General features: G+C 63.4%; 31 protein-coding genes and 8 pseudogenes. 32 read left to right on the top strand and 7 right to left on the bottom strand.

Annotated features, from left to right (window positions below):
• Positions 1-699 precede the first annotated feature (699 nt).
• Genes Q427_RS25200 through Q427_RS25190 form a run of 3 tightly spaced genes read right to left on the bottom strand, consistent with a single transcriptional unit; the run spans position 700 to position 3,932 of the window.
• Complete coding sequence (locus Q427_RS25200; protein WP_043518109.1) at positions 700-2,103, bottom strand: bifunctional DedA family/phosphatase PAP2 family protein; 1,404 nt, start codon at positions 2,101-2,103, stop codon at positions 700-702.
• 31 nt (positions 2,104-2,134) lie between these two features.
• Positions 2,135-3,070: a diguanylate cyclase domain-containing protein gene (locus tag Q427_RS25195; RefSeq protein ID WP_051496700.1), complete on the bottom strand. Its 936-nt coding sequence runs from the start codon at positions 3,068-3,070 to the stop codon at positions 2,135-2,137.
• Positions 3,060-3,932 carry a hypothetical protein gene (locus Q427_RS25190; RefSeq protein WP_155833693.1) on the bottom strand — a complete coding sequence of 291 codons (873 nt, stop codon included), beginning with the start codon at positions 3,930-3,932 and terminating at the stop codon, positions 3,060-3,062. Before Q427_RS25190 ends, Q427_RS25195 begins: the two co-directional genes overlap by 11 nt.
• 95 nt (positions 3,933-4,027) lie before the next feature.
• Between Q427_RS25190 and Q427_RS25185 the strand changes: the two genes are divergently transcribed.
• The 11 genes and pseudogenes from Q427_RS25185 to lipB all read left to right on the top strand — a co-directional run bounded on the left by Q427_RS25185 (position 4,028) and on the right by lipB (position 14,417).
• On the top strand, positions 4,028-5,332 hold the full coding sequence (locus tag Q427_RS25185) for a glutamate-5-semialdehyde dehydrogenase (RefSeq protein ID WP_043518107.1): 1,305 nt from the start codon (positions 4,028-4,030) through the stop codon (positions 5,330-5,332).
• A 74-nt stretch (positions 5,333-5,406) separates the two neighbouring features.
• Positions 5,407-6,036, top strand: coding sequence for a nicotinate-nucleotide adenylyltransferase (gene nadD / locus Q427_RS25180; RefSeq protein WP_051496702.1), 630 nt, complete (start codon positions 5,407-5,409; stop codon positions 6,034-6,036).
• Between the two features lie 67 nt (positions 6,037-6,103).
• Positions 6,104-6,466 (top strand): ribosome silencing factor, encoded by a 363-nt coding sequence (gene rsfS / locus Q427_RS25175; RefSeq protein ID WP_043518104.1) that lies wholly within the window; start codon positions 6,104-6,106, stop codon positions 6,464-6,466.
• On the top strand, positions 6,463-6,930 hold the full coding sequence (rlmH, locus tag Q427_RS25170; protein WP_043518103.1) for a 23S rRNA (pseudouridine(1915)-N(3))-methyltransferase RlmH: 468 nt from the start codon (positions 6,463-6,465) through the stop codon (positions 6,928-6,930). The genes rsfS and rlmH overlap by 4 nt, the downstream gene beginning before the upstream one ends.
• A gap of 42 nt (positions 6,931-6,972) precedes the next feature.
• Positions 6,973-8,879, top strand: a pseudogene (gene mrdA, locus Q427_RS25165) (penicillin-binding protein 2).
• 3 nt (positions 8,880-8,882) lie between these two features.
• A complete protein-coding gene (gene rodA / locus Q427_RS25160; protein ID WP_043518102.1) occupies positions 8,883-10,043 on the top strand; it encodes a rod shape-determining protein RodA in 1,161 nt (386 codons plus the stop codon).
• Positions 10,044-10,099: 56 nt separating this feature from the next.
• Positions 10,100-11,164, top strand: a complete 1,065-nt coding sequence (gene mltB, locus Q427_RS25155; protein WP_051496698.1) for a lytic murein transglycosylase B — start codon at positions 10,100-10,102, stop codon at positions 11,162-11,164.
• Positions 11,161-12,164: pseudogene (locus Q427_RS25150) on the top strand (septal ring lytic transglycosylase RlpA family protein). Before mltB ends, Q427_RS25150 begins: the two are co-directional and overlap by 4 nt.
• A gap of 94 nt (positions 12,165-12,258) precedes the next feature.
• The gene (locus Q427_RS25145; RefSeq protein ID WP_051496701.1) at positions 12,259-13,416 is read left to right on the top strand and encodes a D-alanyl-D-alanine carboxypeptidase family protein; all 1,158 of its coding nucleotides are present in this window, start codon (positions 12,259-12,261) and stop codon (positions 13,414-13,416) included.
• Between the two features lie 55 nt (positions 13,417-13,471).
• Positions 13,472-13,786, top strand: coding sequence for an HP0495 family protein (locus Q427_RS25140; RefSeq protein ID WP_043518101.1), 315 nt, complete (start codon positions 13,472-13,474; stop codon positions 13,784-13,786).
• Positions 13,786-14,417: pseudogene (lipB, locus tag Q427_RS30700) on the top strand (lipoyl(octanoyl) transferase LipB). The gene Q427_RS25140 and the pseudogene lipB overlap by 1 nt, the downstream one beginning before the upstream one ends.
• On the opposite strand, the gene lipA reads toward lipB, so the two are convergent.
• Positions 14,404-15,456, bottom strand: a complete 1,053-nt coding sequence (gene lipA, locus Q427_RS25135; RefSeq protein WP_043518099.1) for a lipoyl synthase — start codon at positions 15,454-15,456, stop codon at positions 14,404-14,406. The pseudogene lipB and the gene lipA overlap by 14 nt on opposite strands.
• 182 nt (positions 15,457-15,638) lie before the next feature.
• Positions 15,639-16,628 carry a LysR family transcriptional regulator gene (locus Q427_RS25130; protein WP_043518098.1) on the bottom strand — a complete coding sequence of 330 codons (990 nt, stop codon included), beginning with the start codon at positions 16,626-16,628 and terminating at the stop codon, positions 15,639-15,641.
• Between the two features lie 112 nt (positions 16,629-16,740).
• On the opposite strand from Q427_RS25130, the gene Q427_RS25125 reads away from it, so the two are divergent.
• From Q427_RS25125 to Q427_RS25055, 17 genes and pseudogenes are all read left to right on the top strand, one after another.
• On the top strand, positions 16,741-17,667 hold the full coding sequence (locus Q427_RS25125; RefSeq protein ID WP_043518097.1) for an ATP-binding protein: 927 nt from the start codon (positions 16,741-16,743) through the stop codon (positions 17,665-17,667).
• Between the two features lie 170 nt (positions 17,668-17,837).
• Positions 17,838-20,384 (top strand): DUF3141 domain-containing protein, encoded by a 2,547-nt coding sequence (locus Q427_RS25120; protein WP_081786214.1) that lies wholly within the window; start codon positions 17,838-17,840, stop codon positions 20,382-20,384.
• A gap of 289 nt (positions 20,385-20,673) precedes the next feature.
• Positions 20,674-23,301 (top strand): type I DNA topoisomerase, encoded by a 2,628-nt coding sequence (topA, locus tag Q427_RS25115; protein ID WP_043518096.1) that lies wholly within the window; start codon positions 20,674-20,676, stop codon positions 23,299-23,301.
• Entirely contained in the window at positions 23,298-23,657 is a 360-nt protein-coding gene (locus tag Q427_RS25110; protein ID WP_331280705.1) for a DUF6586 family protein, read from the top strand. The genes topA and Q427_RS25110 overlap by 4 nt, the downstream gene beginning before the upstream one ends.
• Positions 23,658-23,662: 5 nt before the next feature.
• Entirely contained in the window at positions 23,663-23,761 is a 99-nt protein-coding gene (locus Q427_RS37165) for a DUF6586 family protein (protein WP_442905576.1), read from the top strand.
• Positions 23,762-23,897: 136 nt separating this feature from the next.
• Positions 23,898-26,141 (top strand): TolC family protein, encoded by a 2,244-nt coding sequence (locus Q427_RS25105; RefSeq protein WP_081786213.1) that lies wholly within the window; start codon positions 23,898-23,900, stop codon positions 26,139-26,141.
• Positions 26,138-26,980: pseudogene (locus Q427_RS37160) on the top strand (efflux RND transporter periplasmic adaptor subunit); the annotation flags it as partial. The gene Q427_RS25105 and the pseudogene Q427_RS37160, both read left to right, overlap by 4 nt.
• Before the next feature lie 89 nt (positions 26,981-27,069).
• Positions 27,070-27,330 (top strand): hypothetical protein, encoded by a 261-nt coding sequence (locus Q427_RS34840; protein WP_043518093.1) that lies wholly within the window; start codon positions 27,070-27,072, stop codon positions 27,328-27,330.
• A complete protein-coding gene (locus Q427_RS29440; protein ID WP_051496696.1) occupies positions 27,327-29,066 on the top strand; it encodes an efflux RND transporter permease subunit in 1,740 nt (579 codons plus the stop codon). The genes Q427_RS34840 and Q427_RS29440 overlap by 4 nt, the downstream gene beginning before the upstream one ends.
• Entirely contained in the window at positions 29,024-30,535 is a 1,512-nt protein-coding gene (locus tag Q427_RS29435) for an efflux RND transporter permease subunit (RefSeq protein WP_081786211.1), read from the top strand. Before Q427_RS29440 ends, Q427_RS29435 begins: the two co-directional genes overlap by 43 nt.
• A gap of 30 nt (positions 30,536-30,565) precedes the next feature.
• Positions 30,566-31,039: a LabA-like NYN domain-containing protein gene (locus tag Q427_RS25085; RefSeq protein WP_043518092.1), complete on the top strand. Its 474-nt coding sequence runs from the start codon at positions 30,566-30,568 to the stop codon at positions 31,037-31,039.
• A 111-nt stretch (positions 31,040-31,150) separates the two neighbouring features.
• The gene (locus Q427_RS25080; protein WP_043518091.1) at positions 31,151-31,615 is read left to right on the top strand and encodes a hypothetical protein; all 465 of its coding nucleotides are present in this window, start codon (positions 31,151-31,153) and stop codon (positions 31,613-31,615) included.
• Positions 31,616-31,635: 20 nt separating this feature from the next.
• The gene (locus Q427_RS25075) at positions 31,636-32,067 is read left to right on the top strand and encodes a hypothetical protein (protein ID WP_043518090.1); all 432 of its coding nucleotides are present in this window, start codon (positions 31,636-31,638) and stop codon (positions 32,065-32,067) included.
• 177 nt (positions 32,068-32,244) lie between these two features.
• A pseudogene (locus Q427_RS25070) lies at positions 32,245-33,836 on the top strand (ABC-F family ATPase).
• A gap of 170 nt (positions 33,837-34,006) precedes the next feature.
• Positions 34,007-35,247: pseudogene (locus Q427_RS37155) on the top strand (GspE/PulE family protein).
• A 236-nt stretch (positions 35,248-35,483) separates the two neighbouring features.
• Positions 35,484-36,097: pseudogene (locus tag Q427_RS25060) on the top strand (L,D-transpeptidase family protein).
• Between the two features lie 190 nt (positions 36,098-36,287).
• The gene (locus Q427_RS25055) at positions 36,288-36,551 is read left to right on the top strand and encodes an Lpp/OprI family alanine-zipper lipoprotein (RefSeq protein ID WP_043518089.1); all 264 of its coding nucleotides are present in this window, start codon (positions 36,288-36,290) and stop codon (positions 36,549-36,551) included.
• 117 nt (positions 36,552-36,668) lie between these two features.
• Here the strand turns inward: Q427_RS25055 and Q427_RS25050 are convergent, their stop codons facing one another.
• Positions 36,669-37,745, bottom strand: a complete 1,077-nt coding sequence (locus tag Q427_RS25050; protein WP_043518088.1) for a L,D-transpeptidase family protein — start codon at positions 37,743-37,745, stop codon at positions 36,669-36,671.
• Positions 37,746-37,955: 210 nt separating this feature from the next.
• Positions 37,956-41,405, bottom strand: a complete 3,450-nt coding sequence (gene mfd / locus Q427_RS25045; RefSeq protein ID WP_051496692.1) for a transcription-repair coupling factor — start codon at positions 41,403-41,405, stop codon at positions 37,956-37,958.
• 247 nt (positions 41,406-41,652) lie between these two features.
• Between mfd and Q427_RS25040 the strand changes: the two genes are divergently transcribed.
• The 4 genes and pseudogenes from Q427_RS25040 to Q427_RS31685 form a co-directional block, all read left to right on the top strand.
• Entirely contained in the window at positions 41,653-43,116 is a 1,464-nt protein-coding gene (locus Q427_RS25040) for a glyceraldehyde-3-phosphate dehydrogenase (protein WP_043518086.1), read from the top strand.
• A gap of 375 nt (positions 43,117-43,491) precedes the next feature.
• Positions 43,492-44,841 carry a Na(+)-translocating NADH-quinone reductase subunit A gene (locus Q427_RS25035; RefSeq protein WP_043518085.1) on the top strand — a complete coding sequence of 450 codons (1,350 nt, stop codon included), beginning with the start codon at positions 43,492-43,494 and terminating at the stop codon, positions 44,839-44,841.
• Positions 44,841-46,067: an NADH:ubiquinone reductase (Na(+)-transporting) subunit B gene (locus Q427_RS25030; protein WP_043518084.1), complete on the top strand. Its 1,227-nt coding sequence runs from the start codon at positions 44,841-44,843 to the stop codon at positions 46,065-46,067. The genes Q427_RS25035 and Q427_RS25030 overlap by 1 nt, the downstream gene beginning before the upstream one ends.
• A pseudogene (locus Q427_RS31685) lies at positions 46,067-46,174 on the top strand (Na(+)-translocating NADH-quinone reductase subunit C); the annotation flags it as partial. The gene Q427_RS25030 and the pseudogene Q427_RS31685, both read left to right, overlap by 1 nt.

Below are 46,174 nucleotides of genomic sequence, written 5' to 3'. Positions count from 1 at the left end.
AGGCCTGCGGCCTCCAGTCGCCGATGCGTCGGACCGGAGCTGAAGCTTCCTCCGACAGCGGCGTGGTGTCGTGGCAGGAAAAGACAGCTGTAGGAGCGCTGCTCTGCATCGCGACTGGCGTCGCCAGGCGCCTCGGCGGAGGCTGAAAGGTTGGTTGTCGTCGCGAATACGGGCAACACCGCCGGGAGGCCTGCGGCCTCCAGTCGTGAGCTGAAGCTACTCCTACAATGCGGTCGTTGCAGACCTTGTTGGAGCGCCGCTCTGCGTCGCGACTGGCGCCGCCAGGCGCCTCGGCGGAGACTGAAAGGTTGGTTGTCGTCGCGAATACGGGCAACACCGCCGGAAGGCCTGCGGCCTCCAGTCGCCGATGCGTCGGACCGGAGCTGAAGCTTCCTCCGACAGCGGCGTGGTGTCGTGGCAGGAAAAGACAGCTGTAGGAGCGCCGCTCTGCGTCGCGACTGGCGCCGCCAGGCGCCTCGGCGGAGGCTGAAAGGTTGGTTGTCGTCGCGAATACGGGCAACACCGCCGGGAGGCCTGCGGCCTCCAGTCGTGAGCTGAAGCTACTCCTACAGCGGCGTGGCAACGTTGGTGGAGAAAATCGCTAAGGGAGGACGATTTATCACTTCTTGACCATCCGAACTCTTTCAGTGTGGCTCAAGATTGGCCCGATGGCTGATCAAGGTGAGTACTCAGGAAAATCTATACCGGTGGCAGCCAGGCTACCCTCGCTCCCACCAGGACCAGGGACGCCGCGGTCAGCGCCAGCCAGGGGCAGGGCGTCATCGACGGGCGAGGCTTGTTTTGCCAGGAGAGGCGGACGAGAGCGCAGACCACCAGCCCCAGCAGAGCGCCGCCGATCAGGTCGCTGAGCCAGTGTACGCCGATGACGAGACGGGACAGGGCCATCGGTAGCGCCAGTGCAATGGCAACCCAGTAGGCCCAGAAGCGCTTCTGGCGGGGCAGCCCTTGGGCAAGGAAAGCGGCGGCCAGGCCATAGAGCACCACGGCGGAGGAGGCGTGGGCGCTCGGGTAAGCCAGCGAACCGGTGAGATAGTCCGGCGTATCCGGTCGCGACCGGCCGATGATCGCTTTGCCCAGTGTGTTGAGCAGGGCGATGGCGCCCAGGCCGGCGGCAAGATGAAGGAGAGCCGCCAGGTGCCGCCTCGTCAGCAGCCAGAGACCCCAGGGAATGACCAGTGCCAGAATGCCATACATGTCTCCGACACGCGCCAGCAGCTGGCCGGCAGCGGGCAAGGCCGGCACCGCCAGGCTGTCGAACAGGGCATGTACCTTGAGGTCGAGATCGAAGGGGCCGCGCTGGCGTATCACGGCGATGGTCAGTCCCGAGAGCCCGCCCAGCGAGAAAATCAGCAGCAGCCAGCTTGCCAGCGGTATCTCGCCGCGGCTACGCCAGCTGTGCGTCAGCCACAGGCGTCGCATTACCGGGTGGCGCCGAGCGACGCTTGCCAGCAGGCGATAGAACCGGCCGCTGCGGCTGAACTGATGACGCAGCCAGGAAAAGATGATTCCCAGCGCTACCACGAGGAGTGTCAGGGCGATCAGCAGGCCGCCCAGGCCGGGAGGCAGGCCGAGCAGCTGCTGCCAGGTCTGGCCCAGCAGGTAGCCGGGCAGGACATAGGCCGGTGCCCAAAGGGCCGCCGAGGCCAGGTTGGCCCAGGCGAAGGCGCGGGGCGACATGTGCAGCATGCCGGCAATCAAAGGTATCACCGGGCGCACCGGGCCGACGAAGCGGCCGAAGAACACCGAGAGGCTGCCGTAGCGCTGGAAGAACCGGGCGCCGCGGGACAGCCACTCGGGGTGCCGCGAGAAAGGCCAGAGCCGCGTGACCCGTTCCCGTTGGGTGTAGCCCAGGATGAAGCTCAGTCCGTCACCGATCACGGCACCGATGAATGCCGCCAGGAGAATGGTGGGGATGGCCATGTCCTGGTGTCCGGCGAGCGATGCGGCCGCGGTGATCAGTACCACGCCAGGCAGGAGCAGTCCCACCAGCGCCAGAGACTCGAGCAGGGCAATGAGGCCAATGATGAAGAGCAGCATGCCCGGCGAGGGGGCGAGCTGGTAGAGGGTCTCGGTCAGGCTCAAGCGTGGGCTCCTTGAAAGGGATCGGCGTGTATCATTGCTCTGTGAGGCGGCGTGTCAGGGTCTGCAGGCGCTGTTCGAAGCGCTGCCATGACTCGCCGCCGATACGCTGGCATAGCAGGGTGGGCGCGCGCAGAGGCCCTGTATCCACGAGCACCGTACGATCGATGGCTTCCTCTATTCGTTGCTGGACCATCTGTGCACCGCTTTCGCTGGTATCGGGCAGTACCAGCCAGAATGTGGCTGCGCTATGGCGCCCCAGGAAGTCGTGGCGCCGTGAGCAACGATTGGCTTCTCGGCATAGTGCGTCCAGCAGCGCCTGGCGTGTCCGGCTGCCGAACTGCTCGCTGGCCATTTCCAGCTGAGGCAGGTGGATGATCAGGACGGCCAGCGGTTGGTGAAGCAGTTCGGTGCGCTGATACTCGCTGGCAAGGAGTTCGTCGAGTGTGTCCTTGGCGAGTGCGTTGCACTCGGGATCCCTCGGGTCGGTGGCCTTGAGCAGGGCCAGTTGACGGTTCTGCTCCCACGGCGCCAGGGCTGCGACGACCATCAGGGCGAGATAGCCCAGGGCCACCTCGCTGCCGAGTTGTCCATCATTGACCAGGACCAGCCAGACCGGTGCCAGCAGGAGATTGAGGAGTATCGCCGGGGGCAGCGGTACCAGGAGAAGCGTGAGCAGGGGCGCCAGTCCGGCCCAGAAGGGGGCGGCGTTCTCCAGCTGGGGGAGTTCCAGTGCCAGCATCAGGTAGCCGGCTATCAGCACCAGGTAAGCCGAGAGGCGAGCGTTGGTGGTCATTGCGAGACGCAGCAGCATGGCGACCAGTATCAGCAGGGCCAGGATGGCAGGGGCCAGGATACGGTCGTAGTCGCCCATGAGGTAGTGCCACAGGGCGTACCCCCCCAGCAGCAGGGCGCCGGCAGCGTAGGCGATGGCTGTGCGGGTGGAAGACCACTTGCTCTCATCGTCCATGGTTGGGCTCCGGTTCGACCGCGAGGGTGACGTCCTGTTCGTCGAAGCGAGCCAGCTGCTCGTCGAGAGAGCCGGCGAGTTCGAGGGTGGTGAACCTTGCCTTCACCGGGGTGCGCAGGCCATCGAGCAGTGCCTGGCGCCGTGACCGGGCCTGCTCCCGGTCGCGACTCAGCAGCAGGGCGGCCAGCGTATGCTGATTGAGGCGATAGCAGGTCTCGAAGTCGTGGGTCTGGCGACACAGGTCCTGGGCCAGGGGCCAAAGCAGGTGGCGTGATGTGCGGAGCAGCAGCAGTTCGCCATGCACCCCTTCACGACGGCAACGTGCACGTTCGCGACGCAGGTCGGTAGCCAGCTGGTGCGCGGTCCATAGCGGAAGCCCGGGAGCCAGGCGGACGCGCTGTCGTGAGGCGAGCCGCAGCGGTTGCAGTTGGAGATTGCGTGCCAGCCCGAGCAACATCAACGTCAGTAGAAGCAGGCCCGAGAAGAGGGACTGTTCGAAGCCGAGCACGCCGATGAGAGACCACCAGGCGAGGCCTGCCAGGATGAAGGTGAGGCCCAGCATCCATCTCGGCTGAGGCAGCATCAGCAGGGCCGGCCAGCCCCAGATCCACAGGGCATGCCGCTCGGGGTCCGTCCACAGCAGGCCGGCCAGCAGCAGGCTGGGCAGCAGTTGCCAAGGGACTGTGGCGGGCCGCCGGTGACTGAACTCGAGCAGCGATGCAGTCACCGTCAGCCAGGCCACAGCCAGCCACAGCAGCAAGGCGCTGGCGAAGAGCTCCGTCCGGTAGGCCAGAAGGGCCAGAAGCAGTGCCGCGACCAACAGGTTCAGGCGCATCAATCCGACTTTGTACTTGCTTTGCATGGTGCCTTACTATCTATGGTGATCGACACGAAGTTGCGCCAGTATAACGTCCGCAGCCTCCTCTGAGGCTGTCGTCCAGGAGATATTGAAACCGCATGTCCGCATACGCCTCTCGAACCGAATCCACCGCCGACCAGGCCATCGGCGATGTCGATGCCTACATGGTGCGGCTAGGCCAGGCTGCCCGTGTCGCCGCCACGAAAATGCGCCGCGCCGTTACCGCCGACAAGAACGGTGCCCTGCGGGCCATGGCCGACCATCTTCAGCGCCGCCGCGCCGAGGTACTCGCCGCCAATGCACGGGATCTTTCCCGTGGCCGCGAGAGTGGGCTCGATGACGCCCTGCTCGATCGGCTGGCACTCGATGATGGACGACTCGACGCCATGGTGGAAGGCCTCAGGCAGGTCGCTGCCCTGCCCGACCCGGTAGGGGAAATCGATGGCATGAGGATGCGGCCCAGCGGCATCCAGGTCGGCCAGATGCGGGTGCCGCTCGGTGTGATCGGCATCATCTACGAGTCGCGGCCCAATGTGACTCTCGAGGCTGCCAGCCTGTGCCTGAAGTCCGGCAATGCCTGCATACTGCGCGGCGGATCGGAGGCTCGCGAGTCCAACGCCGCCATTGGGGTCTGCATACGCGAGGGGTTGCTCGAGGCCGGGCTGCCCGAAGCCGCCGTGCAGGTGGTGGCGACCACGGACCGGACCGCCGTGGGGCGCCTGATCGCCATGCCGGAGTATGTGGACGTGATCATCCCCCGCGGCGGTAAGTCGCTGATCGAGCGCATCACCCGGGAGGCGCGTGTGCCGGTGATCAAGCATCTGGATGGCGTCTGTCATGTCTATATCGATGCCACCGCCGATCCGGACAAGGCCATGGCCATCGCCATCAATGCCAAGACCCAGCGCTACGGCACCTGCAATACCATGGAGACGCTGCTGGTCGATGCGCCGTTGGCCGAATCGCTCTTGCCCCGGCTGGCTGCCGCCTATGCCGAGCATGGGGTCGAGCTGCGAGGCTGTGAGCGGACCTGCCGCGTGCTTGAGGTCGCTACTCCCGCCAGCGAGGCGGACTGGGAGGCCGAATACCTGGCACCGGTGCTGGCGATTCGTGTGGTCGACGGCATGGACGCGGCGATCGCGCATATCGAACGCTACGGCTCGCACCATACCGATGCCATCGTGACCGAACACTATGGCCTGGCCCGCCGCTTCATGACCGAGGTCGATTCCAGCTCGGTGATGGTCAATGCCTCGACCCGCTTTGCCGACGGTTTCGAATATGGCCTGGGCGCTGAAATCGGTGTCTCCACCGACAAGCTGCACGCCCGTGGCCCGGTGGGCCTCGAGGGTCTCACCACGCGCAAGTACGTGGTGTTGGGTGACGGCCAGGTTCGAGGGTGAGCCGGCAAAGCCCGCGCCCGGAAGTGTCGGCAGGCCAAGGGAAGACTGTGCCCGCCAGGCCGCCGCGTATCGCCATGCTGGGCGGAACCTTCGACCCAGTGCACCTGGGCCACCTGCGCAGCGCCGTCGAGCTGCGTGAGTGCCTGGCGCTCGACCGGGTACACATGGTGCCTGCCAGCATGCCGCCGCTGCGTGACGAGCCGTCGGTGACGCCCGAGGAGCGCCTCGCGTTGTTGAAGCTCGGTATCGGCAATACACCGGGTCTGTTGGCGGACGCCCGTGAACTTGAGCGCGCAGGACCCTCCTACAGTGCCGATACCCTGGCCAGTCTGCGGGAGGAGTACGGCGCAAGAGCGCAGCTGGTGATGGCTCTGGGTCATGATGCCTTTCTTCGTCTGGCGGAGTGGCGAACGCCGGAACGCCTCTTCGAGTTGGCCCATCTGGTGGTGATCGATCGCCCCGACCACGACGCGCCATTGCCCGAGGCGCTGGTCGAACTGATCGACCGGCGAGAGGTCGATAGCTGTGAGGCACTATTCCAGTCCCCGGCGGGACGGCTGTTGCGCCTTGCACTGCCGACGCGAATGGCGATCTCAGCCACCGCGGTTCGTCGGCGGCTCTGTGCCGGCAGCAGCGTCCGCTACCTGCTCCCCGAAGCCGTGGAAGCGCGAATACACGAAAGAGCCCTATATCGAACGCATTGAACGCTGCCAGGGGCCGCGCAAGACGCTACAATGGGCACCGACCAAGACTTCCCGTTGACGAGGGGCTATGCACAACGATTCGCTCAAGACATTGGTGGTAGATGCACTGGATGACCTCAAGGCCAAGGACGTGGCGATGCTGGACGTGTCACGCCTTACCAGCGTGACCGACCTGATGATAGTGGCGAGCGGCACCTCCACGCGCCACGTGGCAGCGCTGGCCAACCACATTGTCGAGCAGTCCAAGGCCAGCGGCCATCCGCCTCTGGGTGTGGAAGGGCAGGCCGGCTCCGACTGGGTGCTGGTGGACCTCGGCGACCTGGTCGTGCATGTGATGCTTCCCGAAACCCGCCAGCTGTATGACCTGGAGCGTCTCTGGGCCGACCTGCCGAGCGATGTGGAGCCCAGAGAAGAGCACGGTAGCGCATGAGAGTCCGCCTGCTGGCGGTGGGTACCCGCATGCCTGCCTGGGTCAATGCGGGGGTAGAGGAGTACCGCAAGCGCCTGCCCCGGGATTTTGCCCTGGAGATCGAGGAAATTGCCCCGGGGCAGCGGGGCAAGAATGCCGATGTGGCACGTGCCGTTGCGCTGGAGGCGCAGCGAATTCGTGAGCGCCTGCGCGGTGATGAGTTCACGGTGGCGCTGGAAGTCGAAGGCCAGGCCTGGAGTACCGAACGGCTGGCCCGTGAAGGCGAGGCATGGCGGCTTGAAGGCCGTGATGTGGCGCTGATGGTGGGAGGTCCCGATGGACTTTCGCCCGAGCTCTCCGCCAATGCCGACCGGCGATGGTCGTTGTCGCCGCTGACCTTGCCGCACCCGCTGGTCAGGGTGATTCTGGCCGAGCAACTCTATCGTGCCTGGACCCTGATGGTGGGGCATCCCTATCACCGTTGAACGGTGGTTCCCCCGGAATAGTCATTCGAGGTCATAGCCGGCATGCGCGATCGCCGTGACACCCTCAAGAATCCGCAGCAGGAGCTGCGCATCTTTCGAATCCGTTCGCTGCTCGCCGGCTTGCTGATCGTGGCATTGACCGGCCTGCTGATGGGGCGACTGGTCTACCTGCAGGTGGTGCAGCATGAGGTCTACAGTACCCGCTCCGAAAAGAATCGCGTGCGTGTCGAGCCTCTGCCCCCGACCCGGGGCCTGATCCAGGATCGCAATGGGGTGCTGCTTGCCGAAAACCGGCCCACCTACAACCTGACGCTGATTCGAGAGCGGGTCGAGGACCTGGATGGGACGCTCGACCTGCTGGAAGCCTTGCTGGCGCTGTCCCCCGAGGAGGCTGAGGCCTTTCGGCTGCGCTCACGCCAGCGTCAGCGCCCCTTCCAGCCGGCGCTGTTGATGAGTGATCTGGACGAGGCCCAGATCGCCCGGCTTGCGGTCAATCGGCATCGTCTGCCTGGCATCGAGGTCGAGGCCCAGCTGTTGCGCTACTATCCCGATGCCAATATCACGGCGCATGCCCTAGGTTATGTCGGTCGTATCAATGCCGAGGAGATGAAGACGCTGGACCTGGGTCGCTACGCCGGGACGCACTTCATCGGCAAGACAGGTGTCGAGCGCTTCTACGAGGATGTGCTTCACGGCCAGGCGGGCCTACGCAAGGTCGAGACCAATGCAAGGGGGCGGGTGTTGCGCGAGCTGGGGCGCACCGACCCGGTGCCGGGGAAGGATCTGACCCTGACCATCGACATGCAGCTTCAGACCCTGGCCTATGAACTGCTCGACGGGCGGCGTGGTTCCATCGTGGCCATTGCCCCCGCCACCGGAGAAATTCTGGCCATGGTCTCGGCCCCGGGTTTCGACAGCAATCAGTTCGTCACCGGTATCGATTTCGCCTCCTACCGGGCGCTTCAGGAAGACCTCGACCTGCCGCTGTTCAACCGGGCCATACGTGGCCAGTATCCGCCGGGTTCGACCATCAAGCCGTTCCTGGCCATGGCGGGCCTGGCCGAAGGGGTTATCACTCCGGACCGTACCATCAACGATCCCGGCTTCTACCAGTTGCCCAACGACAGTCGCCGCTATCGCAACTGGCTTCGCTGGGGGCATGGGCGCGTCGATATGGAGCGCTCCATCGCCGTTTCCAATAACACCTACTACTATTCGCTGGCCCATGAGCTCGGCATCGATCGGGTGCATGACCGCATGAGTGCTTTCGGCTTCGGGCAGCGGGTGGGGCATGACGTATTCGGGGAAAGTGGCGCCCTGATGCCTCGCGGGATTGGAAGCGTGGCCGTTTCGGCCAGCCCTGGTACCCGGGTGAAACGCTATCGGTCGGTATTGGCCAGGGCTACTGGCAGGTCACGCCGCTGCAGTTGGCGACCGCCACGGCCGTCCTGGCCAATCGAGGTGAGTGGGTAAAGCCCCGGCTGGCTAGCCGTATCGGGGGGGAGGCCGTCGAGCTCGCGTTGCCGAACACCCCGCCTGCTCTGCAAATCGACAACGACTACTGGTGGGACAAGATCTTTTCCGGCATGGAGAAGGTGCTCACCGGCCACGAAGGCACGGCCCGCCGCACCGGGGTGGGCCTCGAGTACCGCATGGGGGGCAAGTCGGGCACCGCCCAGGTCTTCTCACTGGGACAGGACCAGCGCTATAACGCCGAGGAGCTGGCAGAGCGCCTGCGGGACCATGCGCTGTTCATGGCATTCGCACCGTTGGAAGACCCGCAGATCGCCGTGGCGGTGATCGTTGAGAATGCCGGTGGGGGCAGTACCCATGCGGCGCACCTGGCTAGGGCCATGACCGATGCCTGGCTGCTGGATGAAGAGGAAGTGGATGTCGAGCAACTGCGGGAGACCTTGGAGAATGACACCGGCACCGTGGCGGGAAACTGATCGATGGCGTTGACCTATCTGACCAGAGGCCTGCGTCGCCGGCCGGTGCGCCCGCCCGAGAGCGGCATCGCCCGTCGCAAGAGTATCTGGGAGCGTACCCATCTCGACCCCTGGCTGTTGCTCATGCTGCTGGTGCTGATGGTGGCCGGTCTGGGCGTGCTGTTCAGCGCCAGCGGCCAGAACATCGATGCGGTCATCGCCCAGGGGAGTCGCTTCCTTGTCGCGGTCGTGGTCATGCTGCTGCTCTCGCAGCTGACGCCAACCACCCTGCTGCGATGGGCTCCGCTCGTCTACGGTGCCAGCCTGCTCATGCTGGTGGCGGTCGAACTGGTGGGCGACACGGGCATGGGGGCGAAACGCTGGCTGACCATTCCCGGTGTGGTGCGCTTCCAGCCATCGGAGCTGATGAAACTGGCCATGCCGCTGATGGTGGCGGCGTGGCTGAGCCGGCGTGAGCTACCGCCCCGCTGGTATGACCTGCTGGTCTGTGGCGTGCTGATCGGCGTGCCGGTATTGCTGATCGCCCGCCAGCCCGACCTGGGCACTTCCCTGCTGGTCACCTGTGCGGCGGTGTTCGTGGTGCTGCTGGCCGGCCTCTCCTGGCGCTTTATCGCCTTCCTGCTGGTGTTGGCCGCTTCCGCCTTGCCGCTGCTGTGGATGAACCTTCACAATTATCAGCGTCAGCGGGTTCTCACCTTTCTCAACCCTGAAAGCGACCCGCTGGGATCCGGCTGGAACATCATCCAGTCCACCACGGCCATCGGCAGCGGTGGCGTATGGGGCAAGGGGTGGCTTCAGGGTACCCAGTCCCAGCTCGAGTTCCTGCCCGAGCGGCATACCGACTTCATCGTTGCCGTACTGGGCGAGGAGTTCGGGCTCATTGGCATGCTGGTCGTGCTGGTGCTCTACCTGATGATCGTCACCCGGGGCCTCTGGCTGGCGGCAGGGGCACACGATACCTTCGGTCGCCTGCTCGGTGGCAGTATCATCCTGACGTTCTTCATCTATGTCTTCGTCAATGTCGGCATGGTCAGCGGTATCCTGCCGGTGGTTGGCGTCCCCCTGCCGCTGGTCAGTTACGGTGGCACCTCCAGCGTGACCTTGCTGGCGGGTTTCGGTATTCTCATGTCCATTCATGGCCACCGTCGCCTGTTGCCGCGCTAGCGACGGCGAGCGATGGTCATATCTGAACGACAAGCCCCAGCAGGAGTGGCGAGCGAATGATGCCAGTGGGTAAGTGGAAAAGTGCCAGCGGTACCGGCATTGCCGTATTGGGCTTGTTGATGCTGGCGCCCGGGACGAGCGCCGCAGACTTCGATCCTGCGGAGCACGAGGGAGCGGGAAAGCTTGTCGATACCCTGGTCGATCGAGGTATCGAGCGTGAGTGGCTTGAGTCGGCCCTGCGCAGCGCCCAGTTTCAACAGGGCGTACTGGACGCCATGGAAGGCGCCGCGGAACGGCGACTCCGCTGGGACGAGTATCGGGAAATCTTCCTGCAGCCGGAGCGGGTCGAGCGTGGCGTGGCCTTTATCGAGGCGCATCATGATGCCTTTGAGCGCGCCGAAGCGGAGTATGGCGTACCGGCGGACATGATTGCCGCCATCATCGGCGTCGAGACCAGCTACGGGCGCTTTACCGGCCGCCATCGGGTCATCGACTCGCTGTCGACCCTTGCCTTTCACCACCCCGTACGGGGCAGTTTCTTCCATGGTGAGCTGACGGCCTTCCTCGAAATCACCCGGGAGCAGGGCGTGGAGCCGGGCAGCCTGAAGGGGTCCTACGCCGGGGCCATGGGTTACCCCCAATTCATACCGACCAGCTATCGCGCCTATGCCGTGGACTTCGACGGTGACGGGATACGTGACCTCTGGACCAACCCGGTCGACGCCATCGGCAGCGTCGCCAACTATTTTGCCGTACATGGCTGGCAGCCGGGCAGCCCGATCTATCATGAGGCCCGGGGGCCGGACACTCCGCCGCCGGCGGTTGACTTCAACCGCACGGCCCGGCCCTACGCCAGCGTGGCCGAGCTTGCCGAGGCGGGTATCCGGGTCGAGGGCAGCCTCGATGACGATGCCTTGGTGGTGCCGCTCTCGCTGGAGGTGTCCGAAGAGGCCTGGCGCTACCGGGTGGGTCATGAGAACTTCTACGTCATCACCCGTTATAACCACAGTCACCTCTATGCCATGGCAGTGACAGAGCTGGCCGAGGCAATCGAAGCCCAGCGTGCGCTGGCTGCGCCGCCGCTCGAACCGGCGAGCAATGGTGTCGGAGAGGGAACATGAAACCCTGGTACCTCGGCCTGGCACTGGCCACGTTGTTGACCGGCTGTGCCGGTGGCGGTGGCTCCCAGCCTCGGGCGAACGAGAGGCGGCTCGCAGCGCGCCAGCGGCGGCACCCTCAGGTGGTGGTCGCTATGCCATGAGTGGCGATGCCTACCCCGAAAACCCGCCAGACGTCAGCAAGATTCCGGATGCGGTGCCTCGTGTCGAGCCACCGTCCCGTGGCGGCAACCGCCCGACCTATGAGGTGTGGGGCAAGACCTACCGGGTGCTGCCCGATGCCAGTGGCTATGCCAGGCAGGGCACCGCGTCCTGGTACGGCGAGAAATTCCACGGCTACGCCACCTCGAACGGCGAAATCTATGACATGTACGAGATGACCGCTGCCCATCGCTCGCTCCCGCTGCCGACCTATGCCAGGGTAACGAGTCTGGAGAACGGTCGCTCCGTGATCGTGCGGGTCAACGACCGCGGGCCCTTCCACAATGACCGTGAGATCGATCTCTCCTATGCGGCCGCGGCGCGCCTGGATATCCTTGACCGTGGCACCGGCGGGGTGAAGGTGGAGGCGCTCGACCCCGAGCGGTGGCTGGCAGAAAACGGCCGCAATGGCGAGAACCGGACGGCCCCGACGACGGTCCAATCCTCGCCTGTCGGCGAGTCGCGTACCGCTCAGACTGAGCCGGCCCGACTGGCCGAGCCTGGGCCAGCCGGCGAGTCGTCACGGGAGGTTGCAGCCCCGAGCCGAGCCACGGCGGAGCCGGCCGGTGACCAGGCCGCCATCTATCTGCAGATCGCCGCGCTGGGATCGGTGGACAATGCTCGGGCGCTCAAGGCGAGGCTCGACAATGAGCTGTCGCATCCCGTGCGGGTGGCCGACTCCGCCGGCATGTATCGGGTGCAGATCGGCCCCTTGTCCAGTGCTGCCGAGGTCGAGCCGGCCCGGGCAGAGCTGAGACGTGCCGGTTTCGAGCAGGCCTTTATCGTCAATGGCGCCGACTGATCGGCGCCTTGCTTTTCACTTTCCGATGTTTCCGATGAGACCCAAACCAATGAGAGTGCTGTTCCGTAAACTCCGTCCTCTGCTGTTGCCGGTGATGCTGCTGAGTCTGGTCCTGATGACGGCCCAGGCCCTGGCCCAGGCGGTGCCTACGCCTCAGACCATGATCCCCGCCCCCCCGCAGATTGCGGCCAAGTCATGGTTCCTCATGGATGCCGACAGTGGCCGGGTGCTCATCGAGCATAATGCCGACGAGCGCCTGCCCCCGGCGAGTCTCACCAAGTTGATGACGGCCTACCTGGTGGAGCGGGAACTGGATCGTGGCAACATCAGCATGGACGACATGGTGCGCGTCAGTGAAAACGCCTGGCGTACAGGGGGCTCGAAGATGTTCATCGAGGTCGATACCGAAGTGTCGATCCGTGACCTGCTCTACGGCATCATCATTGCCTCCGGCAACGACGCCAGCGTCGCAGTGGCCGAGCACCTGGCCGGCGGGGAGGCCCCCTTTGCCGACCTGATGAACCAGCACGCCACGCGCCTGGGGCTGCAAAATACCAATTTCACCAATGCCACCGGGCTGCCGCATCCGGAGCAGTACTCCTCGGCCCGGGATATGGCGCTGCTCTCGCAATACATCATCAACGACTATCCCGAGCACTACGCGGTCTATGCCGAGAAGTACTTCACCTACAGTGATATTCGCCAGCCCAACCGCAACCGCCTGCTGTGGCGAGACCCCTCCGTCGATGGCCTGAAGACGGGCTGGACGACCGAGGCGGGTTACGGTCTGGTCGCTTCGGCCAAGCGTGACGACATGCGTCTGATTTCGGTGGTGATGGGCACCAGCTCCGAGGAGTCTCGGGCCCAGGAGACACAGAAGCTGCTCAGCTACGGATTCCGCTACTACGAGACGCTGAATCTCTATGAGCAGGGTGCCGTACTCAATACGCCACGCATCTGGGGTGGGGAAAGGAACGAGCTGCGCGTCGGTGTCGACGAGAACGTCTTCATGACCGTTCCCCGTGCCCGTAATCAAGAGCTCAGCGCCCGTCTCGACATCCGCCAGGACATCAATGCCCCGATCAGCCAGGGAGCGCGTGTGGGGACGCTGGAGGTGCGGCTAGGTGACGACATCGTCGGCGAGCAGGCCCTGGTGGCCCTGGAGTCGATCGAGGAGGGCAACATCTTCAAGCGGCTCTTCGACCAGGTCAGGCGTTTCTTCAGCAACCTGATCGGCGGCTGGTTCGGCTAGCCGTGTCGAATGGCCGAGTCACGTATTCGGAAATGCTTTGAAGGGTAGGAAGGACATGAGCGACAGGAACCTGCGCGACCTGCGTCGGGCGACATCGACTAAAACACCCGAGGCGCCGGCGACCATTACTTTCCCTTGCGACTACCCGATCAAGGTGGTGGGGGATGCCGCCGAGGATTTCGCGGCCATGGTCTGTCAGGTGGTCTCACGCCACGACAGCGAGTTCGATGCGACGACGCTGGAAGTGGTGGAGAGCCGAAACGCACGCTTCCAGTCGGTGCGGCTGACCATGCGTGCCACCGGTGAGGCCCAGCTCAAGGCGCTGTTTGTCGAGCTCAAGGCCACCGGGCGCGTCCACATGGTGGTTTGATGGGCGAGATCGAGCTCCATCGCCTGGGGCGCTGCGCCTATGAGCCGGTCTGGCAGGCCATGCGCACGCTGACCGATACCCGTGATGAGCGTACACCCGACCAGCTTTGGCTGGTGGAACACCTTCCGGTCTTCACCCAGGGGCAAGCCGGCAAGCCCGAGCATCTGTTGATGCCGGGCGATATCCCCGTGGTACAGACCGATCGCGGTGGACAGGTGACCTATCATGGCCCGGGGCAGGTGGTGCTCTATCCGCTATTGGATGTACGCCGCGCCCGGCTTGGCGTGCGCGATCTGGTTTCAGCCCTGGAGAACGCCGTGATCGCCGTGCTGGCGGAGCTCGAGGTGGTGGCGCGGGCACGACCGGATGCACCCGGCGTCTACGTGGGACAGGCCAAGATTGCTTCGTTGGGCCTGCGTATTCGGCGCGGGGCGAGCTTTCACGGGGTGGCTCTCAATGTGGATGGTGATCTTTCCCCCTTCGACCGGATCAATCCTTGCGGCTATGCGGGCATGGCCATGACCCGACTTGCGACCTGGTCGACGACTGCCCCGGCGTCGAGGCGGTGGGGGAGCGCCTGGCGCAGTGCCTGGCGCTCGAGCTGGACAGGGGACTGGTTATCCCACGTTGATGGCGTCGATGCGGTTGGGGTTCGCTTCCTGGCCCGGCACCTCGGCGGGCGCCGCAAGGCCGAGATTGTTCTTCTCGAACACCTGGTCGGCCCGGTAACTGGATCGAACCAGCGGCCCCGAGGCCACTTCCAGAAAGCCCTTTTCCAGGCCCAGCTGCCGATAACGCTCGAACTCCCGGGGGGTGACCCAGCGCTCGACCGGCAGGTGGTTGCGCGTGGGGCGCAGGTACTGGCCGAGGGTGACGATATCCACGTTGATGGCGCGCAGGTCGTCCAGGGTGGCCAGTATCTCCTCGTCGGTCTCGCCCAGGCCCAGCATGAGGCTGGTCTTGGTCAGGACTTCCGGCTTGTGCTGCTTGGCATGGGCCAGCACGTCGAGGGTCTTGCGGTACCCGGCCCGGGGGTCGCGGACCCGGTGGGTGAGGCGTTCCACCGTCTCGACGTTCTGGGCAAAGACCTCCAGGCCGGAGTCGACGACACGCTCTATCGCCGGCCTGTCGCCGTCGAAGTCGGGGGTGAGTGCCTCCACCACCACCTGGGGCGTGTTCGCCTTGATGGCGCGAATGCAGTCGGCATAGTGCGTCGCGCCGCCATCGGGCAGGTCGTCGCGGTCGACCGAGGTCAGCACCACATAGCGCAACCCCATCAACTCCACCGACTTGGCGGTGTTGGCCGGCTCCTCGCTGTCGAGCCAGCCCTTGGGATTTCCGGTGTCCACGGCGCAGAAGCGGCACGCGCGGGTGCATACCGAGCCCATCAGCATGATGGTGGCCGTGCCGTTGCTCCAGCACTCCCCCATGTTGGGACAGTGCGATTCGGCACAGACGGTGCTCAGCCGGTGCGTGCTGACATTCTTCTTGACCGCCTCGAAGCGCTCGCCGCCGGGGATCTGGGCCCGCAGCCACTGGGGCTTCCGGCCCGGCTCGGGCTGCTCTTCGAGCTGCTTGCGCTGCTTGATGCCATCCTTGATCACGGCCATGCCGTGCTCGTTGCGGAATTTCTCACCGCTGGGGACGCGTTTTGAGGTGCTGTCGCTCATTAGGGTGTGAGCCCCTCCACTCGGCGGCTGCCAGGGCCATGTGGCTGTGCGCCGACGGCGTCCGGACGGGACGACGACAATGGCACGAGCGCTGCATGGCGCGCAGATTGATACGTTGGACGCAGGCCGCTAATCTACCATATTCGCCCCGGAAGGGGACAGCGGAGGCAGGCGTGCCAAGGTCAGGTGGGCTGGATCGGCAGGCACACCACGCCGTGGTCCGGAATCGGCTTCGGTGGTGCCTTGAAGTGGGCCTCGAACTCGCCGAGCCGCTCGCGCACGAAGCGCAGGAAGAGCTCCGTCACCGGGGTAGGGAAGCGGTCGCGGGGATGGACCGTGCACCAGGAGCGGCGCAGTGGAAAACCGGGTAGCGCGAGTTCGGCAAGCAGTCCCGCGCCCAGCTCCAGCCTTACGGCCAGTCGCGGCAGGACCGCAACGCCCAGGTGAGCCATCACGCCCTGCTTGATGGCCTCGTTGGTGCCCAGTTCCATGGTATGGGGTAGGGCGACGTCCTGATCGGCCGCCTGCAGTTCGAAGGCGGTACGAACCCCGGAACCCGGTTCGCGCATCAGCAGATAGTGTCGGGCCAGATCCTCCAGGGTGGGATTGCGGGCCTCCAGCAGCGGGTGTCCCGGCCACACCACCGGTATCAGCTCGTTCTCCAGTATCGGCATGAACACCAGGTTGTCGTCGTCTTCGGGCACCATGGCCATGATGACCAGGTCGTCCCGTCGCTCGGACAGGCGCTCCAGCGCCTGGCTGCGATTGCACACCTGCAGGCGCACCTGGACATTGGGATAATGGGCACGAAAGCGTGCAATCAGGTGGGGCACGACATATTGCGCGGTGGAAACGGCCGCCAGGTTGAGCTCTCCCGAGATGGTGCCCGCCATGTCCGAGAGCGCCATCTGCAGCCGCGATACCTGACCGAAGATGGCCTGGGTCGAGGTGGACAATGCATCGGCAGCGGGCAGCACATGCAGCATCTTGCCGGTGTACTTGAACAGCGGCTGGCCCAGGGCTTGCTCCAGCTGGCGGATCTGGGCACTGACTGCCGGCTGTGTCAGTCCCAGTGACTCGGCCGCCCGGGAATAGGACTGTTGGCGATAGACGGCCTGAAAGACCTGGAGTTGGCGAAAGGTCAGGCGGTTCAGCAGCCTTGGCGTGGTCATCGGTCGATCCGCTGGAGGGGCGCCAGGCACCCATTGAACGTCGTATTTCATGCTATCACCGCCTGCGGGCAGCGGTCATGCCCGGTTTTCGGCACCCACGAGGAAAGGCTTCATGGAACCTGACGACAGCTTGGGCAATCAGCCTGGCGACTGGCGATCGGTCATGGTGGCGGGCAGTGGCCTCGCGGCGCTTCGGGCCGGCCAGGCATGTACCGAGCTGGGATTGCCCTGGCATGGCAGCGATGGCAGGCATGGCGATGAACTGGTGGCCCATGCCCGACGCCTGGGTTGCGATCTACTGCATCCTGCCGAGGCGGGAACCGATGTGCAGCTCTCCCTGGCCAGGGCCAGTAGACGGGCCGGTCTCGACTTTGTCGGCCCCGGCGATAGTCTATTGGCGGCGATGCACGACCCGGCGGCAAGCCGGCGGTTGATCCGGGAAGCGGGCGTGCCGCTAAGCCCCATGGAAGAGGCTTGCTCGCCCCTGCACCTGCCGGTGCTGGTCGATGCCCAAGGGCAGGCGCTGGCCCTGATCGAACATGAGATTCTTGGTCCCGGCCGCGCAGTGGCGCCCAGTGAGCGCCTGACGCCCGAGCAGCGCGCCTATCTGGGCCAGCTGGCCGTCAAGGGAGCTCAGTCGATAGGATTGGTTGGCCTGGCCACCTTGAGCTTTTCGCTGGTGGGTAATCGGCTGGGTTTTGCCGCCATGCAGCCCGGCTTGACCGGCTATGAGGGCCTGGCCGAAGTGCTGACCGGGCTCGACCTTGCCGTTGAACAGCTGCGGCTGATCGGCGGGGGGCGCCTTCGTCGTCCGCGGGTGGGACATATGGGGCACGGGCCGGGACGTCCGGGCCAGGCACGCTTGCAGCAATTGTCGTTTCCCGGTGGTTTCCTGAGCGGAGGGCCAGGCGTCAGGCTGGACCGCCCTCGTGGCGATGGTGCAGGCTTCCCGGATGCGAGGCTGCTGGTCTGGGGGCGTGATGCCGCCGAAGCGGAGCGCAGGGAGCGGCGGGCCCTGGCGGAGTGGGAATGCTCATAGAAGGCTTTCGAAAAAATGTTCAAAAACAATATTCTGCGGTGTATGGATACAGAAAATCGACAAAATGACTCGTCATCATGTCGCTCTACGTACTATGATTGTTGCATCGCAGCAAACAATCTCCCTCCTGGTGTCGACATGATCGGCGCCAGCGAACCATGGAGTCACACATGACCTCACTGATGCCGATACCGCCTGAAAAGACGATGACCTTTCTGGATCCTTTTGGTTTCGGCCGTGCCGCGTTTGACTACTGGCGTGATGCCGTCGAGCGCAGCGTGTTGTACATGGACGTGATGCGCCAGCGCGGCAACCAGTATCTGGAGCACATCGAGCAATCCAAGCCCAACGTACTGGGCTTCGAGGCCGACGTCATCATGGATGGCCGCACGCTGCCGCGACCGGTCAACTATGAATTGATGAGAATCCTGCCGCCACCCAATGTCGAACTGGACCTTCAGTCCCGCCCATTCGTGGTGGTGGACCCGCGGGCGGGGCATGGCCCCGGGATCGGCGGCTTCAAGTCAGACAGCGAGATTGGCGTGGCCCTGCGTGCCGGTCACCCCTGCTACTTCATCGGCTTCTTGCCCTATCCCGAAGAGGGACAGACGGTGGAAGACGTGGTGGAGGCGGAGATTGCCTTCCTGCGCCGTGTCATCGAGCTGCACCCGGAGGCCGAAGAGAAGCCGATGGTGGTGGGCAACTGCCAGGCCGGGTGGCAGATCATGATGGCGGCATCGCTGGAGCCCGACCTGTTCGGACCGATTCTGATTGCCGGTGCGCCGCTCTCCTACTGGGCCGGCGAACGGGGCAAGGCGCCGATGCGATATGCTGGCGGCATGTCCGGTGGCAGCTGGATGACCTCGCTGGCCAGCGACATCGGTAGCGGCCTGTTCGATGGCGCCATGCTGGTGCAGAACTTCGAAAAGCTCAATCCGGCCAACACCTGGTGGGGCAAGCAGTATCAGCTATTTGCCAGCGTCGATACCGAAGCCGACCGTTACTTGAACTTCGAGCGCTGGTGGGGCGGCCATGTGGTGCTCGGTGGAGAGGAAATCCAGTACATCGTCGATAACCTTTTCATCGGCAACCGTCTCTCCACCTCGCAGCTGGTCACTTCCGATGGACGGCGAATCGACCTGCGGAACGTGCGTTCGCCGGTGGTGGTGTTCTGCTCCCAGGGTGATGACATCACGCCGCCGCCCCAGGCACTGGGCTGGGTGCGGGATCTCTATGAAGACGTGGACGACATCATCGCCAGCAACCAGACAATCGTCTACTGCGTGCACGACACCACCGGCCACCTGGGCATCTTTGTCTCGGGCAGCGTTTCCCGCAAGGAGCACACCGAATTCACGGCCAACATCGATTACATCGATGTGTTGCCACCGGGCCTCTACGAGACGAAGGTGACGACGGCGGCCGAGCGGAGCGATGCGGAACTGATCGAACGGGACTACCTGCTCGAGTTCAAGCCCCGTTCCATCGAGGGCGTGAACCGGGAGGTTATCCAGCACCGGGAAGAGGACGATACGCGTTTCGCCACCGTGGCACGGGTATCGGAGATCAACCTGGGACTTTACAGACTCTTCCTCCAGCCGTGGGTGCGGGGCGTGATGACGCCCGAGGCATCACGACTGATTCGTCGCATGCATCCCATTCGCCTGGGCTACAAGCTGCTCTCGGACCGTAACCCGCTTTCCGTCCCGCTACCCGTGCTGGCCGACTGGGTGCGCCAGGATCGTCATGAGGTGGGCAAGGACAATATCTTTCGTACCTTCGAGGGTATCGCGTCGGATCAGCTCACTCGGGGCCTGGATGCCTGGCGTGAGCTGCGCGACAACGCCACCGAGCAGCTGTTCCTGCAGATCTATGGCCAGCCGCTGCTGCAGGCCATGGTGGGTCTGGGCGGCGACGCCCATGCACATCGCCGCCGCCCGGGCAGCGAGCCCGAGCATCTCCGTTTCATCGAGCAACGCCATGAGGAGCTGCGCAAGCACGTTGCCGAGGGTGGCAGCCACGAAGCCGTGATGCGCTCCGTGATCCACGTGCTGGGCGGCTCACCCACCACCGATGAGCGGAACTTCAAGCGCCTGCGTGCTTCCCACGCCGAGCTCGAGCCGGGCCGTAACCTGGCCGACTTCAAGCAGCTGGTGCGTGACCAGTTCTTCATCCTCAAGCTGGACCGGGAAGCCGCCCTGGAGGCGATCCCGGAGCTGCTGTCGGGGGAGAAGGCCGATGCGATTCGAGGTCATCTCGAGCATATCGACCATGTGCTGGCCGCCAGCGGTGGGCTCAGCGAGCATGCCAGCAAGCGCTACGAGCGTATCCGGCAGCTGTTTGCCGTGGCCCTGGAACGGGTCGAGCCGGACGACCAGCGACAGGCAATGGTCGAGATGCATGCGGACGTGGAGAGTGGCGCCAGGGCCGAGGTGGTGGCTCGTGATGAGGTAGAGAAGCTGCTTGGCAGCACGCCTTCTCCCAAGCCCGAGCAGGCCAAGCCCGAGCCAAAGCAGGCCGAACCAAAGCAGGCCGAGCCAAAGCAGGCCGAGTCAAAGCAGGCCGAGCCAAAGCAGGAAGAGCCARAGCAGGMMGAGCCAAAGCAGGAAGACCCCAAGCCGGCCGAGCCAAAGCAGGAAGAGCCCAAGCCGGCCGAGCCAGAGCAGGCCGAGGCCAAGCCTAAGCCGAAGGCGACCCGCAAACCTCGCAAGCGCTGAATCGCTTTATGCAGTACCGTGCCCCTGCCGATTCCATCGGCGGGGGCACCCGCATTTTGGTCAGGGTGTTGGAGGGTCGGCTGCTGCAGTCAACGACAGTAGAGCTGCCTTGCTGCTACGTTCAGAGTGCTGGTTCCGTGCGGCCATTCGGGCCGTGACTGGCGCAAAGAGGGTTGCTGGGGTAGGGTAAGCGCATTTTTCACCCCCGCGAGGATCGTCCGCTCGGACAGGCGGGCCGGAACCGTCAGGGGGGGCCATCGGGTCCTCGCCGCGCAGAAAGTGGAGCACTATGGGCAAGTCATTGGTCATCGTCGAGTCGCCGGCCAAGGCCAAGACGATCAACAAGTACCTCGGCAGCGAGTTCATCGTGAAGTCGAGCGTGGGTCATATTCGCGACCTGCCGACCAGCGGCTCGGGCAAGACAGTCTCGGACCCCAAGGAGCGCGCACGCCAGGCCGCAGCCACTCGCAAGATGTCGCCCGAGGAGAAGGCCGAGTACAAGCAGCACAGGGCCAAGGATCAACTGATCCGCCGCATGGGCATCGATCCGGAGCATGGCTGGAAGGCGCACTACGAGATCCTGCCGGGCAAGGAAAAGGTCGTGGCCGAGCTGCAGAAGCTGGCCGAGAAGGCCGATGCCGTCTATCTCGCGACCGATCTTGACCGCGAGGGGGAGGCCATCGCCTGGCACCTCAAGGAGACCATCGGCGGCGAAGATTCCCGCTACAAGCGCGTGGTCTTCAACGAGATTACCAAGAACGCCATCCAGGAGGCCTTCACCGAGCCCGGAAGCCTCAATATTCCACGGGTCGAGGCCCAGCAGGCGCGTCGCTTCCTGGACCGCGTGGTGGGTTTCATGCTGTCGCCACTGTTATGGGCCAAGATCGCTCGCGGCCTCTCCGCTGGGCGAGTCCAGTCGGTGGCCGTGCGCCTGATCGTCGAGCGCGAACGCGAGATTCGTGCCTTCGTGCCCGAGGAGTTCTGGGACGTGCATGCCGATCTGGTGTCGAGTGACGGCGAGCCCATTCGCTTCGAGCTGGTTCGCCAGGATGGCAAGGCGTTTCGACCCACGTCGGAAGCCGAAACCATGGAGCGCATTGCGGCGCTGCGTGAGGCGAGCCTCGCCATTACCTCCCGTGAGGACAAGCCGACCCGCTCGAAGCCGAATGCACCCTTCATCACCTCGACCCTGCAGCAGGCCGCCAGCGGCCGGCTCGGTTTCTCGGTGAAGAAGACCATGACGCTGGCCCAGCGCCTCTATGAGGCAGGCTACATCACCTATATGCGTACCGACTCCACCAACCTGTCTAAGGATGCGGTGGAGAACGTGCGTGAGTATATCAACGCTGAATTCGGCAGCCGTTACCTGCCCGAGGCGCCCAACCGGTACTCCAGCAAGGAGGGCGCCCAGGAGGCCCACGAGGCAATTCGTCCTTCGGAGGTACAGCGCAAGGCGGGTGAGCTGGCCGGCATGGAACGTGATGCCGAACGCCTCTACGAATTGATCTGGCGTCAGTTCGTGGCTTGTCAGATGACGCCGGCGGAGTATCTCTCCAGCACCCTGACCGTGGAAACCGGAGGATACGAGCTGCGGGCCAAGGGGCGTGTGCTCAAGTTCGACGGCTATACCCGTGTCATGAAGCCGGCGGGCAAGAACGAGGACCAGGCGCTGCCCGACCTGCCCAAGGGCACCCCCATGACCCTGGCGGCGCTGGACCCACAGCAACACTTCACCAAGCCGTCGCCCCGCTATACCGAGGCCAGCCTGGTGAAGGAGCTGGAGAAGCGCGGAATCGGCCGGCCCTCCACCTACGCGTCGATCATTTCCACGATTCAGGACCGTGGCTACGTCAAGCTGGAGAACCGTCGTTTCTACGCCGAGAAGCTCGGTGACATCGTCACCGAGCGTCTCAAGGAGTCCTTCCCCGACCTGATGGACTTCTCCTTCACGGCGCGCATGGAGGATGGGCTCGACGAGGTGGCCGAAGGCGAGCGTAACTGGCGGGAGCTGCTCGATGCCTTCTACGCGGAGTTCCGCCAGGAGCTCGAGGCGGCCCAGAGCGAAGACGGCATGCGACCGAACCAGCCGGTGCCCACGGATATCGACTGCCCCACCTGCGGACGCAAGATGCAAATTCGCACGGCCTCCACCGGGGTCTTCCTGGGCTGTTCCGGTTACAACCTGCCGCCCAAGGAGCGCTGCAAGACCACCATCGACCTGCTGCCCGGCGAGGAGGCAGTCGCCGCCGATGCCGACGAAGAAGCCGAGACCGAGGCGCTGCGGGCAAAGCATCGCTGTCCCAAGTGCGGTACGGCCATGGACAGCTACCTGATCGACGAGCAGCGCAAGCTACATATCTGCGGTAACAGTCCCGACTGTGATGGCTACGAAGTCGAGCAGGGCCGATTCCGCATCAAGGGCTACGACGGTCCCACCATCGAATGCGACAAGTGCGGCAGCGAGATGCAGCTGAAGTCCGGGCGCTTCGGCAAGTACTTCGGCTGTACCAACAGCGAATGCAAGAACACACGCAAGCTGCTCAAGAGCGGTGAAGTGGCGCCGCCCAAGATGGATCCCATCCCCATGCCGGAGCTTGCCTGTCAGAAGGTGGAGGACCACTATGTGCTGCGCGATGGCGCCAGCGGCTTGTTCATGGCGGCCAGCAAGTTCCCCAAGAACCGGGAGACCCGTCCGCCGCTGGTACGCGAACTCAAGGCCCACGCCGAAGAGCTGCCGGAGAAATACCACTACCTGCTCGATGCGCCCAGCGAGGATCCCGATGGCCGTCCCAGTCAGATCCGCTTCTCCCGCAAGACCAAGGAGCAGTTCGTGATGACCGAGGAGGAGGGCAAGGCCACCGGCTGGAAGGCCTACTTCGACAACGGCAGGTGGCAGGTGGAGGACAAGCGCAAATGACCCCGCGGGCCCGCACCAATCAGCTGCTCTATCAGGCCGAGCTGCTGCTCGATATGCCGCCGGGTAGCGACGAGCATGTCGAGGCGCGCCGCATGGCGGCCGAGGAGGGGGCGCTGGCCCTGACGGAGCTGGCGTTGGAGTCGCTGCTGCGGGAGGTCACCGAGCATGCCCGCCTGGCCCGTCATGACTGGCGTGAGCTGCTTGGCCCCGAGGGTGAGCCGGTGGCAGAGCTCCACCGGCTGCGAGAGCTCGCGGCCCGGCCGGAGAGCTGGCTGGCCTGGCTGCTCAGCCGGCTCGAGGCACTGCATGAAAGCGGTGGTGTGGCACGTCGTCGCGGATCAGCTGCCCCAGCTTGATTGCCGTGGGCAGTGCGGCGGCGCTCGGGGACGAGCTGCGGACCTGTCTGAGCGAGGCCAAGCGTGAAATCGCCGCCCTGCGCGAGACCAGTGAGGAGTGGTAGTACGTTGGTGATGGATCGACCTGACAGACTGCATTGAGTTCATGACTCGCTGGCTTTGACTTTCATACTGGCAATTTTCAAACAGTCGTTTACACTCGTCGCATCTGTACTTTGTACCGACTTCTGGCAGACAAACATGGACATCACCGCATGGAGGCGTCTGTTCATCGCCTTGTTATTGGCTATGAGTTTCACCCCTCTGGTCGCTTTAGCCTCTAGCCTGTCGATCGACCCCCGCTTCTTGCCTGGTGGCGAAGCCGCCGTTGACGAGCTGCAACAGGAGCTCGAGCGGATCCGAGCCGGGAGAAGCGTACCCCGCATACGTCCTGCTGCAGAGGGAGAAGGCATTCGGATCCAAGGCCTTGACGACAGTGATGGCCTCAGTATGCGGCTCACCGATAGCCGGGATCCTTTTGCCTTCAGTCTGTTGGATGGCGTTGAACGGATTGCCGTGCTGGGCCCGCCGGCATCGGCTGGACGGGCCAGCGCCATGCTTGCCGAACGCGCCGAGCGGCGCGGTATACACCTGTCGGCACTTGGCCTGCAGCCTGGCGAATTACCCTCTTTCACCGATGTCGAACGGCTCGATGCCGTCCTCTTGCTGGCCTTGCCTTTTCATGAGCCGGACTCGCAGCGCGAGCTCTTTGATCGTCTCACTGAAGCCGGCGTCGCAACGCTTGCCCTGACCGATGCCGGCCAAGTGGAACGAGGGGCCCTGCTTTCGGTTCCCGGCGCGCTTGATGCCCCGGCCTTTCATCGCCTCCTGGCCCTTCGGCTTGATGATCTGGCGGCTGGGCGCACTCCCGAACCGCTCACCTACCGGCCTGAGCTTGGTCGTCCTTGGCTCAACCTGGAAACTGCTTCCCGCCTTGACTGGGCGCCCCCTTTTGACCTTCTCAGTCAATCAAGGCTGATTGCCGAGCGTGCCACGGCTCTTCCCGATACATCATTATCGCTGCAGCAGGTCGTGGCGTTGGCACTCGCAGACAACTTGGGTCTTGCCGTGGCACGCCAATCGGTGGAGGTGGACGCCTTCGAGCGTGATATGGCCATGTCGCGCTGGCGGCCCAACCTCTACCTGGAAGCCACTGGCAGAGTGATCGATGATAATCGGGCTCGCTCCGGTCTGGGGCAGTCGCCGGAACGCCAGGTCACGGGCGGAGCCGTTCTCGAGCAACTGATATTTTCGGAACCTGCCATGGCGGCATTGGCTATCAGCGAGAGCCTGGATCGTGCACGCCGAGCCGAAACGGAAGTGGAAAGCCTGGATCTGGCGCTGGAGGTTGCCAGTAGCTTCATCGATCTGCTGCGGCTGCAGGATCAACAGGATGTGCTGCAAAACGATCTGGAACTCGCTCGTGCACAGCGAGACCAGGCCAGTCGAGGTCTCGAGGCTGGTGCGGTAGGCCGTGGTGAACTGTCCCGCTTCGAGGCCGAGCTTGCTCAAGCCAGGGAGCGCCTTGAACAGACGATTGCCGATCATGAGCAGCTGCGGCTTGCCCTCAATCGACGGCTGGGCCGTGATGCCATGGCCCCTTTGACGCCCCGGGCACCGGATACGGAAAGCGTGGAATGGCTGGGAAGCGATCCACGCTTTGCCGCGGTGCTGGAAGATCGCGATAGCCTGGAGCACTGGCAATCGTTGCTTGTGAGATCGGCGCTGTCGGAATCCCGGGAGTTGCAGGCACTCGCTGAAATGCGCAGTGCCGCAGCCCGGGAGCTGGAATCCCGTCGCCGTGCGTTCTGGGTGCCAGAGGTTGGGCTAGAAGCACGTTATACCACCGAAATCGCACGTGCTGGCGAAGGAGAGCGCGCCCCTTGGGAAGCCGATAGTCCCCTGGTTCGCGGTGGAGTTGATCTGCTGGAGAACCAGGGTGTTCGTTTCCCTGAAACAGGACGTGACGAATGGAGCGTCGGCATCTCGGCGCGCCTCCCTCTCTACGCCGGTGGACGGCGTAGTATCGAACGCGATACCAGCGCCGCCCGTCTTGAACAAGTGGCACTTCAGGATGCCGATGCCCGGCAAGGGTTGGAAACACGATTGCGTGCGGCCAGCGTCGAGCTGTTAGCTGCCTGGCGTCGTATTGCACTGCGCGGGGAGGCGAGTGATCACGCTGAGGAGGCTCTCTCCTTGGCGCAGGTCGCTTGGCGTGAAGGCAGTCTGGAGCAGGTTGCATTGCTGGACGCTCGGACCACGGCCCGTCAAGCCTCCTTGGCCAAGAGTGAAGCGAGGTGGCAGTACCTCAAGGCGCTGGTGCACCTGCAGCGCAGCCTGGGCATGATTCCGGGACCGATGAATGAAGCGGACCGAAATCACCTGTTGAGCCATGGCGATTCGTCTGGATCTTTCCCTGATACGACCAAGGACCTTTCACCATGAGCAGCCGCATGAGCAAAGGATGGTTGACGCTGTGTCAGTGGTGGCAGCGAGCAGGTGCTCGAAGGGAGGGGGTTCGATACTTGCCGCTGGCCATGGTCATGTTCTCACTTGCCGGGTGTGAGGCTGAGCCGGTTGCCGAAGAACCCTTGCGACCTGTTCGTACACTGCTGCTCGAAGAGTCCAGCCGGGAAGCCGAGCGTCGCATACCCGGTCGACTTGAGGCGAGTGCCAATCGGCGCCTGAGCTTTCGCGTAGCGGGACGTCTGGCAGATTTTCATGTCAGCACCGGTGACAGTGTGGCGCCGGGGCAGATTCTGGCGAGCCTCGAAGACACCGACCTGGCTCTGCAGCGAGATCGAGCCAGTGCCGGGTTGGCGAGTGCCAACGCAGCGGCAGTCAATGCGGAAGGGGAGTGGCAGCGTGCCAGGAGGCTGTATGAGGCCGGCAGCATCCCCGCACGGGATCTCGAGGGAGCCCGGGCACAGGTAGAGGGAGCCAGGGCCCAGCGCAACAGTGCCGCCGATGCCCTTGCCTTGGCCGAGCGTCAAGTGGAATTCGCCCATCTCGAGTCGCCAGGTGAGTGTCGGGTTGCCCAACGGTTGGTGGAAAGCGGCGAAAATCTTGCGGCTGGCCAACCGGTTCTTGTACTGGCCTGCGGTGAAGGCATGGAAGTCCGCGCCTCCCTTTCCGAGGACATGTTGGGAGAGCTGGAGCATGGCGACTCCATCATGGTGCATCTTCCGCTTCGCGGCCTGGGGCTTGAAGGCCGTGTACGAGAGATCGGCATGCCAGTGGACGCACGTCAGGCGACCTGGCCCTTGCGAGTAGCGTTGGACTCCCTTGACGACACACAGCAGGCGATGTTGCGGCCAGGCATGGCCGCAGAGCTGGTGCTGCCTCGTTCAGGGCTGATGACAGGGCGATCTGGGTGCCGATGGTGGCGGTTCAGCGCAACAGTGCCAGTACGTTCGTGTATGTCGCCGAGCCCGTGGAGGGCGAGACGGAGCCAAACGGGCGGGAAGCACGAATTCGCCGTATCGATGTCGAGCTGGGAGGTCGGCGCGGGGAGTATCTGGAGGTACGGAGTGGGCTCGTGCAGGGAATGGCCCTGGTGGTTGCCGGCATGAGCCGCCTTCAGGATGGGCAGGCAGTTCGGCTGCTTGAGAGTCACCAGGAGGCTGCGCAGTGACATTGACAGAAGCGGCACTGCGCTATAACCGGGTTACCATCGCCGGCCTGCTGGTTGTGCTGCTGGGCTCTGTCATCAGCTATTTCGGCATTTCTCGTGCCGAGGATCCATCGGTTACGGTACGCGTGGCACAGGTGGTGACCTACTTGCCTGGCGCAACGCCTGAGCGAGTCGAACAACTGGTCACCGATCCGCTGGAAACTGCCATCATGGAAATTCCGGAGCTGGACTACGTAGAGAGCACCTCCCGCTCCGGGGTCTCCATCATCCGTGTCGAGCTGCGCCCAGACGTCACAGACGTGCAGGCCGGCTGGGACAAGCTCAGGCGCAAGATAGACGATAACCGCCAGGCGTTGCCAGACGAGGCCCGCCCTCCGATCATCAACGATGAGTTCGGCGATGTTTTCGGCATCATGTTATCTCTGACCGGTGAAGGCTACGAGCAGGCCGAGCTCAAGGATGTGGCTGATGACGTACGTGACCGCCTGTTGATGATCGATGATGTAGCCAAGGTCAGTATTCATGGCTATGCCGATGAGCAGATCTTCCTCGACTACAATGAAGCGCGGTTGGCCGAGCTGGGTGTCTCACCTCAGGGATTGGCTCAGTTGTTGGCCGCTCGTAACATTATCCTCCCAGGCGGGGCAGTGCGTACCGCAGATGAGCGGCTGGTAGTGCAGCCTACAGGAAACTTCGAGCATATCGATGACATACGCAATGCTCTGGTGCCTCTTCCGGATGGCGCACTGATTCCTCTGGGCTCCCTCCTCGATGTACGCCACGGCTACAGCGATCCGCCGATGACTCGCTATCACGCCAGTGGTAACCAGGGCTTGGCCCTGGGTGTCTCGATGCGGGAGGGGGGGAACATCCTCGACCTGGGCGAGCAGGTCCAGAATACCATTCGTCACCTGGAGCAAAGCCTACCCGTGGGGCTGGAGATCGAGATACTGGCCGATCAGCCTGCACGTGTGGATGAGCGTATCAACGAGTTCCTGGTCAATCTGCTGCAGGCGGTTGCCTTGGTATGCGTGGTCATGTTGCTGTTCCTTGGACTGCGTACCGGCTTGATCGTGGCCAGCTTGGTGCCTGTGTCGATCATGGCGTGTCTCGCCTTCATGGGGCTGTTCGATATAGGTCTTCATCAAGTCTCTCTGGGTGCCTTGATCATTGCACTGGGCATGCTGGTGGATAACGCCATCGTCATGGTGGAGTCCATCCAGGTCTCGGCTCGTGAAGGGAAGACCGTGCGCGAAGCGGCCCTTGATTCGGCGAAACAGCTGCGCTTTCCACTGTTGACTGCATCGCTGACCACGGCGGCGGCGTTTCTGCCTCAGTTTCTGGCAGTATCGGACGTGGGTGAGTACACCCGATCCCTGTTTCAGGTGGTCACCATCACTCTACTGTCCTCCTGGTTCCTGTCTTTGACGATGATTCCGCTGCTCTGCGTAGCCTTCATCAAGATTCGCCGACCGGAGTCCAGCGGTGGCGATGAGCGTGTCACCGACGAGCCTCAGGAGGATGGCACAGCGGAAGGGGCGTCCGGCTCGGCCCGCGGCAATCGCAGCGAACGGCTGGTTGCGGCCATCTATGCCCGCTATCGACGTGCACTGCTTCTCCTTTTGCATAATCGTGCTGTGACGTTGCTGGTGGTAGGGGGGTTCCTTGGCGTGGCTTATATCGCTACGGCCAGTTGCCCAAGATTTTCTTTCCCCAGGCGGAGCGCACCATCGTGACGGTGGAGCTGCGACTGCCCTATTCCGCCCCCATAGAGCGGACTCGTGAGACAGTGGAGGCCATCGAGGTTTTTCTGCGCGAGGAACTGGGGGCTGAGCGTGGAGAAGACGGTGAGTGGGCTGAAGACGGCGTGACTCACTGGGGCAGCTTCATCGGTTTCGGCGGTGAGCGTTATATCATCAACCATGCCCCAGAGCCCCCAAGCCCGGAATATGCCTTTCTGTTGTTGCAGGCCAACCGCTGGCAGGCGGTCAATGGTGTGATAGATCGGCTGGACGAATGGATATCGGCCACTTTCCCCGATCTCAATGCCAGTGTTGAAGCGACCAGCTTCGGCCCGCCGGTAACCGTGCCCTTGTCGGTGCGCATCTCCGGAGATGACGAGGAACAATTGCGTACCATCGCTGGCAATGTACGGGAGCAGGTGGCGGCGCTTAACGGTACCCGCAATGTGCGTGACGACTGGGGTGAGTGGATCAAGAGGCTGCGCATCGACGTGGATCCTGCCCGGGCGTTGCGGGCAGGGGTGACCGAGCGGGACGTGGCGCTGAGCCTGCAGACCGCCCTGTCGGGCTATCCGGTCGGCACCTTCCGCGATGGTGATACGCTGGTCCCCATCCAATTGCGCCAGGAGGGAGGTGAGCAGCGCACGCTGGATGAACTGGAGGGCATCACCATCATGCCAGCCGGAGGCGGCGAGGGCGTTCAGTTAGCCCAGGTCGCCGATGTCGTAATGGAGTGGGGGCCAGCCCGTATACTGCGCCGTGATCGCCACCGGACGATTTCGGTAGAGTCCGAACTCGCCGAAGGCGTTACCGCGGCGGCCATTGCCGGAGAACTGCGTCCCTGGCTGGAAGAGCGACAGCAGGAGTGGCCCGAGGGCTATTTCTTCGAATTCGGCGGTGAGGTGGAGTCTTCGCTAGTCGCGACACGATCGATTGTGGATAACATGCCCATCGGTGGCATGGTGATCCTGTTGCTGCTTGTGGTGCAGTTCAATTCTCTGCGGCGCCCACTGATCATATTGACGACGATTCCATTATCGCTCATCGGTGTGATTTTCGGTTTGACCATCACCGGTTCGCACTTCGGTATCATGACCTTCCTTGGCGTGGTGTCATTGGCCGGGATCGTGATCAATAACGCAATCGTTCTAATCGACCGTATCGATCTCGAGATACAGAGTGGCTTGACGCCTCAGGAGGCGATTCTCGAGGCGGGACAGCGTCGATTGCGCCCTGTCGTGATGTCGACGATCACCACCAGCGGTGGTTTGTTGCCCCTGTGGCTGGGGGGCGGTTTGCTCTGGGCCCCGATGGCAATCGCCATTATTTTCGGCCTGCTGGCGGCGTCGGTCATTACGCTCTGTATCGTTCCGGTCCTCTATTCCCTTCTGATGCGGGTGCCGTTTGCCAAGGAGCGTGGTGACAGGGAGCGGGACAGCGAGGCAGTAACTATGTCACGCTGATCCTTTCGGCAAGCGCCAAGGAGCGTGGTAATGGAACGTGTCGGTATCTTCGTCGATGTGCAGAATGTGTACTACACCACTCGGCAGGCCTTTGGCCGACACTTTGACTATCACGCATTCTGGTCGCGTTTTACTGCCGGTCGTGAAGTGGTCGTGGCCAACGCCTATGCCGTGGAGCGGGGCGATCCCAAGCAGCGTCAGTTCCAGAATATCCTGCGAGGCATTGGTTTCAGCGTGAAGCTGAAACCCTACATCCAGCGTAGCGACGGTTCGGCCAAGGGGGACTGGGACGTTGGCATCGCCTTGGATGCCATGGAGGCCGCCCCCGCGGTGGAACGGCTGGTACTCGTCTCCGGCGACGGCGATTTCGACTTGCTGGTAGAGCGAATCCGTCAGCGCTATGACATTCCCGTGGACGTGGTCGGAGTGGAACGCTTGACCGCCGACTCGCTGATACGCGCGGCCAGCCAGTTTATCGCCATCGACGCCTCTCTTCTCCGCTAGGCTATATCGCATCTCGTTGATATGCATCAACCCTTGCCCGCTATACTTTGACTAGGATGAAGACAGGGCGAGCCAATGTCGGCTGCCAGTGATGCAAACGGGGGATATCGTATGCGCTTTCACCAAGTGAAGGAGCTGGTGCATTGGGCGGCTGACTACCACGCCAGTCTTGCCAATCGGTACACGCAGTTAGCCGCCAGCGACGTGGATGACCGTGTGCGCATGGCGCTTGACTACCTGGCGGAGCGTGAGCGCAAGCAGCAGGCCGATCTCACCGGTTACCTGGATGATGGCAGCGATCACACCGCCGTGCTTGAGGCCTGGTTCGACGAGCCCAACGATTTCCCCCATGCGCCGGTGCTTGAACGTCTGCCCGAAGGGGTCGACAGTGAGAGTGTGCAAAGCGTACTGGCCACGGCGCTGACAGCACACCGAACGCTGCAGGATCTCTATGCACACCGCAGTGAACTGGCCGGGGGCAGCGACGAGAGAGCCTTCTTCGATGCCCTCGCTGCCGGGCATGAAGCGGAAGTACGGCGAATCGTCCGTGACATGCAGCGCCTCGAGGATTACTGAGCAACCAGGAGGAAGACCCCATGTCGGAACAGCTGTTATCTCCCAAGATGCTGGGCTACTGGACTCGAGAGCAACTGCATGATGCCCCGGACGAATCCGGTATCTACTGCGTATTTCGTGCTGCCAGGGATCCCGAGAGCGATGAAATGGACGTGCAGGAACTGCTCTATGTGGGCGAACACCGGAGTGCCCGCTATGGCCTGGAGCATCATGAGGATCACGACAAGTGGGAGGCCTTCCTGCAGCCGGGGGAGGAGATATGGTATGCCGTCGGGTTGGCCGGCCACGCCAATCGCGAGCGGCTGGCGGCGGCAATGATCAACGCCCATAAGCCCCGGTTCAATAACCATAGCGAGTATCGAGACCGCTTCCCCTTCGATGAGACCACCGTCCATATCTACGGCAAGAAACACAAGCTGCAGAGCATCTTTACCGTAGAGCGCCAGGACTGACCCTTCGACAGGCCACGATTCGCCCCGTGTCATCGTCCCGCTGGATTCCGCTCCGGCGGGACGATAGCTTGTAGCGAGCGTTCGCGGTGCCGAAGCGTCGGACCGTCGGATCCTCACATATACCCCGCCATACGCGGTACAATCTCTGCCTTTTGCCCTACGATTGGACCTTCCTAAGTGATCTCCACCGCCAATATCACCATGCAGTTCGGGGCCAAGCCCCTGTTCGAAAACGTTTCCATCAAGTTCGGCAACGGCCATCGCTATGGCTTGATCGGGGCCAACGGCTGCGGCAAGTCCACCTTCATGAAAATCCTGGGGGGCGACCTGGAGCCTCGTCCGGTCAGGTGATGATCGAGTCGGGCATTCGTCTGGGGAAACTGCGCCAGGACCAGTTCGCCTTCGAGGCCGAGCGGGTCATCAATACCGTCATCATGGGCAATCGCGAGCTGTGGCAGGTGGCGGCAGAACGGGAGCGCATCTACTCGTTGCCGGAGATGAGCGAAGCGGATGGCATGGCCGTAGCCGACCTGGAGGTTCGATTTGCCGAACTGGACGGCTATACCGCCGAATCCCGGGCCGGTGAGCTTCTCATGGGCCTCGGGATACCCATCGAGCAGCATGCCGGTCCCATGAGCGAAGTGGCGCCGGGCTGGAAGCTGCGTGTGCTGCTGGCACAGGCGCTCTTCTCCGATCCCGATGTGCTGCTTCTCGATGAGCCCACCAACCACCTTGATATCAATACCATCCGCTGGCTGGAAGGCGTGCTCACTGCCCGCAGCAGCACCATGATCATCATTTCCCATGATCGCCACTTCCTGAACAGCGTCTGCACCCACATGGCGGATCTGGACTATGGCGAGATCAAGCTGTTTCCCGGCAACTACGACGACTACATGACCGTTGCCACGGCGGCCCGCGAGCGCCAGTACGCCGATAACGCCAAGAAGAAGGCGCAGATCGCCGAACTGCAGACCTTCGTGAGCCGCTTCTCGGCCAACGCTTCCAAGGCCAAGCAGGCCACCTCCCGGGCGCGTCAGATCGAGAAGATCAAGCTGGAAGATATCAAGCCCTCCAGTCGTGTCAGCCCCTTCATTCGCTTCGAGCAGAGCAAGAAGATTCATCGCAACGCGGTCAATGTCGAGGCCTTGAGCCAGGGGTACGCCGGTGAGCCGTTGCTGTTCGAAGGGCTCTCCATGACCGTCGAGGCCGGAGAGCGCATCGCCATCATCGGCCCCAACGGCATCGGCAAGACCACACTGCTGCGGACTCTGGCCGGTGAGCTGCACCCGCAGGCCGGCGCAGTGCGCTGGACCGACAGTGCGGAGCTGGGAATCTTCGCCCAGGATCACACCATCGACTTTTCCAACGATGCGACGCTGTTCGAGTGGATGGCCCAGTGGAGCGATGGTGGTGAACAGGTGATTCGTGGTGCCCTGGGGCGCATGCTCTTCTCCAGTGACGACATCGAGAAGTCGGTGAAGGTCATCTCGGGCGGTGAGCAGGGGCGCATGCTGTTCGGCAAGCTAACGCTGACCCGCCCCAACGTGTTGCTGATGGACGAGCCCACCAACCACCTGGACATGGAGTCCATCGAGGCGCTCAACCTGGCACTGGAGCACTACCCCGGCACGCTGATATTCGTCAGCCATGATCGCGAGTTCGTCTCTTCGCTGGCCACCCGCATCCTCGACATGAGCTCCACCGGCATCGTCGATTTCACGGGGAGCTATGACGATTACCTGAGGAGCCAGGGGCTGCCCGGCTGACCAGCAAGGATGGATGGCAAAGCGAGAGAGAGGGGGGGGGCAGGAAAGTCCGAGGGGGGCGTGAGCGGCGGGGGCAAGCAGAAACCGAGACAGTGGCTAGGCTGACAGGGCAGGGCGCCACGGAGGCGTCAATTCCGGCTTCGCGCTTGCATCAGGCCAAGGAGGACCTCATGAGCTCCACTACCGACCGACATCCACGTCTACTGCCGTCCCTGGCTCCTCTGCTGGAAAACCCGCCGGGGCCCGGGGATGAGGCGCTGGAGGCGCATGCGTTGCTTGATGATGCGATTGCCGCCCGAGCGACCGACGTGCATCTTGATCCGGTTCAGGCCGAGTATCGAATCAGGTTGCGGATCGACGGAAGGGTCATTGATGCCATGCGCATGGATGCTGCCGGTGGCCTGCGACTGGCCAATCAGTTCAAGGTGCTCTCGGGGCTCAACCCCGTCCCCTCGAGGGTGAGCGCCGAGGGAGGGTTCAGCTGGCAAGGTGACGTCGACCGGGAGGTGTTTCTCCGTGTCACGGCGGTCAACTGCGTGGCAGGCGAAAAGCTGGCTATTCGCTTCCTGACGTCGCCACACTCCTTCCGCGATACGCTCGACCTGGGCATCGGCGAGCAAGCCGCCCAGGGCATACGTCGCTGGATGGATGCCACGGGAGGCATGCTGCTGGTGGCCGGCCCAACCGGGGCAGGCAAGACGACGACACTCTACACGCTGCTCAACCAGTTGCGCCTTTCCGACAGCCATGTGGTTACCCTGGAGGATCCTGTCGAGTACGAGATACCCGGCATCAACCAGATCCAGGTGGATGGCCACAGTGGCTGGACTTCGACACGGGTACACGCTCAGTACTGCGCCTTGACCCCGACTATGTGCTGATCGGAGAGGTGCGCAGTCCTGCCTCGGCGCAGGCGTGCCTGAATGTCGCCAGCAGTGGCAGGTCGCTCATGGGCACCCTGCACAGTCGAGATGCGGTGGGAGTGGTTTCCTCGTTGCGCCATCTCGAACTTACCGATGCGGAGATCAGTGCGAATCTGGGCATGGTGATAGCACAGAGACTGGTTCGCAGGCTATGTGAGCAGTGTCGCAGCCAAGGGGCGCCGGCATCCGAAGACATCGAGTGGCTTAAGGCTATCGGGTTACCCATACCCGAACGGGTCTGGCTGCCCACGGGCTGTCCGCATTGCAACGACCTTGGCTACCAAGGGCGCATTGGCGTATTCGAAGTGTGGCAATTGACCCCTGATGATCATGCCCGAATTCTGCGTCATGCCGACGAGGCGATACTGCGTCGCGCGCTGCTCGAGCGTGGCGAGGTGTTGATGCTCTCCGACGGCTTGGCCAAGGCGGAAGCCGGTGTCACCACACTGCGTGAGGTGCTGCGCATGGGGGCTATCCTCTCCCACTGACGTTGCTTGAATTCAGGTTGCTAAAGACAATGGCGCACCAGTTAAGTGCGCGCTTTTTTCCCCGGCTGCATCTTGGATAGCAGGACGGTGACACTTTGAGGGGCCAATGAAGCAGCAGAGGCAGCACCGGCTACATTTTTTTGCAGTTCTATTTCGACTGACAGCCGTGCAGCGGATAGGCTATAACAACGCCATAAGGCCTGATTTCCGCTTTCTTCTTCTCCTGTGAGGAGCCGATGACCTCTGTCTCTCGACGCCATTTCGGCCTGCTTGCCCTGTCAGCGCCATTCGTGATGCTGCTACCCAACAGCGCCCGGGCCAATTTGATCGAAACCCTGCTCGTGCGTGCCCAGGTTCCGCGTCATGACGATGAACTCTGGGTACTGGTTGAAGACGAGCGGGCCGTGCTCTCCGTCTTTCGCGGCAATGCACTGGTCGAGCGTTTCGCTCCGATCTCGCTGGGCAGGGCCGGCGCCAAGCCTGAACGGTTACAGGGCGGCAATGTGACGCCAATGGGCGAATTTCGCGTCAATCGCTTCAATAACGAGAGTGATTGGCACATCTTCATCGGCCTTGACTACCCGACGCGTCCCACGCGCGCATGGCCCTTGAATCAGGGCTTTACACCGAACGAGATTACGAAGATTATTTCGCGTACTATCGGCGCCACGGCTATCCACCGCAGCAGACCGTGCTGGGTGGCTTTATCGGTATCCATGGCCTAGGTGGGGCAGACCCTGATGTGCATGCCAGTTACCACTGGACTCAGGGGTGTGTAGCGGTGACGAACGAGCAGATCGAAAGGCTATCCGAGCTAATCGGGATTGGCACTCGCGTCGTGATCCGCTAGGCTCAAGATGCGTAAGGGACGTTTCGAGCTATGGACAAGCGCCGTAAGGTATTATAAAACAGCGTTTGACTCCTGTGCTTGGCAGCAGTCGCTGCAAGAATCCTGCATTTGCAGGATAGCCTGATCTCAGGCTTCATTAACGCCGCTGTACTAACCCGTGCAGTACCAAGGAAGACTCAAGGAGAACACCATGACTCTGAAGACCACCCTGAAGCTCACCGCCGCTGCAGCATCCATGGCTATTCTGGCCGGTTGTGCTACCAACGCTGCTCTGGATGAAGTTCGCCAGACTGCTGAATCTGCCCAGGCTGATGCCGCCGAAGCTCGCAGCATCGCGACCCAGGCTCAGAACACTGCCAACCAGGCACAGCGTGACGCCCAGGCGGCTCTGCAGATGTCCGAGCAGAACCGCGAAGAAATGAACCGCATGTTCCAGCGCTCCATGCAGAAGTAATTCTGCCGGAGTGCCGGTATCACCCGTCTGGGTGATGGCGGTTCTGCAGTATGAGAAAACCCCGCTTCGGCGGGGTTTTCTCGTTACTCTTGTCGTGACTCTTGTGGCAGCGTCGCGTTACCGCTGGCCGATCTCCAGCTCGGAAAAGAGCCCTTCCCGCTGGGTGACCTCCAGCTCTGAGAACAAGCCTTCTTCAATACCATCCAGGCTCGGGGCCGGTGGAGTCGGCTCCTCGTCGGCGACCATCAACAGCGAAACCATCTGGCCGTTCGGGTTCTCGACGACGCGACGAAGCTGAGCATAGTCCACCGGCGGTTTCTCCTCGCCGAAGGTCTTGGCGACCACTTCAATGGCGTTGAGAATCGGCTCGAAGTTTCCCAGGTTTTCTTCGAGCTGTGGGAAGGACTGGGCGTAAAGAATGCCGTCGGCAGACCAGGCCGCCTTGAAGGGCTGGTCGATGATGTTGACCTTCGTGCCGCTGGGCACTCGCTCATACAACGACTCGATATCTTCCGGGAACATCCGGATACAGCCGCGGCTGGCCCGCATGCCGACTCCATCGGGCATGTTGGTCCCATGAATCAGATAGCTCGGCAGCCCCAGCAGGATGGCGTGTCGTCCCAGGGGGTTGTCGGGCCCTGGCGGCACCACTGCCGGCGCTGGCTCACCTCTTGCGGCAGCTTCCTCGCGCATGGAGCGAGGCGGTGACCAGTGCGGGTCCTTGACCTTGACGGTGGTTCTCGTCACGCCGACCGGTGTGGCGAAGCCGTCACGGCCCACGCTGATGGGGTAGGTTTCTACTACCTCGTCGCTGGAGTAGTAGTAGAGACGCAGCTCGGAGAGGTTGATGACGATCCCTTCCCGCGGGGCGTCGGGCAGGATGTGCTTCGCTGGAATGACCACTTCGGTACCGGCAAAGGGCGCCCAGATGCTGACATCCGGATTCGCCATGCGGATCTCGTCATAGCCCACATTGTGTCGGCGTCCAATGTCGATCAGGGTCTCCCCCTCCTCGACGATAACGGTGTAGGCCTTGCCGATCACGTTGCCCTCTTCGGGCAACAGGAAGTGGCCGCGGGGCAGCGTCATTTCCTCATCGGGCTCATCGGCAAACGCCGGAGCCGCGAGCAGGGCAACAAGGCCGAAGAGCGCGGTGGCGCGCAATGTACGTCTGGCCAGTGTCGGGTTTTTCATCAACGTCTTGATCTCGTGGAGAGTCGCCTGCAGTCGGGTGGGAAGCACCCGGCACCCTGCAGGGCGACGGTTCAGGCGTCCTGGCAGACCGCCAGTGATGCCGGTTCGTGTCTTGGGTTGCGAAGTCGAGTACACGTGTCGATAGTATAGCGCCCCGAGGTGTATCGGGGAGTCCCCCGTGGAAAACAAACCTGGACGGGGCGCATCGCCTCAGGCCGCGGCTACCTTGCGGTTGAGCACTTCGAGTAACTGCTCGATGGCGTGGAAGCGGGCCTCCTCCGTTTCCATTTCCAGCGTGAAGCGCAGCGTATCGGCGCCGTCGAGGCGATAGCACTCCGGGGACTTCTGGATCAGCTGTACCAGGGTCAGTGGGTCGACCCGGGTCTGCGCGCCGAAGACCAGGCGGCCCTTGGTGGCACCGGCTTCGAGACGCACGATGCCCAGGCGCTCGGCCCGCTGGCGCAGCTTGGTCTGTCTCAGCAGCGTCTTCACCGGCGCCGGAAGCAGCCCGAAGCGGTCGATCATCTCCACCTGCAGCTCCTTCAGGTCGGCCTCGGTCTCGGCACTGGCGATACGCTTGTACATGACCAGGCGCTGCTGTACATCGGGAAGATAGGCTTCGGGAATCAGCGCCGGAAGGTTGAGGCTCACCTCCACGCCCTGGTCCAGCGGGGCGTCGATGTTCGGCGTCTTGCCGGCACGTATGGCGGCCACGGCGCGGTCCAGCATCTGCATGTAGAGCCCATAGCCGATCGCCTCCATCTGGCCGCTCTGCTCCTCGCCGAGCAGCTCACCGGCGCCCCGGATCTCCATGTCGTGGCTGGCCAGGGTGAAACCGGCTCCGAGGTCCTCGGCCCCGGCAATCGCCTCCAGGCGCTTGGCCGCGTCACGGGTCATGGTGCGCGGGGGTGGGGCGAGCAGGTAGGCATAGGCCTGGTGGTGGCTGCGGCCGACACGGCCGCGCAGCTGGTGGAGCTGTGCCAGGCCGAAGCGGTCGGCGCGCTCGATGACGATGGTATTGGCGCTGGGAACATCGATCCCGGTCTCGATGATGGTGGAGCAGACCAGCACATTGAAGCGCTTGTGGTAGAAATCGGACATGACCCGCTCAAGCGCGCGTTCGGGCAACTGGCCATGGGCCACGGCCACCCGCGCCTCGGGCACCAGCTCGCGCACCTTCTCGGCGGCGATCTCGATGGTCTTGACCTCGTTGTGCAGGAAGTAGACCTGGCCGCCGCGGAGTATCTCGCGCAGGATCGCCTCCTTGATCACCGACTCGTCGCGCTGCTGGACGAAGGTCTTTACCGACAGGCGGCGAGCCGGGGGGGTGGCGATGATCGAGAGGTCGCGGATACCGCTCATGGCCATGTTCAGGGTGCGGGGAATGGGCGTGGCCGTCAGCGTCAGGATGTCCACCTCGGCACGCAAGTTCTTGAGCCGCTCCTTCTGGGTGACCCCGAAGCGGTGCTCCTCGTCGATGATCAGAAGCCCCATGTTGGGCAGCTTCATCGACTTCGACAGCAGCTTGTGGGTGCCGATGACGATATCGGCCTTGCCGGACTCGATGCGCTGGAGTGATTCGGCCTGGCCCTTGCCGGCGGTGAAGCGCGAGATCAACTCGATCTGCACGGCGGTATCGGCGAAGCGATCGCGGAAGTTCTCGTAGTGCTGGCGGGCAAGCAGGGTGGTCGGCACCAGTACCACCACCTGTCGTCCCGACTGTACGGCAAGGAAGGCGGCACGCATGGCGACTTCCGTCTTGCCGAAGCCGACGTCGCCACAGACCACGCGATCCATGGGACGAGGTGCCGTCATGTCGCCGATGACCGCGGCGATGGCGGCGCGCTGGTCCGGGGTCTCCTCGAAGGGGAAGCTGGCGGCGAAGCGGCTGTACTCCTCATCCGGCGGGGCGCAGGCAAAGCCTTCGCGGGCCTCCCGGCGGGCATAGACGTCGAGCAGCTCGGCGGCCGTGTCGCGGATTTTCTCGGCGGCGCGGCGACGTGCCTTGTCCCAGTGGTCGGAGCCGAGCCGGTGCAGGGGGGCCAGCTCATCGTCGGCACCGGCGTATCGCGAGATCAGGTGCAGGCTGTCCACGGGCACATAGAGCTTGGCCCCTTCGGCGTACTCCAGCGAGACGAATTCGGCTGCCTGGCCGCCGGCTTCCAGGGTTTCCAGGCCGCGGTAGCGGCCGACACCGTGGGTCTGGTGGACGACGGGGGCACCGGGACGCAGCTCGGAGAGATGGCGCACCGCCAGTTCGTTGGCATCGGTGGCCTTTTCCCGGCGACGGCTCTGGCGCACCACGTCGCCGAGCAGCTCGGTTTCGCTGATCACGGCGAGGTCGGGGTGCTCGAGCCAAAGGCCGGCGTCGATCTCGCCTTCGGTAATCGCCAGTCGCCTGTCGTCGGCCAGGAAGCTGCTGAAACCGGCCACATGGGGCAGCTCGAGATGCAGCGGGGCCAGGGTCTCCTCCAGCGCTTCTCGACGCCCACGGGATTCGGCGACGAACAGCGTCCGGGTGGCGGGATTTTGGGCCAGGAAGTCTTCGAGTGCAGCCAGTGGCTGCTTCGCCCGTGCATTGATGGGTACCGATGGCGGCGTCCGGGCTGCCGGCTGCAGGGCATGGCGGTGGTCGGGGTCGTCGGTGAGCTCGACGCGTGGATGCCGTTTGAAGGCGGCAAAGGCCTCGGTGACCGGGACGAAGGCGCGATGGGGTGGCAGCAGGGGGCGGGTCGGGTCGACGCCGAGATTCTCATAGCGGCTCTCGATGGCCGCCCAGTGATGCTCTGCCGCATCGAACACGCCGGGCAGCAGTGCCACACGGGTGCCCTCGGCCAAGTGTTCGAACAGGGTCGCGGTTTCCTCGAAGAACAGCGGCAGGTACTGCTCCAGTCCGGGTGAGGGGATGCCCTTGAGCGCATCGACATAGAGCGGGCACTGGCGCGGGTCCACATCGAACAGGGTCTCGAATCCCTCGCGAAAGCAGGCGATGGCCGAGCGTGCCAGCGAATATTCGTGCGCCGGCAGCAGTTCCACGCCATCGACCTTGTCCCGGCTGCGCTGCGTGTCCGGGTCGAAGTGTCTCAGCGTATCGATCTCGTCATCGAACAGGTCGATGCGCAGCGGCGATTCGCTGCCCATGGGAAAGAGGTCGATCAGGGCGCCGCGCAGGGCGTACTCACCGGGCTCGTAGACGGTCTCGACCGCCCGGTAACCCGCCCGGGACAGGCTTTCGCGGAAGCCCTCCCGGTCGAGGCGCATGCCCACTTTCAGCGTCAGCACGCGGCCGGCGATGTACTCGACCGGGGGCAGTCGCTGCATCAGGGTGTTGATGGCTACCAGAACGATGCCGTGCATGCCGTCCTGCAGCCGGCGCAGGGTACGCAGCCGTGCCGAGACGATGTCCTGATGGGGTGAAAAGCTGTCGTAGGGCAGGGTTTCCCAGTCGGGAAAGGGCAGTACCGGGGTGGTGGAGAAGAAGCGCAGGTCGTTCTCGAGGCGCTGGGCGCCGGCGGTATCGGCCGTTACCACCAGCAGGGGAGCGTCCTCGGCGAGATGAGCCAGGGCCAGGGCGGTGCCGCTGCCGGGAGGGGTGTGCCAGAAGAGGGTGTCACGAACCCCCCCGGGGCGTGGTGGATCGAGCAGTGAGAAATGGGACATGGTGTCGTCAGGCACTATCGTTGGGCTCTCTGGTCGGGCCGATGGAACGGGCTGGGTGCGAGTGTCGAGCCCGCGCGCGGCCTCGGGGTCGATATCTGGGAGGAATCATACCAGCCCGAGGATTCCCTTGTAGTCAACCCGCCATTTCTGTAATCCCCCTACAGCGCCTGCGACCATCCTGCGATTGCTCCGCCCGGTGGCTGACGTGATAATGCGTATGAATTCCAGATCATCAGAGAGGCTTCACGTGAGTCAGCAACCCCTCGACACCGTTTTTCAGGCTTGGCACGATAACCAGGCCCTCGCCGAGCAGATGATTCCGCTGATCGGCAGCCTGTATCGTCACAACAATGTGGTCACCACCCTGTATGGTCGGTCGCTGTTCAACCGTTCGGTGATTCGCATCCTGAAGGACCATCGCTTTGTCAGGAAGGTCGAGGGGACGGAGCTCTCCGTTCAGGATACGTTCCCGCTGGTCCAGGCCATGACCGAACTCAACCTGGGCCCCGCCCATGTGGATGTGGGCAAGCTGGGCGTGGCCTTCAAGCAGCGCGGAGGGGGCGATGCCAAGGCCTTCCTGCGTGAAGAGCTCAGCGAGATCGTCGATCGCCGCAATGCCAACGGCAGCAACGGTGAGTCGAAAGATGTCGTGCTCTACGGCTTCGGTCGCATTGGCCGGATCCTGGCGCGTGTATTGGTCGAGAAGGCCGGTGGCGGCAACCTGCTGCGCCTGCGCGCCATCGTCGTGCGAGGTCGTGGCGATATCGCCAAGGACCTCGAGAAACGCGCCAGCCTGCTGCGTCGCGACTCCGTGCACGGGCCCTTCGATGGCACCATCAGCGTGGACGTCGAGGCGCGCACCATCACCGCCAATGGCAACGTCATTCAGGTGATCTACGCCGATTCGCCGGCCGAAGTCGACTACACCGTCTACGGCATCAGCAATGCCGTGGTGGTGGACAACACGGGCATCTGGCGCGACGAGGCGGGCCTGGGCCAGCACCTGCAGTGCAAGGGGGCCGCCAAGGCGCTGTTGACCGCGCCGGGCAAGGGCGACATCAAGAACATCGTCTTCGGCATCAACGATGGCGATATCAGCGCCGAGGATACCATCCTGTCTGCGGCGTCCTGCACCACCAACGCCATCGTGCCGGTGCTCAAGGTGCTCAACGACGAGTATGGCATCGAGCACGGCCACGTCGAGACGGTACATGCCTACACCAACGACCAGAACCTGATCGACAACTACCACAAGGGCGATCGTCGCGGTCGCAGTGCGCCGCTCAACATGGTGCTGACCGAAACCGGCGCCGCCAAGGCCGTGGCCAAGGCGCTGCCCGAACTCGGCGGCAAGCTGACGGGCAACGCCATTCGTGTGCCGACGCCCAACGTCTCCATGGCGATCCTCAACCTGACCCTGGAGAAGGAAACCGACGCCGAGGCCCTCAACGACTACCTGCGCCGCATGTCCATCGACTCTGCCTACCAGAAGCAGATCGACTACGTGGATTCGCCGGAGGTGGTCTCCTCCGACTTCGTCGGCAACCGCCATGCCGGCATCGTCGATGCCAAGGCCACCATCGCCAATGGCCGCCACGCGGTGCTCTACGTCTGGTACGACAATGAGTTCGGCTACAGCTGCCAGGTGGTGCGCATCCTGCAGCACATCTCCAACGTGCACTTCCTCAAGCTGCCCCGCGCCCGGGCCTGAGCCCCGCAGGAGCGAAGTCGACCATTCCCGACCCCTGAGGTCGGGAATGCCATGACGCAGGTCATCTTTGCCTCACCTGCGTCGGCACCCCTCCTGTGCCGACGCACTCTCCGCCAGGCCGCGCGGCGGCTCGGTATGAGCCTCTTTCAAAGCCTTCCGGACCCTTCGCCCGCCGCGCGTTGCGTCCCTTCTTCGGTGGTTTGCGACCATAGGTCGTGTGGCCTTTGAGCACGCTTGTCTTTATAATACCGTGGATTTTTCGGGGTGGTTCGAGCATGTCTCGGGCCTGACTGGTAACGTACTGACGCCAATAAGAATTCGAATCCATTCGAACCCCTTTCCTTCGTATATCCGATCCATCAACTGGGCGAGACTATGATCGAAGTCAAGAAAGGCCTGGATCTCCCCATCATGGGGGCGCCCGAGCCGCGTATCGACGATGCGCGGCCGGTGAGCCACGTGGCAATCCTGGGTACCGACTACGTTGGCATGAAGCCGACCATGGAGGTCCGGGAAGGGGACAAGGTGAAACTGGGTCAACTGCTCTTCACCGACAAGAAAATCGAGGGCGTGCGCTTCACGGCACCGGCTGCCGGCGAAGTCGTCGCCATCAATCGCGGAGAGAAGCGCAAGCTGCTCTCGGTGGTCATCAAGGTCGACGAGACCGAGGAGGCGGTGTCGTTCACCGCTCATGGTCGCGACAAGCTCGAGAGCCTGGAGCGCCAGGCCGTGGTCGACCAGCTGGTCGAGTCGGGGATGTGGACCGCGTTGCGGACTCGCCCCTATTCGCGTAGCCCGGCCCTCGACAGCGTGCCGACCGATATCTTCGTGACCGCCATCGACACCCATCCACTCTGTCCGGATCCTGCCGGAATCATCAACGAGCAGCCGGAAGCCTTCGAGGACGGCCTCAAGGTGCTGGCGCGCCTGACCGAGGGAAAGGTCTACCTCTGCACCGCCCCGGAAGCAAAGATCCCCGGTGGCAACGTTGACGGCGTGCAGGTAGAGACCTTCTCCGGCCCCCATCCTGCCGGCCTCGTCGGGACCCATATTCACTTCCTGTCGCCGGTCGCCCTGCACAAGCGGGTGTGGCACATCGGCTATCAGGATGTGATCGCCTTCGGCAAGCTGTTCGTCGAGGGCAAGCTCGACATGAGCCGCATCGTCGCAGTGGGTGGCCCCCGTGCCGAGAGTCCTCGCTTGCTGCGGACCCGCATCGGGGCCAGCACCGAAGAACTGCTGGCCGGTGAAGTCATCGAGCCCGATGAGACGCGTGTGATCTCCGGCTCGGTGTTTTCCGGCTTCGCCTGTGAAGGATCGCTGCGCTACCTGGGTCGCTTCCACAACCAGTTCACCATGCTGGAAGAGGGCAACAAGCGCCAGTTCATGGGCTGGTTGTCCCCAGGTGCCAACCGGCATTCGGTCATGGGTATCTATGTGTCGAAGTTAACGGGGCTGCGCAACTACGCTCCCACGACGTCGACCAACGGCTCCGAGCGTGCCATGGTGCCCGTCGGGGTCTACGAAGAGCTGATGCCCCTGGATATCCTGCCGACCCAGCTGCTGCGATCCCTGATCGTCGGCGACATCGAGGTGGCCATGCAGCTCGGATGCCTGGAGCTGGATGAAGAGGACCTGGCCCTGTGCACCTACGCGTGCCCCGGCAAGTATGAATACGGTCCCATCCTGCGTGACAACCTCACCATGATCGAGAAAGAGGCCTGATGATGGGTATCCGACAGACACTCGACAATCTCGAGCCGCATTTCCACAAGGGTGGCAAGTACGAGAAGATGTATCCGCTGTTTGAAGCGGTGGACACCATCTTCTATGCGCCGCCCAGCGTGGCCAAGACCACCGCACACGTGCGTGACGGGATCGACCTCAAGCGCATCATGATCACGGTCTGGGCCTGCACCTTCCCGGCCATGTTCTTCGGTATGTGGAACGCAGGCTGGCAGTCCAACATGGCGATTGCCGAAGGCTACGCCTCCATGGCGGGCTGGCGCGAGGCGATCATGATGACGCTGACCGCGGGCCATGATCCGGGCAGCTTCTGGTCGAACATCGTGCTGGGTGCCACCTACTTCCTGCCGATCTATCTGGTGACCTTCGTGGTCGGCGGGTTCTGGGAAGTGCTCTTCGCCGTCAAGCGTGGCCACGAGGTCAACGAAGGTTTCTTCGTCTCCTCGGTGCTCTACGCACTGATCCTGCCGGTGGATATCCCGCTGTGGCAGGTCGCACTCGGTATCACCTTCGGTATCGTCATCGGCAAGGAGATCTTTGGCGGCACCGGCAAGAACTTCCTCAACCCGGCACTGACGGGCCGTGCTTTCCTCTACTTCGCCTACCCGGCGCAGATCTCGGGTGATGCGGTGTGGGTGGCGGCCGATGGCTACACGGGCGCCACGGCCCTCTCCCTGGCCTTCCAGGAGGGCATGGCCGCACTGACCGCCGAGTTCAGCTGGTGGGACGCCTTCCTCGGCTTCATGCCGGGCTCGATCGGTGAGACGTCCACGCTGGCCATCTTCCTCGGTGCGGCGGTGCTGCTGTGGACCAAGATCGCCTCGTGGCGAATCATGCTCGGGGTATTCCTCGGCATGGTGGCGACCAGCGCGCTGTTCAACCTGATCGGCTCCGATACCAACCCCATGTTCGCCATGCCCTGGTACTGGCACCTGGTGATCGGCGGCTTCGCCTTCGGTATGGTCTTCATGGCCACCGACCCGGTGTCCGCCTCCATGACCAACCAGGGAAGGCTGATCTTTGGCGCCCTGATCGGTGTCATGACCGTACTGATCCGTGTGGTCAACCCGGCCTTCCCCGAGGGCATCATGTTGGCGATCCTGTTTGCCAACCTGTTCGCGCCGTTGATCGATCACTTCTTTGTTCAGGCCAACATCAAGCGCCGCTTGCAGCGCACCGGTGTGCCGGCCGAGGAGACTGCCTGATGGCAAAGAGCAATAACTCCATCAAGAAGATCCTGACGGTGGCGTTCGCACTCTGCATCGTGTGTTCGGTCATCGTCTCGACCGCCGCGGTGGCACTGCGTCCCATG

Source organism: Halomonas sp. BC04 (assembly GCF_000568385.1).
Note: the sequence above shows the minus strand (reverse complement) of the source record. Positions and strands in the feature narration are given on the sequence as shown.

Bases quoted from the DNA above. Each gene is read 5' to 3' on its own strand.
- mfd (WP_051496692.1), bottom strand. From the start codon at position 41,405: ATGTCCCATTTCTCACTGCTCGATCCACCACGCCCCGGGGGGGTTCGT.
- Q427_RS25030 (WP_043518084.1), top strand. From the start codon at position 44,841: ATGATGGGTATCCGACAGACACTCGACAATCTCGAGCCGCATTTCCAC.
- Q427_RS25085 (WP_043518092.1), top strand. From the start codon at position 30,566: ATGGAACGTGTCGGTATCTTCGTCGATGTGCAGAATGTGTACTACACC.
- Q427_RS25140 (WP_043518101.1), top strand. From the start codon at position 13,472: ATGAGCGACAGGAACCTGCGCGACCTGCGTCGGGCGACATCGACTAAA.
- Q427_RS25130 (WP_043518098.1), bottom strand. From the start codon at position 16,628: ATGACCACGCCAAGGCTGCTGAACCGCCTGACCTTTCGCCAACTCCAG.
- Q427_RS25145 (WP_051496701.1), top strand. From the start codon at position 12,259: ATGCTGCTGAGTCTGGTCCTGATGACGGCCCAGGCCCTGGCCCAGGCG.
- topA (WP_043518096.1), top strand. From the start codon at position 20,674: ATGGGCAAGTCATTGGTCATCGTCGAGTCGCCGGCCAAGGCCAAGACG.
- Q427_RS25110 (WP_331280705.1), top strand. From the start codon at position 23,298: ATGACCCCGCGGGCCCGCACCAATCAGCTGCTCTATCAGGCCGAGCTG.
- mltB (WP_051496698.1), top strand. From the start codon at position 10,100: ATGATGCCAGTGGGTAAGTGGAAAAGTGCCAGCGGTACCGGCATTGCC.
- Q427_RS25190 (WP_155833693.1), bottom strand. From the start codon at position 3,932: ATGCAAAGCAAGTACAAAGTCGGATTGATGCGCCTGAACCTGTTGGTC.
- Q427_RS25195 (WP_051496700.1), bottom strand. From the start codon at position 3,070: ATGGACGATGAGAGCAAGTGGTCTTCCACCCGCACAGCCATCGCCTAC.
- Q427_RS25125 (WP_043518097.1), top strand. From the start codon at position 16,741: ATGGAACCTGACGACAGCTTGGGCAATCAGCCTGGCGACTGGCGATCG.
- rodA (WP_043518102.1), top strand. From the start codon at position 8,883: ATGGCGTTGACCTATCTGACCAGAGGCCTGCGTCGCCGGCCGGTGCGC.
- Q427_RS25055 (WP_043518089.1), top strand. From the start codon at position 36,288: ATGACTCTGAAGACCACCCTGAAGCTCACCGCCGCTGCAGCATCCATG.
- nadD (WP_051496702.1), top strand. From the start codon at position 5,407: ATGCTGGGCGGAACCTTCGACCCAGTGCACCTGGGCCACCTGCGCAGC.
- Q427_RS25050 (WP_043518088.1), bottom strand. From the start codon at position 37,745: ATGAAAAACCCGACACTGGCCAGACGTACATTGCGCGCCACCGCGCTC.
- Q427_RS25185 (WP_043518107.1), top strand. From the start codon at position 4,028: ATGTCCGCATACGCCTCTCGAACCGAATCCACCGCCGACCAGGCCATC.
- lipA (WP_043518099.1), bottom strand. From the start codon at position 15,456: ATGAGCGACAGCACCTCAAAACGCGTCCCCAGCGGTGAGAAATTCCGC.
- Q427_RS25075 (WP_043518090.1), top strand. From the start codon at position 31,636: ATGTCGGAACAGCTGTTATCTCCCAAGATGCTGGGCTACTGGACTCGA.
- Q427_RS25035 (WP_043518085.1), top strand. From the start codon at position 43,492: ATGATCGAAGTCAAGAAAGGCCTGGATCTCCCCATCATGGGGGCGCCC.
- Q427_RS25080 (WP_043518091.1), top strand. From the start codon at position 31,151: ATGCGCTTTCACCAAGTGAAGGAGCTGGTGCATTGGGCGGCTGACTAC.
- rlmH (WP_043518103.1), top strand. From the start codon at position 6,463: ATGAGAGTCCGCCTGCTGGCGGTGGGTACCCGCATGCCTGCCTGGGTC.
- Q427_RS25105 (WP_081786213.1), top strand. From the start codon at position 23,898: ATGGACATCACCGCATGGAGGCGTCTGTTCATCGCCTTGTTATTGGCT.
- rsfS (WP_043518104.1), top strand. From the start codon at position 6,104: ATGCACAACGATTCGCTCAAGACATTGGTGGTAGATGCACTGGATGAC.